Source organism: Vibrio sp. 10N.261.55.F4, from assembly GCF_041470465.1.
Taxonomy (GTDB): Bacteria; Pseudomonadota; Gammaproteobacteria; order Enterobacterales; family Vibrionaceae; genus Vibrio; species Vibrio crassostreae_C.
Window position 1 is genome coordinate 1 of sequence record NZ_JBFRMM010000001.1, and the last position, 57,671, is coordinate 57,671.

52 protein-coding genes, 4 pseudogenes and 1 riboswitch (1 of these 57 running past the window's edge) are annotated in these 57,671 nt (G+C 45.0%); of the genes and pseudogenes, 29 read left to right on the plus strand and 27 right to left on the minus strand.

The window, feature by feature from the left end; genetic code table 11:
- Positions 1-484 precede the first annotated feature (484 nt).
- Entirely contained in the window at positions 485-1,009 is a 525-nt protein-coding gene (locus tag AB4249_RS00005) for a DUF3087 family protein (protein ID WP_065584102.1), read from the minus strand.
- 256 nt (positions 1,010-1,265) lie between these two features.
- Between AB4249_RS00005 and trmY the strand changes: the two genes are divergently transcribed.
- A complete protein-coding gene (gene trmY / locus AB4249_RS00010; protein WP_017061702.1) occupies positions 1,266-1,865 on the plus strand; it encodes a tRNA (pseudouridine(54)-N(1))-methyltransferase TrmY in 600 nt (199 codons plus the stop codon).
- 102 nt (positions 1,866-1,967) lie between these two features.
- Here the strand turns inward: trmY and AB4249_RS00015 are convergent, their stop codons facing one another.
- Complete coding sequence (locus AB4249_RS00015; protein WP_171732845.1) at positions 1,968-3,068, minus strand: permease; 1,101 nt, start codon at positions 3,066-3,068, stop codon at positions 1,968-1,970.
- A 233-nt stretch (positions 3,069-3,301) separates the two neighbouring features.
- Between AB4249_RS00015 and AB4249_RS00020 the strand changes: the two genes are divergently transcribed.
- Positions 3,302-3,598 (plus strand): helix-turn-helix transcriptional regulator, encoded by a 297-nt coding sequence (locus tag AB4249_RS00020; protein WP_004733042.1) that lies wholly within the window; start codon positions 3,302-3,304, stop codon positions 3,596-3,598.
- Positions 3,582-4,166 (plus strand): RNA polymerase sigma factor SigZ, encoded by a 585-nt coding sequence (sigZ, locus tag AB4249_RS00025; protein ID WP_017061700.1) that lies wholly within the window; start codon positions 3,582-3,584, stop codon positions 4,164-4,166. Before AB4249_RS00020 ends, sigZ begins: the two co-directional genes overlap by 17 nt.
- A 120-nt stretch (positions 4,167-4,286) precedes the next feature.
- Here sigZ and AB4249_RS00030 read toward each other — a convergent pair whose 3' ends face one another.
- Together AB4249_RS00030 and AB4249_RS00035 are read right to left on the minus strand one after the other, a co-directional pair.
- Positions 4,287-4,901 (minus strand): YitT family protein, encoded by a 615-nt coding sequence (locus AB4249_RS00030; protein WP_017065874.1) that lies wholly within the window; start codon positions 4,899-4,901, stop codon positions 4,287-4,289.
- Between the two features lie 460 nt (positions 4,902-5,361).
- Entirely contained in the window at positions 5,362-5,511 is a 150-nt protein-coding gene (locus AB4249_RS00035) for a hypothetical protein (RefSeq protein ID WP_017061698.1), read from the minus strand.
- 29 nt (positions 5,512-5,540) lie between these two features.
- Here AB4249_RS00035 and AB4249_RS00040 point away from each other — a divergent pair, with 29 nt between their 5' ends.
- The 3 genes from AB4249_RS00040 to AB4249_RS00050 all read left to right on the plus strand — a co-directional run bounded on the left by AB4249_RS00040 (position 5,541) and on the right by AB4249_RS00050 (position 8,143).
- Positions 5,541-6,752, plus strand: a complete 1,212-nt coding sequence (locus tag AB4249_RS00040) for an MFS transporter (RefSeq protein WP_372102111.1) — start codon at positions 5,541-5,543, stop codon at positions 6,750-6,752.
- Positions 6,753-6,976: 224 nt separating this feature from the next.
- On the plus strand, positions 6,977-7,702 hold the full coding sequence (locus tag AB4249_RS00045) for a sulfite exporter TauE/SafE family protein (protein ID WP_372102112.1): 726 nt from the start codon (positions 6,977-6,979) through the stop codon (positions 7,700-7,702).
- A 78-nt stretch (positions 7,703-7,780) separates the two neighbouring features.
- Positions 7,781-8,143 (plus strand): MmcQ/YjbR family DNA-binding protein, encoded by a 363-nt coding sequence (locus tag AB4249_RS00050; RefSeq protein WP_017061695.1) that lies wholly within the window; start codon positions 7,781-7,783, stop codon positions 8,141-8,143.
- A 53-nt stretch (positions 8,144-8,196) separates the two neighbouring features.
- Here AB4249_RS00050 and AB4249_RS00055 read toward each other — a convergent pair whose 3' ends face one another.
- Positions 8,197-8,943: a phosphatase PAP2 family protein gene (locus AB4249_RS00055; protein WP_372102113.1), complete on the minus strand. Its 747-nt coding sequence runs from the start codon at positions 8,941-8,943 to the stop codon at positions 8,197-8,199.
- 386 nt (positions 8,944-9,329) lie between these two features.
- A riboswitch (FMN riboswitch) is annotated at positions 9,330-9,480 on the plus strand.
- A gap of 188 nt (positions 9,481-9,668) precedes the next feature.
- Between AB4249_RS00055 and ribB the strand changes: the two genes are divergently transcribed.
- Positions 9,669-10,325: a 3,4-dihydroxy-2-butanone-4-phosphate synthase gene (ribB, locus tag AB4249_RS00060; protein WP_017054827.1), complete on the plus strand. Its 657-nt coding sequence runs from the start codon at positions 9,669-9,671 to the stop codon at positions 10,323-10,325.
- Between the two features lie 384 nt (positions 10,326-10,709).
- Complete coding sequence (locus AB4249_RS00065; RefSeq protein ID WP_017065871.1) at positions 10,710-11,558, plus strand: hypothetical protein; 849 nt, start codon at positions 10,710-10,712, stop codon at positions 11,556-11,558.
- 106 nt (positions 11,559-11,664) lie between these two features.
- Here the strand turns inward: AB4249_RS00065 and AB4249_RS00070 are convergent, their stop codons facing one another.
- Positions 11,665-12,585: a LysR substrate-binding domain-containing protein gene (locus AB4249_RS00070; protein WP_372102114.1), complete on the minus strand. Its 921-nt coding sequence runs from the start codon at positions 12,583-12,585 to the stop codon at positions 11,665-11,667.
- A 162-nt stretch (positions 12,586-12,747) separates the two neighbouring features.
- Here AB4249_RS00070 and AB4249_RS00075 point away from each other — a divergent pair, with 162 nt between their 5' ends.
- Entirely contained in the window at positions 12,748-13,386 is a 639-nt protein-coding gene (locus tag AB4249_RS00075; RefSeq protein WP_136974127.1) for an NAD(P)-dependent oxidoreductase, read from the plus strand.
- Positions 13,387-13,484: 98 nt separating this feature from the next.
- Here the strand turns inward: AB4249_RS00075 and AB4249_RS00080 are convergent, their stop codons facing one another.
- Together AB4249_RS00080 and AB4249_RS00085 are read right to left on the minus strand one after the other, a co-directional pair.
- Positions 13,485-14,138, minus strand: coding sequence for a cupin domain-containing protein (locus AB4249_RS00080; protein ID WP_372102115.1), 654 nt, complete (start codon positions 14,136-14,138; stop codon positions 13,485-13,487).
- 143 nt (positions 14,139-14,281) lie between these two features.
- Complete coding sequence (locus AB4249_RS00085) at positions 14,282-15,049, minus strand: SDR family NAD(P)-dependent oxidoreductase (RefSeq protein WP_372102116.1); 768 nt, start codon at positions 15,047-15,049, stop codon at positions 14,282-14,284.
- Between the two features lie 105 nt (positions 15,050-15,154).
- Between AB4249_RS00085 and AB4249_RS00090 the strand changes: the two are divergent.
- Positions 15,155-15,493: pseudogene (locus AB4249_RS00090) on the plus strand (winged helix-turn-helix transcriptional regulator).
- Positions 15,494-15,556: 63 nt separating this feature from the next.
- Here the strand turns inward: AB4249_RS00090 and AB4249_RS00095 are convergent.
- Positions 15,557-16,462 carry a LysR substrate-binding domain-containing protein gene (locus AB4249_RS00095; protein ID WP_372102117.1) on the minus strand — a complete coding sequence of 302 codons (906 nt, stop codon included), beginning with the start codon at positions 16,460-16,462 and terminating at the stop codon, positions 15,557-15,559.
- 210 nt (positions 16,463-16,672) lie between these two features.
- Between AB4249_RS00095 and AB4249_RS00100 the strand changes: the two genes are divergently transcribed.
- Entirely contained in the window at positions 16,673-17,392 is a 720-nt protein-coding gene (locus AB4249_RS00100; RefSeq protein ID WP_004733012.1) for an SDR family oxidoreductase, read from the plus strand.
- A gap of 119 nt (positions 17,393-17,511) precedes the next feature.
- Here the strand turns inward: AB4249_RS00100 and AB4249_RS00105 are convergent, their stop codons facing one another.
- Positions 17,512-19,323, minus strand: coding sequence for a choice-of-anchor I family protein (locus AB4249_RS00105; protein ID WP_372102118.1), 1,812 nt, complete (start codon positions 19,321-19,323; stop codon positions 17,512-17,514).
- Between the two features lie 200 nt (positions 19,324-19,523).
- Positions 19,524-20,171: an outer membrane protein OmpW gene (ompW, locus tag AB4249_RS00110; RefSeq protein WP_017064924.1), complete on the minus strand. Its 648-nt coding sequence runs from the start codon at positions 20,169-20,171 to the stop codon at positions 19,524-19,526.
- A gap of 400 nt (positions 20,172-20,571) precedes the next feature.
- On the opposite strand from ompW, the gene glgC reads away from it, so the two are divergent.
- Positions 20,572-21,792 (plus strand): glucose-1-phosphate adenylyltransferase, encoded by a 1,221-nt coding sequence (gene glgC, locus AB4249_RS00115; RefSeq protein ID WP_017069804.1) that lies wholly within the window; start codon positions 20,572-20,574, stop codon positions 21,790-21,792.
- Positions 21,793-21,913: 121 nt separating this feature from the next.
- Here the strand turns inward: glgC and AB4249_RS00120 are convergent.
- Together AB4249_RS00120 and AB4249_RS00125 are read right to left on the minus strand one after the other, a co-directional pair.
- Positions 21,914-23,343 (minus strand): annotated as a pseudogene (locus AB4249_RS00120) (YfcC family protein).
- 411 nt (positions 23,344-23,754) lie between these two features.
- Positions 23,755-23,982 (minus strand): annotated as a pseudogene (locus AB4249_RS00125) (hypothetical protein); the annotation flags it as partial.
- A 60-nt stretch (positions 23,983-24,042) separates the two neighbouring features.
- Here AB4249_RS00125 and AB4249_RS00130 point away from each other — a divergent pair.
- The 4 genes from AB4249_RS00130 to AB4249_RS00145 all read left to right on the plus strand — a co-directional run bounded on the left by AB4249_RS00130 (position 24,043) and on the right by AB4249_RS00145 (position 26,254).
- A complete protein-coding gene (locus AB4249_RS00130; RefSeq protein WP_017066890.1) occupies positions 24,043-24,297 on the plus strand; it encodes a hypothetical protein in 255 nt (84 codons plus the stop codon).
- Positions 24,298-24,634: 337 nt separating this feature from the next.
- Positions 24,635-24,991, plus strand: a complete 357-nt coding sequence (gene hpf / locus AB4249_RS00135; RefSeq protein WP_017061680.1) for a ribosome hibernation-promoting factor, HPF/YfiA family — start codon at positions 24,635-24,637, stop codon at positions 24,989-24,991.
- A 240-nt stretch (positions 24,992-25,231) separates the two neighbouring features.
- On the plus strand, positions 25,232-25,387 hold the full coding sequence (locus AB4249_RS00140) for a DUF3012 domain-containing protein (protein WP_017061679.1): 156 nt from the start codon (positions 25,232-25,234) through the stop codon (positions 25,385-25,387).
- Positions 25,388-25,465: 78 nt separating this feature from the next.
- Positions 25,466-26,254, plus strand: a complete 789-nt coding sequence (locus AB4249_RS00145; RefSeq protein ID WP_017071377.1) for an HAD-IIB family hydrolase — start codon at positions 25,466-25,468, stop codon at positions 26,252-26,254.
- 96 nt (positions 26,255-26,350) lie between these two features.
- Here the strand turns inward: AB4249_RS00145 and dgcA are convergent, their stop codons facing one another.
- From dgcA to AB4249_RS00170, 5 genes are all read right to left on the minus strand, one after another.
- Entirely contained in the window at positions 26,351-27,337 is a 987-nt protein-coding gene (dgcA, locus tag AB4249_RS00150; protein WP_372102119.1) for an N-acetyl-D-Glu racemase DgcA, read from the minus strand.
- Between the two features lie 57 nt (positions 27,338-27,394).
- Positions 27,395-28,402, minus strand: coding sequence for an N-acetyltransferase DgcN (gene dgcN, locus AB4249_RS00155; RefSeq protein WP_372102120.1), 1,008 nt, complete (start codon positions 28,400-28,402; stop codon positions 27,395-27,397).
- A 91-nt stretch (positions 28,403-28,493) separates the two neighbouring features.
- On the minus strand, positions 28,494-29,399 hold the full coding sequence (locus AB4249_RS00160) for a LysR family transcriptional regulator (RefSeq protein WP_372102121.1): 906 nt from the start codon (positions 29,397-29,399) through the stop codon (positions 28,494-28,496).
- Positions 29,400-29,494: 95 nt separating this feature from the next.
- A complete protein-coding gene (locus tag AB4249_RS00165) occupies positions 29,495-30,331 on the minus strand; it encodes an SGNH/GDSL hydrolase family protein (protein WP_017061675.1) in 837 nt (278 codons plus the stop codon).
- A gap of 87 nt (positions 30,332-30,418) precedes the next feature.
- On the minus strand, positions 30,419-30,931 hold the full coding sequence (locus AB4249_RS00170) for an RNA methyltransferase (protein ID WP_017111519.1): 513 nt from the start codon (positions 30,929-30,931) through the stop codon (positions 30,419-30,421).
- Between the two features lie 275 nt (positions 30,932-31,206).
- Between AB4249_RS00170 and AB4249_RS00175 the strand changes: the two genes are divergently transcribed.
- Entirely contained in the window at positions 31,207-32,868 is a 1,662-nt protein-coding gene (locus AB4249_RS00175; RefSeq protein ID WP_372100901.1) for a methyl-accepting chemotaxis protein, read from the plus strand.
- 114 nt (positions 32,869-32,982) lie between these two features.
- On the opposite strand, the gene AB4249_RS00180 is transcribed toward AB4249_RS00175, so the two are convergent.
- The gene (locus AB4249_RS00180; RefSeq protein WP_229648210.1) at positions 32,983-33,852 is read right to left on the minus strand and encodes a LysR family transcriptional regulator; all 870 of its coding nucleotides are present in this window, start codon (positions 33,850-33,852) and stop codon (positions 32,983-32,985) included.
- A 209-nt stretch (positions 33,853-34,061) separates the two neighbouring features.
- Here AB4249_RS00180 and AB4249_RS00185 point away from each other — a divergent pair, with 209 nt between their 5' ends.
- Positions 34,062-34,409, plus strand: coding sequence for a DUF3316 domain-containing protein (locus AB4249_RS00185; protein WP_229648209.1), 348 nt, complete (start codon positions 34,062-34,064; stop codon positions 34,407-34,409).
- A gap of 174 nt (positions 34,410-34,583) precedes the next feature.
- Here the strand turns inward: AB4249_RS00185 and AB4249_RS00190 are convergent.
- Positions 34,584-36,222 (minus strand): annotated as a pseudogene (locus AB4249_RS00190) (methyl-accepting chemotaxis protein).
- A gap of 259 nt (positions 36,223-36,481) precedes the next feature.
- Between AB4249_RS00190 and AB4249_RS00195 the strand changes: the two are divergent.
- Entirely contained in the window at positions 36,482-36,907 is a 426-nt protein-coding gene (locus AB4249_RS00195; protein ID WP_017061669.1) for a DUF3010 family protein, read from the plus strand.
- Positions 36,908-37,010: 103 nt separating this feature from the next.
- On the opposite strand, the gene AB4249_RS00200 is transcribed toward AB4249_RS00195, so the two are convergent.
- On the minus strand, positions 37,011-37,910 hold the full coding sequence (locus AB4249_RS00200) for a DMT family transporter (RefSeq protein WP_102429238.1): 900 nt from the start codon (positions 37,908-37,910) through the stop codon (positions 37,011-37,013).
- 124 nt (positions 37,911-38,034) lie between these two features.
- Here AB4249_RS00200 and AB4249_RS00205 point away from each other — a divergent pair, with 124 nt between their 5' ends.
- Positions 38,035-39,462 (plus strand): PLP-dependent aminotransferase family protein, encoded by a 1,428-nt coding sequence (locus AB4249_RS00205; protein WP_372102122.1) that lies wholly within the window; start codon positions 38,035-38,037, stop codon positions 39,460-39,462.
- Positions 39,463-39,575: 113 nt separating this feature from the next.
- Here the strand turns inward: AB4249_RS00205 and AB4249_RS00210 are convergent, their stop codons facing one another.
- From AB4249_RS00210 to AB4249_RS00220, 3 genes are all read right to left on the minus strand, one after another.
- Complete coding sequence (locus AB4249_RS00210) at positions 39,576-40,124, minus strand: carboxymuconolactone decarboxylase family protein (RefSeq protein ID WP_017061666.1); 549 nt, start codon at positions 40,122-40,124, stop codon at positions 39,576-39,578.
- A gap of 332 nt (positions 40,125-40,456) precedes the next feature.
- Complete coding sequence (gene yidZ / locus AB4249_RS00215; protein ID WP_004732954.1) at positions 40,457-41,425, minus strand: HTH-type transcriptional regulator YidZ; 969 nt, start codon at positions 41,423-41,425, stop codon at positions 40,457-40,459.
- The gene (locus AB4249_RS00220; RefSeq protein WP_372102123.1) at positions 41,400-42,638 is read right to left on the minus strand and encodes an MFS transporter; all 1,239 of its coding nucleotides are present in this window, start codon (positions 42,636-42,638) and stop codon (positions 41,400-41,402) included. The genes yidZ and AB4249_RS00220 overlap by 26 nt, the downstream gene beginning before the upstream one ends.
- 481 nt (positions 42,639-43,119) lie before the next feature.
- Here AB4249_RS00220 and AB4249_RS00225 point away from each other — a divergent pair, with 481 nt between their 5' ends.
- The gene (locus AB4249_RS00225; RefSeq protein WP_017061663.1) at positions 43,120-44,283 is read left to right on the plus strand and encodes an amino acid permease; all 1,164 of its coding nucleotides are present in this window, start codon (positions 43,120-43,122) and stop codon (positions 44,281-44,283) included.
- Between the two features lie 121 nt (positions 44,284-44,404).
- Here AB4249_RS00225 and AB4249_RS00230 read toward each other — a convergent pair whose 3' ends face one another.
- Positions 44,405-46,384 (minus strand): methyl-accepting chemotaxis protein, encoded by a 1,980-nt coding sequence (locus tag AB4249_RS00230; protein WP_372102124.1) that lies wholly within the window; start codon positions 46,382-46,384, stop codon positions 44,405-44,407.
- 495 nt (positions 46,385-46,879) lie between these two features.
- Between AB4249_RS00230 and AB4249_RS00235 the strand changes: the two genes are divergently transcribed.
- Together AB4249_RS00235 and AB4249_RS00240 are read left to right on the plus strand one after the other, a co-directional pair.
- Positions 46,880-47,053 carry a hypothetical protein gene (locus tag AB4249_RS00235; protein WP_017061661.1) on the plus strand — a complete coding sequence of 58 codons (174 nt, stop codon included), beginning with the start codon at positions 46,880-46,882 and terminating at the stop codon, positions 47,051-47,053.
- Between the two features lie 139 nt (positions 47,054-47,192).
- The gene (locus AB4249_RS00240; RefSeq protein ID WP_017061660.1) at positions 47,193-47,777 is read left to right on the plus strand and encodes a TetR/AcrR family transcriptional regulator; all 585 of its coding nucleotides are present in this window, start codon (positions 47,193-47,195) and stop codon (positions 47,775-47,777) included.
- A gap of 125 nt (positions 47,778-47,902) precedes the next feature.
- Here the strand turns inward: AB4249_RS00240 and AB4249_RS00245 are convergent, their stop codons facing one another.
- A complete protein-coding gene (locus AB4249_RS00245) occupies positions 47,903-49,768 on the minus strand; it encodes a fructose-specific PTS transporter subunit EIIC (RefSeq protein ID WP_372102125.1) in 1,866 nt (621 codons plus the stop codon).
- Between the two features lie 328 nt (positions 49,769-50,096).
- Between AB4249_RS00245 and AB4249_RS00250 the strand changes: the two genes are divergently transcribed.
- Both AB4249_RS00250 and AB4249_RS00255 read left to right on the plus strand, forming a co-directional pair.
- Positions 50,097-50,399 (plus strand): PTS fructose transporter subunit IIB, encoded by a 303-nt coding sequence (locus tag AB4249_RS00250; RefSeq protein ID WP_017064942.1) that lies wholly within the window; start codon positions 50,097-50,099, stop codon positions 50,397-50,399.
- A 7-nt stretch (positions 50,400-50,406) separates the two neighbouring features.
- A complete protein-coding gene (locus AB4249_RS00255; RefSeq protein ID WP_017064943.1) occupies positions 50,407-51,180 on the plus strand; it encodes a PTS sugar transporter subunit IIA in 774 nt (257 codons plus the stop codon).
- 17 nt (positions 51,181-51,197) lie between these two features.
- On the opposite strand, the gene AB4249_RS00260 is transcribed toward AB4249_RS00255, so the two are convergent.
- Complete coding sequence (locus tag AB4249_RS00260; protein ID WP_017061655.1) at positions 51,198-52,037, minus strand: helix-turn-helix transcriptional regulator; 840 nt, start codon at positions 52,035-52,037, stop codon at positions 51,198-51,200.
- A gap of 379 nt (positions 52,038-52,416) precedes the next feature.
- Between AB4249_RS00260 and AB4249_RS00265 the strand changes: the two genes are divergently transcribed.
- The 4 genes from AB4249_RS00265 to AB4249_RS00280 form a co-directional block, all read left to right on the plus strand.
- Entirely contained in the window at positions 52,417-54,321 is a 1,905-nt protein-coding gene (locus tag AB4249_RS00265) for a fructose-specific PTS transporter subunit EIIC (RefSeq protein ID WP_102332225.1), read from the plus strand.
- Between the two features lie 89 nt (positions 54,322-54,410).
- A complete protein-coding gene (manA, locus tag AB4249_RS00270; RefSeq protein ID WP_102332342.1) occupies positions 54,411-55,628 on the plus strand; it encodes a mannose-6-phosphate isomerase, class I in 1,218 nt (405 codons plus the stop codon).
- Positions 55,629-55,894: 266 nt separating this feature from the next.
- Positions 55,895-56,335, plus strand: coding sequence for a PTS sugar transporter subunit IIA (locus AB4249_RS00275; protein ID WP_102332226.1), 441 nt, complete (start codon positions 55,895-55,897; stop codon positions 56,333-56,335).
- A gap of 13 nt (positions 56,336-56,348) precedes the next feature.
- On the plus strand, positions 56,349-57,671 hold the 5' portion of the coding sequence (locus AB4249_RS00280; protein ID WP_372102126.1) for a fructose-specific PTS transporter subunit EIIC. The gene runs 90 nt beyond the window's last position; the window shows 1,323 of its 1,413 coding nt (coding positions 1-1,323); the start codon lies at positions 56,349-56,351; its stop codon lies beyond the right edge, outside the window.

The following is a 57,671-nucleotide window of genomic DNA, read 5'->3' on the forward strand; positions in this document are numbered from 1 at the left end:
TCGAAAATGAACATGTAATTTTAAAGCTATTACCATTCCAACAGAATGATAATGAATTGACTGTGCCGATAATAAATTATCGATTGGTCACTCAGTTCATTGAAATCAAGTTGAAACCGAAGTTTCAATTTTTGATATTCATCAACGAGTGCCCACACAGATTGATAGGTTTAAATTGTTAAAGAGCTTTGCTTCTCAAAACTTTCTTTTTACAAAGAAACCCTTGAAAGCGGACGTGAATTCTAGCGATTTAATCTTAAGTGTCAAACACTTTTTAAAATTAATTTGTTTCGAACTTTCCGTCTTACTGATTACCGCTGAAGCCTTGTGGCGTCTGCCGTGTCAGTGAGGCGGCATTATAGAGATCATCGTAAACATGGCAACCCCTTTTTTGATAAAAATTCAAAAAAGTTGCTTAAGTGTCTACTTTTACGTCAAAAGCGTCTTTCACAGGTCAAAGCTCATACAATAATGGGTGTATTACTTAAAACTTTGCGATTAGATCTTTCGAAAAAGCCTCTATATCTAGCTCAATGCTCCATTTCTCACTCACTTCTAGGATGTTATCTAGCGATTGCTGAACTGTTTTTATCGTCAATGTGTTGTTGTCTAGGTCGTATACCTGTTTTTGCGTGGTGTAATAGAAATAAAGGATGGTCAGCGCGTCTCGGTCGCCTTGCTCAGCTTTGGGTTGAATACGCTTGAGCTTACGATAGATTTGATTATGGATTTGTTTAAGGTTCCATACATAAAGCGCTTCTTTGAAGTAATCATGCCCTTTCACACGGCTCGCGATAAATGCATTCAATGCGACTGATAAGATCACACCTAATACGTTCAAGTGGAAATTACCTGTCGATTCGCCTGCGATTGATTGCCCTGAACCGAATAGCTCGATCAGTATGGTTCCGAATACAATGGCGAACACTGCGAGTGACCCAACCAACGAAACCAACAGCAGGTTCATCTTCTTTCTATATTCTTCTTTATTGATCTTCTGTAACTTCATCGACTACTTCCTTATGTAAGTCACCTAATAATTTGCGCATACTATCTACGTAAACATTGGGTCGCTTCAACCCTTACCATCTTGTAATGTGGTCATTCTCTATTTAATACGGAGAGTTCTTCTGCTTGGCGCTATACGCAACTCTATTTGACTTCATTAATAGAAAAGAGTTACATACCGCCACAATTTTGGTTATTCATCAATTCATGTTGATAAAGCCCGTTTCGCTTTATCACATACTGACAAGGTACATTCCATGCGTTCATTTGTATTACGCGCTCGCGCAGCCCCTACAGAGAGCAAACTTATCTTAGAAGGTGTTGGGCAAGATGCTCATACTGAGATTCTGGCTCATACTCTGATGAACACGATCTTCGTTGCTCAATCTCACCGTGAGAATGTCACCGTACACCTTGTATTAGAAAGTACTAAAGACTTTTCACGTACGATCACTTTCGATTCAAATGAGATCACCAACATTGGTGGCTTTCATGAATCGGCATTGTTATCAGCGGTAGTAAGAGCGGTTGATGCTTCTCAAGGTATGACCAAAGAGCAGACTCGTCAGGTTGAACCGGGAATCGTCGTTCGCACTATGAGCTTTGAAAAACTAGTCAAAGAACTGGCTGAAGACCACCAGCTATACATGATGGATAAGAAAGGTGACTTTATCCGTGATGCAGAGATTGCTGAAAACCCATGTTTCCTTCTTACTGATCACATCCCTATGCCGAAGAAAAGCTACAACAGCTTAAAGCGCTTAGGGACAGAAAAAATCAGCTTAGGCCCGAACATGCTGTTTGCTTCTCAGTGCGTTGTATTGATCAATAATGAGCTGGATATTCGCGGTTTCTAGCCTCCGGACTGATAAGCTAAACAAAAAAGAGCTCAACTATGTGAGCTCTTTTTTATTATCTATCTCTTTGTATCAATGGTGTTATCTCGAAATCAGACCTGATTAACCAAAGATGAAGCTGTATAGGAAGCCTGCACCCATCGCCATGCTTAGGATAACGAATAGGAATGCTGCAATCATTTGGTTATTGAAGATTGATTTAAGCAGGATAACTTCCGTCAAACTTGCACCTGCACTACCAATGATCAATGCCATTACTGAACCCAACGCCATACCTTTCTGTACTAGAGCTGCACTTAATGGGATTACCGCTTCAGCACGAATGTACAGTGGAATACCAATCACGGCAGCTACTGGAATCGCATACCACATACCTTCACCAGCGTACTGTGCAATTAGGTCTGTAGGAATGAAGCCGTAGATGAATGAACCAATCGCGATACCCATCATTAGGTAAGGGAAAACTTGTTTGAAGTCTTTCCAAGTTGAGAACCAAATTCTCATCCAACGACTAGGTTCTTTCTTCTCTACGATTTCAGCTGTTGCGCTTCCATCCGCTGAACAGCATGAAACCGTTACTTGTGGCTCTTCTTTTTTAGAATCGCAGCAAGATGTCTCTTTTGCCATTACTGGTGCAGGTTCGCCACATGCACTTGTACCACATGAAGATTCCGCTTTAACCGGTGCTGCTTTCTTAGGATCAGAATCACCACAGCTAGTGCCACAGCTTGAAGCTGAACCTGTTGATTCATACGCTTCAGGTTTTACGTAACGCTCAAAGCCAAGCTTCTCAAGTGCGTAACCAGCCACTACAGACACCGTCATTGCTACAAGGAAGTAGAACACAGCAACTTGCCAACCGAAGGTAATCACAAACAAACCAATGATCACTGGGTTCAATAGTGGGCTACCAAATAGGAACACCATCATTGGACCGAAACCCGCTCTTGCACGCAGCAATCCTTTTAAGAAAGGAATGGTCGAACATGAACAGAAAGGTGTAATCGCACCCAGTAGTGCTGCTACTACATAACCCTTACCATTACGTGAGCTCAGGATAGATTGAATCTTTTCTGGTGTAAGGAACTCTTGAAGAATCCCAACAATGTAGCTGATCGCTAAGAAAAGGATAATTAGCTCTACTGCTAAGAAAGCGAACATATCAAGTGCGTCTTTCAGCATTGTTAACATTTCATTGCTCATAATTAACTCCAAACTGGATTGAAGGTCGGGCTCTATGAGAAAAGTAACCAACCCTTAATTTCGAATATTCTCGAATTATAGAAATAAACAGCTCCAGAACAAGCATTATTTCGATAAAAATCGAAATGATTTTCGAAAACACAGTTTTTCAATAACTTACACAGACACCGTTTTTAAATTTGAATTCGACATACATTTCGACTAACATCGAAATTAAATCTTGAGGAGTTAATATGAACTTAGAAGTCGTTGCGAAAGCACTTAAAGAGTTGGGGCACCCTATTCGCCTAACCATTTATAAGAGTGTCGTTAAAGCTGGCTACCAAGGCATTGCAGTTGGCGGCCTACAAGAAGAGCTAGGCATTCCCGGTTCTACCTTGTCTCACCACATATCAAGCTTGGCGTCTGCGGGCCTAATCAGCCAAAGACGAGAAGGAAGAACTCTATTCTGCGTGGCGGAGTATGAGTGCCTAGAAGGTGTGATTGATTTCTTACAAGACGAATGTTGCGTAAATGAACAGTGCAACTAATGCACCTTTGAAGCTCGAACAAGTCTGGGCCGAGTATCAGCAAGCATTAAAGTCATTCCTGCATTCAAAGGTCAACAACTCTGCGGATGTAGACGACTTGCTCCAAGATATCTTGATTAAGACCTATCAGAACTTAGATAAGGTACAAGATGCTAGCAGTGTTAAGGCTTGGCTGTTCCAGTTAGCCAACAACACCATTATCGACTTCTACCGTAAGCATGCACGCCAACAACGTGATAGCCAAATTGATGCTGAAGATCTGTGGTTTACCGATTTAGACCACGACTCTGAATTTAAGCAGAAACTTTCATTGTGTATTGAACCTTTTATTCAGGCATTGCCAGAACAAAGTTCATCGCTACTGCTTGCGGTCGACATCAAAGGCCAAAGCCAAAAAGAGATCGCAGAAGCGCAGAACGTCAGCTATTCAACGGTTAAATCCCGCGTGCAAAAAAGCCGTGCTGATCTTAAGAACCTGTTTGAAGAGTGTTGTAACTTGTCCCTTGATCAACAAGGCAATGTGATTGATTGCGAGCTTAAGCCGAACGCCAGCTGCGGCAAGTGTTAATCGTTACATCGAATCCGTTATTTCAATAGAACAAAGCCAGCAATTAATGCTGGCTTTGTTGTTTTCATAATCTGCAAATCACTCTTTACTTAAGCAAATCTAGAGCTTGAGCGAACCGAACTATGCTGCTTCCGCTTTTACCACAGGTTGATAGCGCCCCGGTTTATGATTCATTGCTAGAATCAAGTTGGTGACTATCGCACCAAGCACAGACAGAAGAACCAATGACACATCAACAATGAACAGAGAAAGCACAACAATCGTGCAGTCTAATGCCATCTGAACCTTACCTGCTCGAATTCCAAAACGTTCTTGTAAGAACAACGCCAGAATGTTGAAGCCACCTAAGCTCATCTTGTGACGGAAAATCACCAGCATGCCGGTACCAATCAAGCCACCACCAAGTAAAGCTGCATACAATGCATGAATTTCGGCAATTTGAATCACGTGATACAAGTGATCCACGGCGAACGAAACAATCGAAACCGCGATAAACGTATTGATTGTGAAGCGCCAGCCCATACGAGCAACCGACAAAATATAGAAAGGTAAGTTAAGTGCGAAGAATACTTGGCCAAAGCTCAAATCTGTTACTTTGGTAATGAAGATCGCTAGACCAGCCGTGCCCCCGGTGAGCAAACCGACTTGGTTGAAAAAGATAACGCCGAGTGAAACCAATGCGCTACCTAAGATCAGTGCCAGTAAGTTTTCGCGAAGATTATGATCTTTATCCATGTGAATGACTCTCCCTGAATCTTTTAACATCGCGTTTCAGTAGTCTTGAAACGATTTATGCCCAAATTTACGATGTTTGACAGATAAGTCGAGTGAACGAGCAATGTTGCTTAGTGATTAGTTTGTATATTAGTTTTTACAGCTTTGTGAAACTTTAAATTAAACAGCTAGTTATAAGCCTTAATTTAGACTTTCATTCTTAATTAGATACTTGTTTCTATTAACTAACGAGCTTCAAGTTTTCTTATTTATTGAGCGCGTTTTATACCAATTCCAATCAAGCGACAATCTATGCATAAAACGCATAGACTACATCACAAATGGTCATTTGATACATACCCGACTCATCACTATGATGCGCGACTTCTTACAACATTGAGCGCATGTCAACACCGTATGTTTTCACAATCTCTTTTTGCCCAACTTGCCAGAATGACGTTATTCCTCGTCATTAGTTTGGTTATTGTGCATCACAGTCAGCCATTGATTGATCTCTTGGCTCAGCATGCCGTAAGCAGTGGTTGCCACCAGCAGTCAGGGCATGATCATTCTGGGCACGAACATCACCATGAGATGACTGACCAACACATGTCAGCGCAAGACCACTCACATCACCACCATTAATTTAAGAGTATTAGAATGAGCATTTTCCGTTTTCCTTTACTGGTATGGCTAGGGATAGGCACACTTATTATCAGTCTAGGGATCAGACAATCATTCGGCATTTTCATGATGCCAATTTCAGAGTATTTCGGCACGGGTCGAGAGTTTTTCAGCTTCTCAATTGCTCTACAAAACTTATTGTTCGGTGTGTTCCAACCTTTTGTTGGTATGGCCGCTGACAAATGGGGAGCAAGACGCATCATTATTGCTGGCGCATGTGCTTACGGTTTGGGTTTACTTCTTACCTCAATTTCTACCGAATCGAGCATGCTTTACGTTTCGTTAGGCGCACTGGTTGGTCTTGGCTTGAGTGCGACAAGTTACGTGATCGTGCTTGGCGCAGTAGCGAAAGTTGTACCAGCAGAGCACGCAGCTAAGGCGTTTGGCTTAACCACGGCTGCAGGTTCATTTGGTATGTTCGCGGTAATTCCGGGCGCACAATACATGCTGAATGAATTTGACTGGCAGAGTGCGATGCAAGTGTTTGGCGTACTGTGTTGTTTGATGATCTCTTTTGCGCTGTTCATGCGAGCGCCTAAAGCAGCCTCAAACAAACAAGCGCAAGCTGAAAAGAACCAAACACTCAAAGAAGCGTTGTCTGAAGCGTTTGCTCACAAAGGTTACTGGTTGATTCACGCGGGCTTCTTCGTGTGCGGTTTCCACGTAATGTTTATCGCAACGCACTTACCGAGCTATTTAGCAGATAAAGACCTACCCGCGAGCAGCGCTGCAATGGCACTGGCTTACGTTGGCATCTTCAACATCTTCGGGTCTTACTTCTGGGGTGTAATGGGCGACAAGTTCAGCAAACGCCACGTTATGTCTGCACTGTACTTAGTGCGTACTGTGGTTATCGGTGCGTTTGTTACTCTGCCTGTGACTGAATCAACCGCGGCTATCTTCGGTGCGGCAATTGGATTCTGTTGGTTGGGTACGGTTCCGCTAACGTCTGGCTTAGTACGTCAGATCTTCGGTGCCCGTTACCTATCAACGTTGTACGGTTTGGTCTTCTTTACTCACCAAGTGGGTAGCTTCTTAGGCGCTTGGGTGGGTGGTCGTATATACGATTACTACGGTTCTTACGAGCCAATCTGGTGGTCAACGGTGGTACTGGCATTTGCAGCAGCACTTATCCATTTACCAATCAATGACAAGCCGATTGAGCGAGTGAAATTGGCAATGGCTTAACGTTTTATGCTGACTCCCCCACTAGCGTAAACAACAAGTCGTTCCAATAAAGCGAGTGAGTATTGAAAGGAAGCATCCTGAGATACTCACTCGCTTTTTTGTTGGTCGTTATAGTAGAAATTATAACTAGCGAAACTGGCATAAAGCTCACTGAATAATAAGACTATTATTTTAGTTTTCATTTATAGTATCCACCCGCTCCTTTAAAACTAATCCGCAGGCTTATGGAATACATAGATCAGACTGTCCTTATCGCAATGACACTCATTTTTGTCGGCTCGTTTGTGCAAACCGCAATCGGCTTTGGTTTGGCCATTGTTGCAGCCCCACTGCTGTTTTTGGTCTCTCCAGATTATGTGCCTGCGCCTATCTGTTTGATCGGTCTGTTTATCTCGTTATTCAACGCTTTTAAACATAGAGCAAATATCTCTATTGGCGGATTAAAAATCGCATTGCTGGGCCGTATTCCTGGGTCACTGGCAGGTGGTGCTTTGTTGGTGATGGTTTCAACGAGCGTGTTATCACTATGGTTGGGCTTATTGGTAGTATTTGCCGTGATTGTTAGCCTACTGCCCTTTAGACTCGAACCAACCCCAACTAAGATGGGTATTGCGGGGTTCTTCTCTGGGTTCTTTGGCACCAGTTCTGGTATTGGTGGTCCACCGATGGCACTGCTACTCCAACACCAAGATGCCAATCAGCTTCGTGGTAACCTTTCTGCGTTTTTCGTGTTTAGTTCGATCATTTCGTTGGTTGTACAGATCCCAATTGGCTTCTTCACGCTACACCACTTGATCATCACTATACCTTTGCTGCCTGCTGCTTGGTTGGGTTACAAAGTGGCGTTAATGACGACACAAAGCATCCCTAAAGAGAAGATACGCATTGGTTCATTAGTGCTATGTTCTCTCAGTGGCTTTACGGCAATCTGGCAGGGTTTAGCTGGCTAGTTATTGGCGATAAAGACAAGAAGAAGAAAGACATCTTAGAAAACCAACACAAACACCCAGTAGATAAAAGGACGCTCTATGACTTACGACGAATTCAACGCATTCTGCGAGTCACTGCCTGCAACCAGTTATGTGATGCAGTGGAATAACTCGCACGTTTGGAAAGTGGGTGGCAAGGTGTTTGCGATTGGTGGTTGGGGACCGAAAGATGAGCCTGCGTTTATCTTCAAGGCGTCCGATCAGAATTTCGACTTTCTCAAAGAAGAGCCGGGCTATAAACCCGCACCCTACTTTGCTTCACGCGGTATGAAATGGATTCAGCTGTTTGAAAGCACGCCACAAAGGGATGAGGAGCTGAGATACTATCTCATTGAGTCACACCGAATTGTGTCCTTAGGTCTAACCAAAAAGAAGCAAGCAGAGCTAGGGCTCAATCAATAACGTTTATTACGTACTGCTAGTCTGAGCCCTTCTTTTGCAGTGAGGACGGATCCCTAAGAAGTCTGTTTCAAAAATGCAGGTAAATAGCGTTCTATTTTTTGCTCTGAGATAAGCGGCACCAATAAATAGATCAAACCCGCAAAGGCAATAGATCCGGCCAAGTCTTCAGGTCGATGCATGCCAAGCCAAACACGGCTATAGGCGACACCACCAGCCCAAACCAGTAAACCGCCGACTAGATAAAAGCGTTTCGCCTCTAAGAACAAACCACCAAAGAACGCCAAACACACACCGACGAAAATCATATGTCCAGATGGGAAAGAGTAGTCGGTTTCACCCAACCAGTGACGCGTTCGCCACTCGCTCACCTTATCTTGTACAGACTCAATCGCAGCATTCTTTTCAACCAATGGTAATTCGTAAAACACTTCCGGCATATCAACCACTTCTTGCGTCACCAAATACTCAGAATAAGGGCGAGGGCTCTCAGTGGAATGCTTTAAGAAGGTTTTCGCCGCAAAGCTAAGCACCAACAACAAACCGAGCTGCAGACAAAGACTGACTAACTTAGCTTTGGAAAACTTCATCGTGAACAATACTAAAGACAAAATCGCTAGCGTTACCAAGAATCCTTGATTGCCCGCAGAGTAAGTCACAAGCGTTATGAAGGCGCCATAGAAAGGCAAAACAGCACTTCCAAGGTCGAAGTCAGATCCAAAGATCAAAAAGGGTATGAGGGAATACAAACTTAGAACGAGCAGTAATAAGCCTTTGGATTTGTTAGAGAACAGAGAAGTCATGGCTAAGATCTTTTAGATAAAGTGGTCGGATGCTATCGCAGCTTAGCATCGTCAATATCAATTTTATGTCAAAACGGTCAGTCAGCCATCATGGTGTAACAATATTCGATTAATGGACCTCTTGAGTATTGATTCGGTGAACAGCCACGCCAGCACCAATAATGTTCAACATCTATTTATGTTCATAGAGATAGCAAAAACCACTGAAACCAGACGAGACAAAGGCATCATCCCACCAATAGACTACCGGACGCGTTGTGCTGATAAAGTGAACACTTACCGGATTATAAGGCCAAAATCTTAAAAACTTTGCTGTCAGTCCTTTAAATCCACTATTGAAAGGATTACCATCTGGTCTGCTTTCAAAAGCAAAACAGATTATTAATTTTTATTCTCAGGGCGGGGCGAAATTCCCCACCGGCGGTATGTCCTTAGCAAAATCTAAAGATAAGCCCGCGAGCGCTCGATTCGTCGAGGTCAGCAGATCTGGTGAGATGCCAGAGCCGACGGTTATAGTCCGGATGAGAGAGAATGAAAACACACTCGTTTAAGTTGGAAAGGCGTACCCGCGTGAGTTGGGTTCGTGCCTCCAACTTAGACGGGTGCATTTCGTTTTGGATAAAACCATAATGAGCTAAAGTTGACTTGTAATGAGTTGGCTTTGTTGTGCTCGGTTGAGATCCCTCATACAGCCCTGATTCTGGTGATATTTTAGGAGTTTAACCATGAATCAGTCTTCACTACTTGCCGAATTTGGCGAACCAATCACTCGCGTTGAAAACGCACTGCAAGCTCTACGCGAAGGTCGTGGCGTACTTCTACTTGACGATGAAGATCGTGAGAACGAAGGCGACATCATCTACTCAGTAGAACACCTGACGAATGCTCAAATGGCGCTTATGATCCGCGAATGCAGCGGCATTGTGTGTCTGTGTCTAACTGACGAGCAAGCGAACCAACTTGAACTTCCACCTATGGTTGTTGATAACAACAGCGCAAACCAAACTGCGTTTACCGTCACTATCGAAGCGAAAGTTGGTGTAACAACAGGTGTTTCTGCCGCTGACCGTGTAACAACGATCAAGACAGCTGCAAATCCAACAGCTAAGCCTACTGACCTTGCTCGCCCTGGCCACGTATTCCCATTGCGTGCTCGTAAAGGTGGTGTACTTGCTCGTCGCGGCCACACAGAAGGTACAGTAGATCTTATGCAAATGGCTGGTCTTCAATCTGCCGGTGTACTTTGTGAAGTAACCAATCCGGATGGTACGATGGCAAAAGCGCCAGAGATCGTTGCTTTCGGCAAACTACACAACATGCCAGTACTGACCATTGAAGACATGGTGATGTACCGCACTGAGTTCGACCTTAAGCTTGCATAACGTTTAGCCCTCAATGCTAAACACTTAGTCGTTAAGTCAACTACACTGCGAAGTGAACATTGAAAGGCCTCACTCTTACTGCTTTTAGAGTTAAAGCATATAGGGTGAGGCCTTTTTAATTTCCGTAGCTTGAAACGAGCCTGAAATGGATCGCCAAAGTGTCTCTACTTACCGAAATCTCCCCAACCTATCGTTAGAAAAGCGTAACCTCTCAAAAAATCCTGCAAAATATGAGAAACATTCACTAGAATGGTGAAGTCATGCACCATCATTGATCATCCATAATTACAGGGAAATCATAAGCAACTGAAATATAACACTTATTTATTTTGGCACGGTGTCTGCACTACCACTAAGTAGGTATACAAATATTAGGAGTTGAATATGTTTGTAGTTATTTCAGTGGGTTTATCCCTATTAGTACTTGCGGCCCTGTTTCATTTCTCAAGGAAGAGACAAACAGCGCTATCACACAGGTTTGAAACCTTAGTTCTGCTTAGAGAATTATTGTTGTTATCACGCAAACATCGCGCGGCAACGCACTATGCTCTAGCTTATAAGTTGTCTAGCGACTCGATTCGCAAAGTGAACGAGATTTACGACAACATACTTGAAGTATCTGAACTGCTTCAGTCCCATGTGTCGTTTGATAGCCGCCCTATGTATCGCATCTATCACCTCAAGCTCATCGCCATGCACAGCGACTGGCAAAACCGTAGCTTGGTGCGTAACCAATCGATTCATGGCAAAACGATACGTCACAGCATGTTCTTAATGGATGAAGTGATGATCATCTGGCTTATTCAGTCTGAGCGAGAAGACATGAGCCGTGAGTATCACATGAATTGGCAACAGATCTTAGACTGCATGGAGATCCTGACCAAGTTACGCATGTGCATACCTGATATGGAGAAGCCTGAGGAGTACGCGAGATTCAAATTCTACGCATCTCAAACACACCGCAAACTTAACCAATTATCGATTATCTGCCCGATCAGCAGTGGGTCACCCATTTGCACGCGTGCGATGCATGCACTCACCGAGATCGCATCAAGCACTGAAGCGACCCAACCAGCAGATAGCATGTACGAATTAACCAGTGATATATCTACTGTGGTATCGCAAGTTTACGACCAAGTATTATCCGACATTACGAGAAGCTTGTATCAGCCTTTACCAGACGTAAACGAAAAGGTAATAAATACCCGATTATCCGTACATCATTACATGTAAAGACTTCGTGAGAGGAGAGCGTGCTGGAACTCTGAATTATTGAGTTCAAATCCGATATCACCATTGATATCGGATTTTTGTATTTATGGGCTTTTAATTTTTGTCGCTATGTATCATTGCCTATGAAGTTTCTAACATCATCAGACCTGATATCGCTAGCCCAAGCTTGTGCCGCAAAATCAATAAACTGACGAACAACCGGAAGCTGATAGCTGCGAGACAGATACACCGCCCAAAGCACGCTGCTTGGCGAAACAAACTCATCCAATATTCGTATCAATTTGCCATTCGCAATCAGTGGGTTGGCTAAGTCACAAGGTAAACGAACTACCCCTTTCCCGTGCTGTGCGGCGCGAGTTAGCACTCCAACATCATTAGCCTTGATAGTGCCAGACACCTCAACCGAATAGTGTTGATTGTCCTTAACAAAATCCCACTTAGAAACATTCAAATGCCCAAAGCAATTATGCTGTCGAAGCGCTTCGACAGTTTCAGGTTCACCATGTTTGTCCAAGTAGGCTTGCGAGGCACACACCACTGAATCAATGACCATTAGCTTTCGTGCAATCAAACTATCATCAGGTTGATCGGTATAACGAAGTGCAATATCGATCCTCTCATCCACTAGCTGAGTAAAGCGGTCTGAGGCAAACAGTTCGACCGTGATATTAGGGTGGCGCTCGGTAAACTGCTCGACCACATCCAACAACATATGCTGAGTTAACCCGATGGGGGCTGCAATTCGAATGGTTCCAGAAAGATCATCGGTTTGATTGAGTGACGTAATTTCTAACTCAGCGGTCTCATGGAGGATTTTCTCACAGCGCTGCAGAGCGATTTCCCCTGCCGCCGTCAAGCTCACCTTTCGAGTCGTCCTATGTAATAGCCTCTGCTTCAGCCACCCTTCTATCTCTTGAACATGACGTGAAACCTGCAACCTACTCATGTCCAAATGCTCAGCTGCTTGGGTGAAGCTGGCACAATTCGCAACTTCGACAAAGCTACGCATTGCCGTCAACCTATCCATCACACTCTCCTTGAACTATTTCGCAGCTAATCGAATCTTATTAGATCACTATATAGATACAATCTACATCATTTTACGATATTTATCGCAACCTAGTGAGCTATTAGACTGCAATGGCTGTCGAGAAAACGACTCAATAAATTAGATAATTGGAGAGACATTATGAAAATTGCAGTATTAGGTGCATCAGGTTGGATTGGTAGTCACATCGCTCAAGAAGCTCAATCTCGTGGTCACGAGGTCGTTGCTGTTGTAAGAGATGCAAGCCGCGTGGAAACCAAAGGCATTGAAGTTCGTTCATTTGATTTACAAGATGAAGCCGCAAGTCTAGCAAACGCACTATCCGGCGTTGATGCAGTCATTACTTCGATTGGCGGACGTGCTCTGGGTAATCACGACATCGTAAAGAACACTGCGACTAAATTGCTGGCAACATTACCGAGCATCGGTATCGATCGCCTACTTTGGGTTGGCGGAGCTGGCTCATTAGAAGTAGCGCCAAACGTACCGCTAGTGACTGTTCCTGACTTCCCTGCGGATTACAAAAACGAAGCGCTAGCACAGGGCGAAGCTCTTGAAGTGTTCAAGCAATCTAATAGCGAAGTTAACTGGACGTTCGTTAGCCCTGCCGCAGAAATATTCCCGGGCGAGAAACTATCGACCTACCGCACTGGTGGCGATCAACTGCTCACCGACGAAGATGGTAACAGCAAAATTTCAGTCAGCGATTACGCTATTGCGATGATTGATGAGCTCGAAGCTGGCAAGTTCCCGCGCCAACGTATTGGTGTTGCTTACTAATGCTCAAATGTGTATTAGGTAAGCTCAATAGGCACTAGAAAGCAGAAAGCCGCTGACTTTTAGTAAGCGGCTTTCTATTTTACTTGTCGAGATAATCATCATATCAGTGGCAAATGACCTGTTTTCACTAGGATGATCGTCTCTTCTTCCACATAAGGGAAATGCTCGCTCATGTGAGGGCTACGCATCCAAGTATGTTTCGGGTACACGCCATGTTCATCTTTAAAGGTGCCCGACAACACAAAGATCTCTTCTCCACCAAAGTGACGGTGCGGCTGAAAACGTTCGCCAATAGGCCACTTAACTAAAGCGACATGCTCGTGCTCAAACTCATGTAATGGCATGACTTGTAATCCGCCAATACCAGGTAGCCATTCCGTTTCGAGCGTATTGACTCGAACTTGCGTTAAGTCTCTCGCATCAAACTGATTAAGCTTAACTAAGATCGTGCAGCCCTCTTTACTCGATGGGGAATGCGCGCTGCCTGGCGGATTACGGATATAAGTGCCAGCGGGGAAATCGCCAGTTTTATCTGAGAACACACCATCTAATACGAAGATCTCTTCTCCTTTCGGATGTGGGTGTTCAGAGAATGAAGATTGAGGGTCGTATTTCACCACGCTGGTCGTGTGGCCCGATTCTTTCTCTTCTCTTTCTAGGGGCTTACGCCACACTCCTTTGGCAGGGCTTGCAACCCAATCTAGTTTATCGGTTTCGATAACCAATCTCTTTGAAAAGTCCATGTTGAGCATAATAACGACCTTACTCTAAATATTGTTTTAATTATTATTGTCTTGCTAATGTCTATTCTACGCGAATAACGAGCGAGGGGGAGACTTCGCTGTTAGTTGCTAATTGCTAACAAAGCATCCCCCATATTAAAAACTCGGCTCGATTAATTGCGGCCTGCGATCACACCACCATCAACATCCCAGATTGCACCCGTTACCCAATCGGCACTGTCAGACAGTAGGAAAGAGATACTGTTTGCGATGTCTTTCGGCTGACCCACTCGACCAATAGGGTGGAATGCGTTGAAGCCTTCTAGCGCTTGGTCCACTTCTTCTGGCTTAATGAATGATTCGTAGATCGGCGTTTTAACGACGGCTGGAGACACCGCATTCACGCGAATGTTGTGGTCTGCAAGCTCCATCGACATATGCTGTGTTAAAGCGTGTAGTCCTGCCTTTGCCATTGAATACGCAGAAGATGGCGTCGCTTTAATAGCTTGTTTCGCCCACATAGAGCCTACATTTACCACGTTTCCGCCACCGTTTTTGATCATCAACTTACTGACAGCTTGAGTGATAAAGAAAGTCGCTTTATTAAGCTGCATGTATTGCTCGTAATCCGACTCCTGATGCTCGATAAACGCTTTAGGGTTAAAGTAGCCAGCCGCATTAACAAGGTAACCAATACCCTCTTCAAGTGACTCTAGATGCGCAATAAGATTCGACACACTTGCATCATCATAAAGATTAGCTTGCCAGCCAGTAGCGTGGCCTAGTGATTGAAGTTCTGATACTGCTTTATCTAACTTAGTTGGGTTATTGCCGACAACCAGCACATGGATATTTTGAGCGACTAACTGCTTCGCTGTTTCAAAGCCCATACCACTTGTGCCACCGATTACGACTGCAATACCATTTTTAGTGAAGTTCATTTTGTTATCTCCTAAGTCATGTGAACGTGGTAATCTTAGGCTTTGAACTAACACTATGAATAGTAAGTACAAATCGGTTAGGTAGGTACTTATTGGTACATCTTTATGAAAAATCAGGAAAACTTTTTTTCAAGAAAATCAGCACCAGAGCGCTCAGCTCGCATGGTAGAAACCATCTATGGCTGTAAATGGTCGCTAACGGTTTACCAATTATTGGCAAATGGCATTAATCGCCCCGGTGAAATGGTGCGCTCAGTAGAAGGGCTATAGACCAAGGTATTGAATGAATGTTTGAAGCGAAATGTAGAATTTGGAATTTTAGACAAGCAAATGTTCAACGAACTACCACCAAGAGTTGAATACCAAGTGACGCCGTTCGGCGAAAAGTTCTTGTTGATTCTAGACCAGCTGGAAAACCTACAAAACGAAATCGACGAGATGTAAGTTTGAGCCAGTCCAACTATTGCCAAAAACAGCAGACAGAAAAAGGAAGGCAACAAGCAGCACTTAGCTCACTGGCATTTGCTCAAAGCGACCTTTTACAAAATCAATGAAGGTTCGAATTCGACTTGGTTGATAGCGGTCTCGATGGTAGATCGCTGAAAAGTCGACCTTAGGCACCACCCATTCTTCAAACACCTGCTCCAGTTGCCCATCATTGAGCTCTTGTAAGCAATAGATGGTTGGAACACGAATAATCCCATTTCCCGACTTAGCGCCCTGCACCAACACTCGCCCATTTTTACATTGCAGTCTGCCCGTCACATGCACATCGACTGTTTTCTTAGTATCGTCCAGTGCTTGAAAGCTCCACTTACGCACCGATCCCGTTAAGCAATCATGGCGGATCAGATCTTTAGGATGGCTTGGCTTCCCTTTGCGAGTGAAATACTCAGGGCTCGCGAGTGTTCCCATTTCAATATCCAATAGCTTTCTTGCGATAAAGCCCGCGTCTTCTAAGCTCCCCATACGAAAAGCGATATCAAAGGCGTCTTCAATCAAATCGACTCGGTTACTACTGAAATCAAGGCTGATGCTGATGTCTGGGTAGAGCTGCATAAACTCATTGACCAAATCCGCGATGATCACTTCACCCAAATAACCGCCAACACAGTTTACTTTTATGTCGCCACGTACTTCTTCGACATCATCCACAGCAGCAATCAGAGCTTGGTCTATATTATCTAAGGCTTGTTCACATCTCGCGTACAGATCTTGCCCAGCGTGAGTCAGCCTTAAGGTTCGAGTAGTGCGGATAAACAGAGTCACTCCCATTTGCTTTTCTAGGCTACTTACTTGGCGTGATACGTGGGAGCGCGACACATCAAGCTCCTCAGCCGCTTTGGTGAAATTACCTAAACGAGCGATCAGCACGAAGGAGCGAATATCAGACAGATTAATTTGATTGAGCATAGTCGCCAGCTTACTTATGAAGTTATGAGATAGACGCTTTTATTGTTGCACCACAGCAACAGTGTTTCAAGTAAAGTGCTATATATCAACAATTCTATTTTCCTTAATATACCTCCATCGCAACGAAGCAAGGCAACAAGCACTTGATTCGAATGCACTTAAACAATACGTCGTAGCCAACCGACGCAATAAAAGTACAGAGGAAATAAAATGAAAAAACTAATCGTAATTACAGGTGCAAGCTCTGGTATTGGTGAAGCAATCGCTCGTCGTCTAAGCGATGAAGGTCACCCTCTGCTACTTTTAGCTCGTCGTGTTGATCGCCTTGAAGCACTGAACCTACCAAACTCACTGTCAGTAAAAGTAGACGTAACAGACAAAGCGTCTTTTGATGCAGCAATCGCACAAGGTGAAGAGAAGTTTGGCCCTGTAGATGCACTTATCAACAATGCTGGTGCAATGCTTCTTGGTCAAATTGATACTCAAGACGCACAAGAGTGGAAGACAATGTTCGACGTGAACGTAATTGGTCTTCTAAACGGCATGCAATCTGTACTTGCTCCGATGATGGAACGCAACACGGGTACTATCATCAACATCAGCTCTATCGCGGGTAAGAAAACATTCCCAAGCCACGCAGCTTACTGTGGTACTAAATTCGCGGTACACGCTATTTCTGAGAACGTTCGTGAAGAAGTGGCGGCTTCAAATGTTCGTGTTACCACTATCGCACCGGGTGCTGTAGAGACTGAACTTCTGTCTCACACAACATCTCAAGAGATCAAAGACGGTTACGATTCTTGGAAAGAAGACATGGGCGGCGTATTGGCAGCTGACGACATTGCTCGCGCTGTATCATTCGCTTACCAACAACCACAGAACGTATGTATCCGTGAGATTGCTCTAGCACCAACTAAGCAACAGCCATAGGCCTTTGCTATCGCGACTAAATCAGCGATGAAATAAGCTATGAACTAAAAAAACGCCACGACTTAACAAGTCGTGGCGCTTTTGTTTTGATTCAATTTAATTGTTAGCAATAAGCGAGATTAGAACTCAACGCGGTAAACTGACGTGCTACCACTCACTTCATTGCCAACCGCAATAAAGTGGTTACCAGAACGAGTGAAATACTTAATTGACTCTGGACCTAGGTCACCCGCTTTCGAGTTGTAAGTATCGTTGTCGCAATCACCGTCTTCATCAACCTTAGTGCACACTGATTGTGTGAAGTCTCGGTTGTTCAAGTAGCTGATGAAACTTGCGTTCTTAGGCTGTGTTACGTCGTAAACCATGATGCCACCTTGGCGCTCAAGGCCGATAAAGGCATAGTGCTTACCGTTGATCTCAGCCACTTCGATAGCTTCAGGTTCTACCCCTTTATCATCGCTGCGATCGTCACCACTTTGGTTGTTATCATTGGTGCTGTTGAAGTTTGCAGGATCTTGTTCAAGAACGATTCGAGCGAAATCATCACCGCTATCAAACACTAACTCGCCAGACTCATCCCAAATAGAGAAAGAGCGGCTACCGAATGCTTGAACCTTTTGGTCAGCAGCAAGTGTTCCTTGTGGCTTAATCACCTTTAGTCGAGCCAGTTGCTTGTTATCTTTCAACGCTCCAGCCAATGGGTGGTTAGCGTCAACATCTAGCTTCTTGCCACGTACTTCATCAACATAAGCGATACAAAAGTCTTTCTCTGTGGTGTAGTTTTCGGTGCCTTTATAGTCATCGCCATCCCACTCAAAGCCTTTATCGTCACACATTTCTTGCGTGGTTTTGATGCCATACTCACGACCATCACCTTCATTCGCAGTCACAATATAGGTGTTGCCATCGACACTGTAGCTAGTGATGCTGTCTGGCATGTAAAGTCCTTCTAACATCGCGTAGTTTTGTAGGTTGCCGATATTTTTGTCTTTATTCGACGCATCCAATTGCGCGCTATCCCAAGGTTTGCCGCCTAAACCAAGAATCGCATCCACCTCTGCCGTTGCGACATCAATCGCTGCTAGTGCGTTGTTCTCTTGCAGGGCAACGTAGAGTTTGCCGTTGTCAGCAAACGTTAGGTATTCAGGCTCTAGGTCTTGAGCGACGGTCGCATCGGGAGCTGAAATTCGAACCTTATCGGTTAATTCCTGGTGACGAGGCTGACCTTGGTTAAATGCCTTGAAATTAATCTGAGTGACCTTCGCTTGCATCGGCCCATTCGCTAAATCCACCAGCGTTACTGAACCTTCAGGATCAATGCTGTAATCCGAATTCGGCTCACCTTCATTTGCTGACGCAATATAACGACCATCTTTAGAGAAGCTCACCATGTCTGGCAGAGCGCCAGCCGTATAAGTGGTGATCAGCTCTAATGTGTCTGAGCGATAAAGTGCAACGATGCCGTTTTGTTGTTTGTCGGCATTTTCAATCGCGACAGCAACTAACCCTTGATGAGTCGACACACTGTTCGCTGCACCAATATCAATACCAGAAGCTGCAGCCGCTGATTGAAGATCAATAGAGCCTTCAGAGCTTGGCGAGCTATCAGTATTCATCGATAGCACGTCAACTTTCTTTGCTTGAGCATTTACGACATACAATTTATCGGTACATGAATCGTAGCTGACGATTTCGGCTGCAGAAGTATCAAACGGAGCGTCAGCAATGGAACTGCCAACCAGAGTAAGCACGGTGACCTCAGCATCGCTTGCGATTGGCTGTTGGCTGGATTGGCACTGGAGGCTCAAAGCATCAAGTGAGGTTTGAGATAGCGTATTCGCCGTAGATGATGTTGACTGAGAACATCCAGCCAGAGCGGAACTCACTGCGATAGGTAGTAATAAAGTCAGCTTATTAAATTTACGATTCATATATCCTCCATAATTTGAATCGCGATCATAGAGGCCGCTTATGACAGTTATCTTTCCCTTTTGTTAACAATAGGTGACGACAATCGGTTTCTTTTACCCATAACAACAGAGGGTTAGAATGAGCATTTCATTAACAAGCACACAAAAAAAGGCGCACAAGCTGGCTGGTGCTTGAGCGCCTTAGTAAACTGAATCGTAGGTTAGAAGTTGTAACCACCACCGATCATGAATACCCATGGGTCGATATCAACGTCTGTTGAGTACTGAACACCACCCGCTTTGTATTTAGCTGTAGTGTCGATATCTGCGTACCAAACCGATGCGTTCAAGAACCAATCTTCATTGATCATGTAGTCCATACCGATGTTTGCAGCAAGACCCCAAGAGTCATCAAGAGACAAGTCGCTCAAACCAGCATCTTTGCCCGTACCATTAAGTTCTTCATCGAAAAATACGGTGTAGTTGATACCCGCGCCTACGTAAGGACGGAATTTGCTGTTTGCTTCACCGAAGTAGTACTGCACCATCAGCGTAGGTGGTAGGTGTTTTGTGTCAGCGATATCGCCTAGACCACCATGATTTGTAGAGATTGTATGAGAGAATGGCGTTGCTGCAAGAATTTCAAGACTGATGTTATCTGTAAACATATAGCCAAATGTCAAACCAAGTTGGGTGTTTGAATCCACACCAAATTTTGACCCCGATGTCTCCAGAACATCTCCACTGCTATCGTTAGGAGATACCATTGCTGCACCTGCACGGATGATGAAATCACCTTCTTTATGAGCAAGAACGTTGGTTGACATAAGAGCCGCAATAACCGCAATACCACATACTGTTTTTTTCATTATAATTTCCTTTTGGGGGCTTAATCTTTGTTGGTGAATGAGTAATCATTTCTTATTTTGCGTGCAAGGTATCATAGAATAACCCTACTTTATTGATGGAAATCAATTTGTGAAAAGTTGTGATTATTTATGTAAATTTATATCGACCCGATCACTTTATCTCTTCATTTTATTGACAGTTTTGTAATGCAACTTTTCCGTGCGTCATTTTGTTAATCCAATCCCTTCACTTTGCTCAGCTCTCTTTGGATCAAAATAGAGCAAGCCAATATCTCGCACGCATCATTTTGGTGCAGCTCTACAAGAATCAATCTTGCCGCGTATAATATTCAATGAGTTACATTTGGCTTAGTGCTTGCAAGTCTATGTTCATAATCATAAATACATTGAGGTTCTGATCATGCAAGACACTCTAACAATCGTTCTGGCCGGCGGTGTTGGCTCTCGGCTTTCCCCTCTCACTGATAACCGTGCAAAACCTGCGGTACCCTTTGGTGGCAAATATCGAATCATCGATTTCACTCTCGCGAACTGCTTACACTCTGGGCTACGCCAAATTTTAGTGCTGACTCAGTACAAGTCTCACTCTTTGCAAAAACATTTGAGAGATGGTTGGTCGGTGCTTAACCCCGAGCTCGGCGAATACATCACCAATGTTCCCCCACAAATGCGAACCGGTGATAGCTGGTACAGCGGTACTGCCGATGCAATTTATCAAAACTTGTATCTGCTTTCTCGCAGTGAAGCCAAGCATGTGGTGGTGTTATCCGGTGACCATATCTATCGCATGGATTACGCGCCAATGCTCAAGCAGCACAAAAAGAACGAGGCCGACCTAACCGTGGCGTGCATGGAGGTTTCGATTGACGAAGCTAAAGAGTTTGGTGTGATGGAGATAGACGAGTCTCTAGAGATCAATAACTTTACCGAGAAGCCACGTTACCCTGCATGTGTACCTGGTAGGCCGACTCGAAGCATGGCTTCAATGGGAATTTACATCTTTGATAAAGAAGTACTGACACAGGCATTATTGGCAGACGCAGAAGATCCAGACTCAAGCCACGATTTTGGTAAAGACATCATTCCGAAATTGGTGGGCAACAACAGTGTTTACGCATACAAGTTTGGGGATGAAGAAGGCCGAGTGACCCAAGATGCGTACTGGAGAGATGTTGGTACTATCGACTCTTATTACCAATCCAACATGGACCTGTTAAAGCCAGCTTCGCCTATCGATTTATATCAACCTGATTGGGCGATTCGTACTTACGAACCGCAGCTGCCACCCGCACGAACCATTGCTTCAGTTGAAGGTAATCAAGGAATATTCATCAACTCGATGATAGCGAATGGCGTTGTAATTGAAGGCGGCTCGGCGCAAAACTCAATCTTCTTCCCGAAAGTGAAAGTCAGCAATGCCGCGATTGTGATTGATAGTATTCTGTTTGAAGATGTTGAGATTGGAAAAAATTGCCACATACAAAACTGCATCATCGACAAGAACGTTAAGGTGCCTGACGGAACCCAGATCGGTCTTGATGGCCTTGCCGATGCGAAACGCTTCCACATATCAAAACAAGGCGTGATTGTGGTGCCCTCTTCTTACCAATTTGAAGAGTAACCTTTAACGTTGGAATAGCTTTTCTTTAAACGAAAAAAGGCAGCGAATTCGCTGCCTTCTTATTTACTCACACAGCTTCAGTTAAGCCTTAACTGTCCATGTATTCGATTAAACAGAAACCTTAGAAAGGCCCTAACTCAATCATTTGAGCAATCACAACTGAAATCAAAGCGCCTACCGACCAGAACAAGAACAGTGGTAAGAAGAAACGAACCCACTTGGTGTAAGGCACTTTTGCAATAGCCAATACCGCTAACAAGCCACCATTGGTTGGGTAAATATAGTTAGAAATGCCATCACCCAATTGAGAAGCCAGTGCAGCCACTTGGCGAGTCACTTCACCAATATCTGCCAATGGAATAATGATTGGCATGGTAATCACCGCTTGGCCACTGCCCGACGGAATGAACAGGTTGATCGCAGCCTGCGAGAAGTAGATCCCTGCTGCTGCCACAAGTTTAGAGCTACCAGAAATGATTTGTGCAAGATAGAAGATAATAGAATCAACAATCTTCGCGTCTTCCATAATGGTTAGCACTGAACGAGCAAAGAAGATGATCAGTACCGCAACCAATACATCGCTAACACCTTTGGTCCAGTACTCACAAATCTTGTTCGGAGATAAGCCCGCCACCAAACCCGGAATAATCGCCATCGCCACGAATGCACCCGCAATCTCGGTGAAGCCGAAACCCATCGTCAACGTGCCGAAGATCATGTATGCGAACACGCCCAAGAACGCGATGCCCGCAAGCTTTTCACGTGTGGTGAGTGTTTTCGCTTCAACGTTAGATTCGTAGTGGTAACCCGTACCGTGCAACAAACCTTTGGTCGGGTCTTGCTTAACTTTGCGCGCGTAGTTAAGTACATACCAAGCACCTGTTAGCAACATGAACATGCCAACAATAAAGCGATACCACATGCCTGAATACATAGGCAGTTCAGCGATAGTGTGTGCAATCCCCGTGAAGAATGGATTCGCCAACGCCGCAGCAAAACCCGCACAACTTGCCAGTAGCACAACACCTAACGCTGTGATCGCATCGTATCCAAGCTTGATACAGATCGGAATCATCAACGAGATAAAAATAACGTCTAGTTCACGCATACCGGTGAAGGTCACGTTAAAGAAGATCGCCGTCATGATCACTGGCGCGATGACATACAAGCCTTGCTTTTTAAGCTTAGTGGTAAGCGCGACGACCGAAGCGTCTAGCAGCCCCATGTGTTTGATGATACCGAAAGCACCACCAACAAACACCACAACACCCATCACGCCAGAAGCGGATTTGAAGCCTTTAAAAAATGATTCGAAAAAAGAGGCTAATGTTGTTGGGTTGCTCGCTAAGAGTGTATAGCTGTCTGGGTCGATCACAGTGCGGCCATTCATAACCACTCGTTCAAACTCGCCTGCAGGGATAAAATAGGTTGCGATTGCTGCACGATTACCATGATGACCAAAGAAAGAAATGGATGGTTTACTTCTTTCTCTGTCGAAGCTGTATTACCAGCTGGAGATGTAGGTACGGATGTAGATACCGTAGACATCATATAGACTCCTTACTTGTCAGCAACCAAGCAATACTTGGCGCAAGGGGGATTTTGGAAAAACGAAACCCTTCACGCAGAACATAGTTCACGCTAACTAGGCTGTTTCTAAAAGGCCTTTGATAGATGGTGCTCTCAAATGTACATAGTGAAGTAGTGAGAACTACTCTCTTTGCGTCCGAGCAAAATGCAGATGTTCGGCCAAGTCAGGCCAAACTGAATGAGGTCATTACAAGCAGATAAACAGAAAAAGTCTGTTTTGGTAATGCGTTTTTTATCAATTACAAAGACAAGCGGCGCATACTAGCACAACGAGTCATTAATTGTCAGAAAAGTGTGAGTTTCGTCATGCTTTGGTGAGCAAAAGAAAAGCGCCCACTAATAAGTAAGGCGCTTTTCTGCAATCGAATCGAGTTACTTAGGTGCTAATTCGTAGTTTTCTTGCATCTCATGAGGGGCAATCCCGTACTCATAATCCGCTAAGTAGCCATCCTTATAGACCTTCATTCCCTTCTCATCCCAGCTCACTTTGATCATCGCCGTGTTGCCATCTTCACAGCCTAACAGCTCCAGCATTTCTGCATCAATCTTAATGGCTTTGATGGTTTTAATACGCTTAAACGGCTTAAATTCAGTGGCCGAGAATACGATGGCCGAGCGATAACGCTTAAGCTTGAGTCCAATCGCAAAGATTCTCGATTGTTGCTCAAACTGCAACATATTGATCTAGGCTCAATTGATGAGTCTCGCATTTCAGAACTTGTGCGATTCAAAGTCGAAACGCCGGTTCGCTATGAAGGTGACATTAATTATTGGCGTCAGGGCGTCGAATTTCCTGTCGATCAACTGGCATCCAATAAAGAAGTCGATATTCGAGCACGCATTACCATACCCGAGTCTCAACTCACAGCAGGAGAGTTTCACTTCAATATGGAGTGGGCAGTTGAGTGTCTATAAATTAGTAACTTAAGCTGAGTTTTTAATCAAAGAAGAAAAAGTGAGTGAGCTGGAAAGAAAATCAATGGAGTGACAAGTTCGGAATTATAAAACCGATAAAGAGAGATTCACTGGGAATTCGCTGTAGGTTAGCGCAAATTATCAAGGATGGAGTTTTTTTGAACATGTCTTTAAAACACGAAACATAATATGCGATCAGTTCATCGGACTTTCAAGGGAGTAACAAGAGAATATTTGATAACACTGAAGTCAATCACACATGTGCTAATTCTCAGTTGGTTAATCTATGCGATGTTTGCTACGTTTAAATGACACAGTCATTGGAAAGGTATGATTTATGAAAATAAATGTTCAAACACATCATGTATCAATTAACGACGAGTCACGCAAAGACATCGAAGGTAAATTCGAGAAGATATCTAACCATTTCCCATCACTGATCAGTTGCGACATCATCATTACTAAAGAACACGGTCAACATCAGGTTGAAGTATTCACCAACTACGAAGGTGTACGAGTAACAGCAAAATCGACAGACGATGTTATGTACCCAGCTATCGCTGCAGCACTCAAGAAACTTGAAGCTGGCCTAAGTAACCGTAAGGGACAATTGAAAGCCGACCTACACGAGAAACCAACAAGCACGAAGCCAGAGATTGCTTCGGACATCATCCAAGAGATGAAATTGGTATAAATCGATAAGTAGTTAAAGCGAAATAACGAATAGACACTTATTAAGAATTTCAAAGCCAGCACATGTTGCTGGCTTTTTCGATCTTAAAGCCAAGCAAACCTTCCCTTCTTTACCGTCTCTCGAATTCAGCTCAACCCCACATCATTATTAACGCCCTTAAGTTCTTAGCAGCTATAACAATCACTTGTGGTATTTGATACAGTTATAAGCAGAAATTTAGACCACAACGGAATGTTTATTATGAAGAAAATCGCGTTGATACTTTTCCTTGCTACTCAATTAATGGCTTGTACCGAGGTTGGCAGTGAAGCTTGGTGTGCGGATATGAAAGAAAAGCCTAAAGGTGACTGGACGGCTAATGAAGCGGGCGATTTTGCTAAACACTGTATTTTCTAATCACGTTAGCTTCTAATTCTACATTGGGCTGAATTAATACGCTCTGTGTAAAACAATCCATGGAATAAGTGAGTTTTAATGGAACACCAACTAGACAACAACTGGAAGCACATCGAATGGGTATTAACCGACGTCGATGACACGCTCACTTGGCAAGGTTCACTCCCTCCAGAAACCCTGATTGTGTTACAAAAGCTGAGAGACAATGGAATCAAAGTGGTCGCTGTAACGGGAGCCTGTGCTGGTTGGTGTGACCATATTGCGCAGCTCTGGCCTGTCGATGCCGTGCTTGGAGAAAACGGTGCCTTCTTACTAGAGAAGCAAGATGATGCATTACAACTCTCATCTGAAACACCGCTAGAACAAGTGCGTAAGAACCAAGCTAAGCTAAAACAAGAAGTTGAAGCGATCTTGTTGAGTTACCCCGACCTATCGCTAACTTTGGATCAATCTTACCGCTTGTGTGAGGTCGCGATTGATATCGGCCAAAACCGTAAGCCTGTTGACCCTGAAACTGTTCAAGCGGTACTCGAAAGAATACACGCTTTAGGCGCACACGCGACGGCAAGTTCGATTCATATCAACGCTTGGTACGGCGAACACTCAAAGAAAAACGCCGTGCACCGTTTCCTGGCTAATAAAGGCTTATCGCTTGAGCAAATCCACAATCAAGCCTGCTATGTCGGCGATTCAATGAATGATCAGCAGATGTTCGAATCACTTCCACTTACCGTTGGCGTGGCAAACATTCAACATTATTGGGATAAGCTAGAGCATCATCCAAACAAGGTGATGTCGCAGCCGGGTGGCTATGGGTTTGCAGAATTTGTGGATGCGCTGCTGAGGCTTAAAAGTGAAGTAATTTAGATAATCGCTCAGACTTTGAAGCAAAAATCGCACAAGTTTTCACTCATACGATTTCATTTATGTCATGCCCATCGACTAACCCGAAGCTCAACGAACTTAGAGAATAATCATCCCATCGCGATAAGTCAGAGCAGGAGAAACGTCTTGGCCAAGTAAGACTGGGCCATCAAGGTCGACAATTTCAGATTGAACGGCGATAGGCAAAGCTGCACGCATCGCCAAAGAAGTTCCGAGCATACAACCAGACATCAACGTAAATCCTAGCCTTTGGGCTTCTTCTGCAAGAACCAATGCTTCAGTCAAACCGCCCGTTTTATCGAGTTTGATGTTGACCATTTCATACTTACCCAACAGCGATGAGAGCTGTGAAGTGGTATGACAGCTTTCATCAGCACACAGTGGGATCGGGTGATTGATGTGTGCCAGTGACGCATCGTGCTGCTGTGGAAGAGGTTGTTCGATCATCGCAATATCAAACTCTGTTAGTTGATTAAACAACTCTTCGAGATTCAGCCCCGTCCACGCTTCATTGGCATCCAGTACAATCTGAACATCTGCCGCAGCTTCTCGTACCGCGCGAACACGCTCTACCACTTGCTCTCCATCAAGCTTCACTTTTAAGAGTTTCGCTCCATTTGCGACATAGTCTCGAGCCTGAATCGCCATCGCTTCTGGCGTACCAATCGAGACGGTCATGGCTGTCACGATTTGATTCGGTAACTCAAACAGGCTATTTGGGAAGACCTGGTCATGTTGTTTGGCTTCAAGCTCCCAAAGCGCACAATCGACCGCATTTCGCGCTGCCCCTCCGGTCAATAAAGACTGAAGATGATCTCTTAGCTCTGCCGGATCGGTAACACCTCGCTCAAACATACCTTCAAGTGCGCTAGACGCTTGTTGGATTTGCGCTAACACAGACTCCGATGACTCGCCGTATCGTGGGTAAGGGGTGCACTCTCCCTGAGCTTGTTTGCCATCATGTTCAATGTAGACACGAACAACGTGACACTCGGTTCGGCTGCCACGAGAGATGCGAAAAGGCGTTTGCATCGCGATAATAATGGGTTCAGCTGTAATCTTCATAATTTCACTCGGTTGATGTTCACTTTAACAAATGGAAACGTAGAAATGATGAAGTCGTTAAAGTGAATGTCGCAAATGATCAGTAATGTGTTGTACACCAAAGCGCACTGGGTCCGTCACTGGCACTTGATAGAGTGTGGTCCATTCTTGGCACAATGTCTCAGCCTCTTCAATGCTAATCGCCGACGTGTTCAAGCAGATACCCACCAGCTTCGCGTCTGGATTAGTCAGTCGCGCCGCTTGCAAGTTGACTTCAATCGTCTGTTCTATGCTTGGTAATTTAGCATGAGGAAGGTTACGAATATGTGGTCGCCCAACTTCATGACACAGCACTAAGGCATCAGCTTGTGCGCCATGTAAAAGACCCAAACTCACGCCTGCAAACGAAGGGTTGAACAAAGAGCCTTGCCCTTCAATGATGTCCCAATCGTGGTCGGTAAAATCAGGGCTAATCGCTTCAACTGCGCCAGAAATAAAATCCGCAACCACCGCATCAATCGAAATACCGCTGCCTTCAATCAAAATACCTGTCTGCCCTGTCGCTTTAAACTGAGCGGATGTTCCCGCTTGTTTAAGCGACTTTTCAATCGCTAATGCCGAGAACATTTTGCCTACTGAGCAATCAGTTCCGACAGTAAGCAGGCGCTTACCTTGACGAAGCTTACCGTTACCAACATTAAGAACACCGTCAAAATGGCGTACATCATGAAGCTTAGTCAATCCTTGTTGCTGCATGTCAGCAAGCGGTGAAAATTCACTCAATCGTTGGTGCATGCCAGATGCAATCTCATATCCCATTTCTGCAGCGGCCATAATGGTTGACTGCCAAGAATCAGGAATAACACCACCCGGATTTGCGGTACCAATCACTAGCGTCTTCGCGCCCTGCGCTTGCGCCTCTTGCAGGGTCATATCCGTTAAGCCCAGTGAAACGGTATCGTCTGTTAAACGAAGCTGACCTAAGCAGATTTCTGGTCGCCATTGATGAATACCGCGAGCTGTTTTTGCAGCGAGTGGGTCAGTAACATCCCCAAGAAAAAGAAGGTAAGGTTGAGCGATCGACATGAGTATTCCTAATTAATAAGCCCTTGTATGGGTTTACTTTAATTAGGAATTAGATAGCTGCCGAATACCTATTTATGGCGAGCCTATAACCTTAAGTTATAGGGTGAGTATAGATCTTCAATGAAGCGATAAATTGCTTAACGGAAATTGACTGAGGGGTGTGCTCTGCGCAAAGCATCGATACCGAGAATTGAATATCTGGTTGAAGTGGCAACACACAAACCGCATCGTCATTTTGATACTGATCTGCCGTCCACGGGTCAACAATCGCAAATCCTGCTTGGTGCTTCACCAGTTCCGCCGCAGCGCTATACCCACGTACAGATATCGGGTGGTGATAATGCTCATCGCGTGCAATAAGGCTTTGATGTAACAGGAGGCCTAATGGATCGCGGCTATCGAGCCCGATGATTGGCAGCGGATAATTGATCAGATCATCGAGGGTTAATTCCAAGGGTAAATGATCAACCGTATTAGAAGGAGCCAAAACCTTGAGGGATTCGGTTAAGAGCGTTTCATTTAATATGGTAGGCGGTGCTTCGTCCCCAAACGCAATAGCAATATCAAGCTCATGCTTTAATAGCCCAGCGCACAGTTCATCACGGTTTGCTGTCAGCAACTCAAAAGAGAGATCTTGCTTACTGCCATTTTGCTCGCGAGACATTTGGGCGATTACCGGAGTCAGTAATTTAGTCGCTAAAATCGGCGGCGCACCAATGCGTAAATGCTGATGGCCTTGCTTCACTTTGTTGGTCAGAGATCGAAATTGCCCCAATTGCTGATACACCTTTTCCGCTTCTGGCAGTAAGGTTTTTGCCTCAACCGTTGGCACCAACCGCCCTTTAACTCGTTCGAATAAGCCAAACCCAAGTTGTTGCTCCGTGTGCGCCAAAATACGGGTCACGTTTGGTTGCGACACATGCAAGCTGCGCGCGGCTCCAGATACGGTTCCGGTCTGCATAATGGCGTAAAAGACTTCCAATTGTCTTAGGTTCACATTGATGTCCTTATGGTTCGCGAAACAAATCTAGGGTTTGGCTTTTCTTGTATTAGCTAAGCTGTTTATCGGTCTAGCTAGCGTTTTGCGTGAGTCTATTTTAGTAGCTCAGCTATCGTAGGTTGAAGTATCTCAGCCCAAGTTTGATAAGCCTTCGCATTCAAATGCAGATCATCACACGAGTACTTGTTCGACAACAGCTTATTAGGCGACAATACTGAATTCACATCTAAGAACGCAATGCCTTGCTGTGTACAGTACTCGCTTAGCTTGCTATTGAGCAGTTCAACCGACGGATTTAAACCTTGCAGTTTAGAGCCAACATAAAGCGTTGATTGCACCAATATGCGAATCTCATTTTCTTGCCACACCTTAAGCATATCAATGTAGTTCTGGTAGATATGGTCGACATCATAACCCTGAGCTAAATCGTTTATCCCTGCCATAAAACACACCAGCTTTGGCTTCACATTCAACGTGGTATCAATACGGCGCAACATGCCAGTTGTGGTGTCACCCGCTAAGCCACGGTTGACCATCGAAACATCGCGAAAGATATCCGCCCACGGGGCCCATTCGGTGATCGAATCACCAAACATGACTAGATCTGCACTTGGGGAAAAATGGCGATGGTTATCTGATGTCATGATATAACGACTCATACTGTGGCCTCGTTGCTGAATCTCAGACTGAAGAGCGACTGCCTTGAGGATCTCGCTATCTGGCGTGGCGCTATCAAATTGAGCTAGCAATCCTTCGATATGAGGCTTAAAAGGGCTAAGACGAGTACTCAGTTGATGATGTTCTTTAAGGGAAGATAACCTCTCTAGTAATGCATACAAAGAGCGGTTTTGACCAACTTCTTGGAATAACTGATAGAGATCGAGGACAGAGTGTTGCTGTAGCGCGGCAAGTAATTGCTTGTCTTCCATGGTGTTATCTAACCCTTCAATTATCTGATGATGAACTCAAGATAATATCCGATTGCGTACGGGATAGATAACACTAGAAGCAGAGAATTACTTTTCTTTGATTAGCAGATGGTTACGGTTATCACGGCTTTTCTTAATCAGCTCGTTGCTCTCGTCCATTTCATCTGACTTAGCAAGGCGATCATAAAGCAGCACGTTAACTGTCGCAGCCAAGTTCATGCAGCCTACTGTTGGTACATAAACAACATGATCTGCTCTGTCGGCGACATCTTGAGAAATAGAACCGTCTTCAGGGCCAAAGATATAGATGGCATTTTCTGGGTGTTTAAAACGCGGCAGTGGTGTTGCACCCTCAGCGAGTTCTACACAAACAATTTTCGTTTCTGAATCAAGGTTATCCAAAAACGACTCGACACCCGTTAGTGGGATAGTACGCGCAGCACTCTTGGTATCGGTATGAAATTTAGCGGCTTTTTCGTAGCGTTGCCCTGTGTATTTAACTTCGTCGACTTGGTAACAACCAGCCGCGCGCATAACAGCACCAACGTTTGTCGGGCTCTTTGGGTTAGTTAAACCAATAGTCACATGGCTTTTGTTCATGAATCTTTCTCACTTAACGAATAGACATAGCAGGGTGCTACAAAGCGTCGCATTCTACCAAAGCAGCGCCAAATTCAAAAGCATCGTAACAAACCGCTCTTTTTATCATTAAGCCCCTAGTTGCAAGGCTTCTAACATCAAAAATCTAACCGCCATCATGTTTATAAAACAAAAACATTTCTGGATAACAATTCAACAACAAGTCCATTTACATTTTAAAACCACATTAATAATGTGTTGAAAATTGCATGAGATAATCACACAGGAAGCGTGACATGACCCTAACCATCAAAAACCGCCTTTATATTCTCTCTTTCATTCCGTTGCTACTTATGGCAATCGGCATGATGAGCGTGACGTATATGAAGAGCACCGAGCTAACCGCACAGCAAGTTGAATCGACGCGTAGCAATATGATGGCGATGAAAGAAAAGGAACTCAAAGCGTATCTACAAATGGCCTATTCTTCGATCAGCCCGTTCTTGGAAAGAGGTGCAACATTAGAAGAAGCCTTACCAACATTAAGAACATTAGAATATGGCGAGTCTGGCTATATTTTTGGTTACGACTCCAAAGGTGTTCGAGTCGTTGTTGGGCAAAATAACGATGGTATTGGTAAAAACTACTACGACCTGCAAGACAAAAAAGGCAACTACCTGATTCGTGACTTGATCAAGAACTCAAAGCTTGGTGAGTTCACCACCTACTACTTTCCAAAACTTGGTCAATCAGAAGCTCTACCGAAACTGAGCTACTCGATATTCGTTCCCCAGTGGGACTTGATGCTAGGCACAGGTTTCTATACTGACGACATCGATGCGGTCATCGCAGAGATGAAAGAGAGCTCAAATGCCGCGTTACAAAGCTCATTAACAGCCATCGCGATTTTCTGTGGTTTGATTGCCCTAGTGGTCGCTGTGTTTGCAGTTGCCGTCAACCGCACTATCATGCAACCACTCGAGCAGTTTGACCGTTCAATCAGCGCATTCGCGAGTGGCGAAGCTGATTTAACCGCTCGAATGGAAACCTTCAAAGCACCCGAGTTCACAAAACTCAGCGAGAACTTCAACGCCTTCGTGGCAAGCCTGCAAACCATCATTCGCAGCGTAAGCGATGTCGGTCAGCAAGTCGTAGCCGAGACATCTAGCATGTCTTCTCGCGCTGCGCAGGTCGACGAGATTGCTACTGGGCAACGTGAAGAGACAGAACAAGTTGCAACAGCGATGACCGAGATGACCACAACGGCGCAAGAGATCTCGAGCAACGCTAGCCAAGCGGCGGATTCAGCGAAGCTTGCAGAAGGCAATGCCAAAGAAGCGCAACAGATCGTAAACGCAGCTGCAGATTCGGTGGCAGGCCTAGCGAGCGAAGTATCAGAAGCGAACACCGTGGTGTCTCGTTTAGAAGGCGATGTACAGAACATCTCTTCTTCATTGGCGGTGATTCAAGACATTGCCGAGCAAACTAACCTACTCGCGTTGAATGCCGCGATTGAAGCTGCACGTGCAGGCGAACAAGGGCGTGGGTTTGCTGTGGTTGCCGATGAGGTTCGTAAACTGGCAAGCCGTACTCAAGAAAGCACTGGCGACATTCACAAGATGATAGAGCAACTTAAAGCTGCCTCAGATGCTGCTGTGAAAGCAATGGATTCAAGTCAAAACCGAAGTGCGCAAACCGTGGAAGAAGCGAATGCCGCAGCCGAAGCACTGGCGAAGATCCAAGCGTCGATCGATACCATCATGGACATGAACTCGCTTATTGCTACAGCCACTGAACAGCAGAATATAGTCGGCCAAGAGATATCTCAACGCATCGTGGTAATTTCTGACCAAAGCTCACAATCGGCCGAACTCGCGAATCAAAACCGTACAGGTAGCCAAAACCTCAACAGTCGTGCAAATGAGCTGTATCACTTGGTAGATCGCTTCACCGTCTAATACATTTTCGGTTTAGTAAGCCGCAATCAAACGCGACTTAACCCTAAAACACGTCGGGCTTCAGAACCCCTATTCTGAAGCCCGTTTTTATCGGTGGAGGTTTTAAGCCATACACTAATCCAATTGCTCAGAAAGGAAGTCCACCAGCAGGCGAACCTTTGAAGATAAGTTGCGGTTCTGAGGATAAAGCGCCCAGATCCCTTCTTTGTCATCTCGATAATCGGACAGCACCTCAACCAACTCACCAGAATCAAGGTCTTCACTCACATAGTATTCAGGCAACTGCACCAAGCCAATGCTCTGCTTAGCTGCGTCTAACAAGGCTAAACCACTGTTGCACTTAATGCGTCCGTTAACACGAACTGAGCGAGGGCGTCTATTTTCTTTGAAACGCCAATGTTCAAATCCACCGACTAAACATTGGTGATTATTTAATTCTGATAATGTATGCGGCTCGCCATAACGTTCAATATATTCAGGGCTTGCACATACATAAAGTTGGCGTTGAGACAGCCTCTTTGCCACAAGGCTTGAGTCTTCCAAGCGGCCAAGACGAATCGCAACATCAACACCCGAATCGATAAGATCGAGCTTTTGATTGGTCAGCATCAGATCAAGCTCTACTTGCGGGTGAAGCTTTAAGAATTGATGCAGTATTGGGGCGAGTTGGCGCTCACCATAAGTCACAGGCGCGGTGACTTTCAGTAAGCCTTTGGGTGTTGATTGCATCTGCGTGACCGCAAGCTCAGCAATTTCTAAACCTTCGACCAACAACTTACATTGTTGGTAATAGAGTTGCCCAGCCTCTGTAAGAGACACCTTTCGAGTCGTTCGATTGAGCAGTTTCACTGCGAGTCGTTCTTCGAGGTTTGCTACTCTACGACTGATTTGAGCCACCGACGTAGCGAGCTTCTGCGCCGCACCAGTAAAGCTTTCACGCTCTGCCACTGCAACAAACTCACTTACCCCTTCCCAATTGGCCATGCCTTTACCTTATGCTGAACTTTGGTTACCCATACAGTGTATTGAAGTTAGATATCAGTGTCACCTTGCTTGATATGCGCTGTGCATTAATCTTCGGCACCTATAGTCATTCCCTTACAGAACCATATTTTTGTCCTAACATTAACCTCATCCCCTATTGCTAGGGTGAGAATCTCTAAAACACTGGTACAACAAAGTAAGGTATCCCTTTGAAGAAGTTAATCATACTTGCATCAACTCTTGTACTCAGCACCACTGCGTTTGCAGCAACTAAAACAACAATTCAAGAAACAACGCTAAAATCTGACACATATGCTAGTGAAGTCGAAGCATACGATGCAGGCACCAACCTTATGGATGAGTTACGCGCAAAAACACCTTTTGAGCTTTCAAGAGAACTGCCACAGTTCCAACAGACAACCAAATACGATTCGTTCAAGATTGATGATGTAAATATGGAAGTGAAAAAGATCACTAACATGAACGGCGACATTCATTACCAAGCGAACGTAAAAGTTGACTACCGTTACACATACAAAGACGGTCTTAGCAGCTAACACTGAGTGATTGATCAGGTCTAAAAACTGATCACCTAGTCAAAAGACTGATCACCTAGTCAAAAAGAAAGCCCGCACTCATAGAGTGCGGGCTTTTTGTCGTTCACCGCTGATTAATGGGACTCAATACGAGCAACCATTATCAGCTCATATTCGTCTGTCTAATTTTGAAAATTACACTTCAAACTGAGACACAAGGCTATCTAGCGCTTCACACTGTTCAGCCAATGCCATACATGCATTTTCTGCGCTGCTTGCCATCTCAACCATTTGCATGGTGCTTTCAGCGATGCGTTGAACATTCTTATTCACTTCTTCAGACACTTGAGACTGTTGCGAAGCCGCCGTAGCAATTTGTGTGTTCATGTCATTCATCTTGCCAATTGAGTTACGAATCTCACTCAATGAAGATGCTGCAGTTCCTGCTTGAACAATGGTTTTCTCGCCACTCACTTTGCTTTCAGTCATCACACCAACCGCGTGTTTAGCACCCACTTCTAAGCGTTCAATCATTGATTGGATTTCGCCAGTGCTGTCTTGAGTTTTACTCGCCAACGCTCTTACTTCATCTGCGACTACGGCAAAGCCACGGCCTTGTTCACCCGCTCGTGCCGCTTCAATAGCCGCATTCAAAGCAAGTAGGTTGGTTTGTTCTGCAATACCTTTGATCACGCCAAGGGTTGAGGCGATGTTCTTCACGTCTGTATCTAGTTCTTGAACCACACCGCCCGCGTTCTCGATATCTTGCGCAAGGCGTTCAATCGAAGTCACGGTCAAGCCAAGCGTGGTGTCTGCCGATTCCACTTCATGATTGGCAACATTATTGGCGGTTGCCGCATCTAATGCATTACCACTCACCACTTCACTGGTTGCTTGCATCTCATGAACCGCCGCCGCGACTACTTCACTTTCACGCTGTTGGTTCGATGAAAATTCAGCAACACTTTGCGTTAACGATTTAATGTTTTCCATCTCAGCGCGTACCGCATTCGATGTAAAAATAACTTGTTCGACGGTGACATGGGTCTTGCCAACAAACTGGTTGAAAGCAGAACTTAAACGAGCGATCTCATCATTACCTTCGACCTTCATACGTTGAGACAAGTTACCGTCACCCGATGCGATCTCATTCATCGCTTTCTCTACGTTCTGGATTGGCTGAACGATAAACCGATTGGATAACCACATAGCGAAAAGTGCAGCGAAAACAGCAACGGCCATACCCACTTCAATGATCAACTTACTCGATTCAATAGAGTCATCGGCTTGCTGGCGAAGCTCTTTCTGTTTCAATTCGATCAGAGTTCGGATATCGCGCAGTTGAGTACGAATGATCGCAAACTCTGCGTCAAGCGCTGGCGAGTAATCAATATTGTATTGGTCTGCGTTTGCTGGATCAGCGAACATTGGCTCGTGCAGTGCCACCCACTTGCTCATCGCGTTAACAAGCTTTGCTAACTCGCCACGTGAAGATGGGTCCAACACGCCCGCTTGATAACAAGGTTTCGACACTTTCAAAACGAGGAACCGCTTTGTAAGCGTTGTCTTTAAATTCAAATTTTTGGTACTCAATCGCCGCTTGGTCTTTCGAGAGTAATAGACCTTGAGCAGAAGCGATAACTTGATAAATGTCACGATACCCATCTTCCAAATTGTCTAACACGGGCTGAACCACATTATTGAGCTCATTATTAATCGCAGCTTGAGCATTTGATCTGATAACGTTGAGCACAGTAACGGTAGAAAAAACAATCACAATCACCAACAGCGGGATCGCGATTTTACTCTTAATCGAAAGATTATTGATATTCATTGGGATTAATAACCACACTTCAAATAGGGATGCGTGCGCAATATACAGCACACATATAAAATCCCGCTAAGCTTTTGTGAGCTTCATCTCATAGAAAACGATACCGTAAATTCGTGTGATGTTTTTTCAATCAAAGGTTAACTTTCGGCGACTAAAATACTCTCTGATTTAGACTTATTTGCTGCTGATACGCGCAAATACTGGAGAAGTGTTAGAAATAACACCATAATGTAGGGCTCTAAAATAAGTAGGTAAGAACATGAAAATTTGTGGTGTTGAAATCAAAGGTAACGATGCAGTCATCTGTCTTCTTTCTCTGTCAGACGGCGTATTTAACATTCCTGATTGCCGAGTTTCTAAGGTTGCGATTAGCGACGCAAACGACACACAGAATATGAAAGACTTTCAATTCTCTTTTGCAAAGTTAATGGAAGATTACCAAGTAGAAAAAGTTGTAATTCGCCAACGTCAGACTAAAGGCAAATTTGCTGGCGGTGGTTTCGGCTTCAAACTTGAAGCAGCAATTCAGCTAATCGACGGCCTAGATGTAACCGTTGTGTCTCCAGCTGAAATCAAAGAAAGCCTTAAGCGCAACCCTCTTATGATGAAGTTCAAAGAGACCGGCCTTAAGCAATACCAAGAAGCACCGTTTACAACGGCTTACGCTTGTTTGATGAAACGCTAATCAAAAGTCGCTAGCCAATATTTTATATAGAAAGAGCCTGAATATTCAGGCTCTTTTTTGTTTCTAGTCATCGATTTTTAGTAGGATGAGTTTGGTATACAAACTACCGCTCTAACACTGTTCGCCTACGAGCCTTAATTAACTCAGGCTTTTTCACCACCAAATAAACCGCCGCAGCAGACAAAGCAAAGCCCATCGCGCCATACATGTCGAACGACTCACCGAAAATAAGCCACGCTTGGATTGCTGTCGTCGGTGGCACCAAGTAAAAGACCGAAGCCACACTTGAAGATGCACCGTGCTCTACCATGTAAAGCAACAATAGGATGGCAACACAAGACAGAACGACCACCAGCCAAATTAGAGTCAACGTGAATTCTATCGTCCAGTTTACTTGCATAGTTTCGTAACGCATTGCGAACGGCAGAAACAACGCGGCAGAAGCCAAATATTGCACCATCGCACCGCCGACCATATCTGTCCCCTGACAGAAGCGCTTCTGATACAAAGTGCCGCAGGTAATACCCACCAAAGAAACCAAACACAATAACGTTGCCAAGCCTTTTTGGTCGTCTGACTGCCATTCAATATTGCCCATCAACACCAAACTAATACCCGCAAAACCAAGCGCTAACCCCAACCACTGTGCAAAATTAAAACGCTGCGAAGTACAGCTGATCATAATCAATGCGGTAAGAATCGGTTGTAAGCCAACAAGTAGAGAACTCAACCCGGCGGGCATACCTATATCAATCGCCAGATAGGTGCCACCAAGGTAGAAACCATGAATCAAGATGCCAACCACACTTGCGTGGAAGAATGCTCGACCACGAGGAATACGACGCTTAAGGATTGCAATCAAAACCAAGAACAGCGCCACGTTGGCTACCATCCTCAATGAAAGTAATGTTGCGGGTTCGGCATATTCAACACCAAGACGTGCGCCGACAAAACCTGACGACCACAATATTACAAACACAAACGGAATCATTTTAATCAGCATTACAAACCTCTGGTCAACTCTTCATCAATGCTGTTACCTTAGTTGGGTACAGATAACTAATAAAGATACAGATATAACACTTTAAATGGTTACAGATTGAGAGTGTACAACGAGGGAGAAACACGTGGAAGCAGAACTCAGCGGCAATAAATACCTTGCTACCGAACAACATATTAAGGCTCAGATCGATAAAGGACTTTTTCATCCAGACGATCGCCTTCCCTCGATCCGCCAGTTAAGCGAACAGCTTGGCGTAAGCAAAAATACCGTAATTCGAGCCTATCAAGAACTCGAAGCAACGGGTTGGGTTTACTCGGTACCTAAATCTGGCTATCGCGTAAAGACACCGAACACCACCTGCTGGGATACACCAAGCCAACCTCAAAAAGTGGACCTCTTATCTGTCACCAAATCGGTACTCTCTCGCCCGAAAGGCCGCCTGAAACTGTTGGCAGGTTCTGCGCACCCGAACATAAACAACCCTGCGATTCGTAGCTTGTATGCCGAGATTGGTCGCCACAGTCGATTACAAACTCAATTGCCTGGGTATTACCAATTACCTCCCGGCGACGAGCAATTAGTAAAGCAATTGTTAAAGATCACCCATGATCTAGGCGTACCTGCGGGATCCAAAGAGATTGCGATTACTCATGGTGCTCAACAGGCGATCAGTTTGGCACTACGTGCGCTCACCAAACCGGGTGACATCGTGGCAGTCGAGTCACCTTGTTACTTCGGTAATTTATTGTTGCTCGAATCACTTGGCTTGCAAGCTTTAGAAATCCCGAGCAGTGTTAGCCATGGCATTGACATTCCATCACTGCAGAGCGCGTTGGACAAATGGGAAGTAAAAACCTTACTGCTAACGCCAAACTTTACTAACCCAACCGGCTCAAGAATGCCATTGGCGAATCGAAAAGCATTACTGGAGATCACCGGATCTTTACCAATTATCGAAGACGATGTGTTCGGTAGCTTGGCGTTCGATACACCAATCGCTAGCCTCAAAGAGCTTGATGACCAAGATAGAGTCATCTACGTCAACTCACTGTCTAAAACCTTAGACTCACGCTTGCGAATCGGTTGGTTATTGTCGGGACGCTACCAACCTTTAGTCGAAAAGTACCTTTTATGCGACAACATGGGCAGCTCAAACCTGATGCAATCCGCGGTGGGTCAATTTCTCACTACCGGTAAATATCGCAGCCACTTATCCAAAATGAAGCGGCTCTACCAAACCAATCAAAAGCAATTCCAAAGCCTGTTAATACAAGCACTAGATAGCTATCCTCACCTTGTTGGGCAATACCACCTATCAAAACCGGAAGGCTCTTTTTTAAACTGGATAACGTTGCCAGAGTCGGTCGATAGTTATGCCGTCTACCAAGATTGTTTAAAGCACAAATTAGGGATTTTACCCGGTACTGTGTTTGGGACCAATGACCAATATAAACACTGCTTGCGCTTCACTGTCGCCAATATTGAAGAGAGCAAAGAGTGGAAAGAAGGGGTTGTAACACTAGCGAAGATAATCGCTAGGCACGTACGTTAGATTACCTTTCTAATTCTCCATTCAGGCCAAACAACAAAGCCCCTCCAACTGAGTGGGGCTTTCATCATTATCATATCTTGAGTTGCTTAAATACGATGGTTAATTAAAAGCGATTACCCTTGCCAAGCGAACTGTTCAAAAACTTTGTCGACTGGCGTTTTAGCAACGTGGTTTACGTAATTACTGATCACTTTCTGAGACAAGCCAAGAATCACTTCTAACACCTGTTGCTGACCATAGCCCGCTTCGAAAAATGCGGCCATTTCACTTTCAGGTACATTGCCGCGGTTGCGTACCATGCTCAGCGTAAAGTCATGAAGTGCTTGCAGCTTTTCAGTGGGTAGAGCCGTGCGATTACGAAGTGCTTCGGTGATTGCAGGATCAACCTTCATTGAATGTGCGATACCTGTGTGCGCAGGAACGCAGTAGTGGCATTCGTGTTCAACGTTGATGGTTTGCCAAACAACCGTTAGCTCTTCAGCATCGAAAGATGAGTCACTAAACGCCTGATGAAGCTGAGTGTAAGCCTTAAGTGTGTTTGGAGATTCAGCCAATACACCGAACAAGCCCGGTACTCTGCCCATCTGCTTTTTAGCACCTTCAAGAATAGGTTGGCTTTGCTCTGGCGCTGATTCTACTGAATGAATTTTGAAGTTGCTCATTGTTTTATCCCTATCAATTTATGATTCTAAAGTTATTCAATCACGGAGCAATTAATGACTGTTCTCCGTTGGTGTGAAAACAATATAGATCAAATTAGAACGATCGTTCAAGTGTTATTTTGAACACTCGTTCAATTTCATTGTATTTATCGAATCAACAATTAAGAAAAAACCGATTTTATTTTAGAGGGGCCAACCCTAATCCCATGATTAAAAATAGAAAACCCGCCAGGTATCAACTGGCGGGCTCGCTTATAAGTCTGCATTCTTATTTCAATCAACGATCGATGCTAATGGCACAAGCCTTCAGAACATCTAATCTCATCACAAGGTTAGACACTTTTCCCTTCAAATTGGTAAAGCTCTCTGAGCGTGTCTTTTAACCATAGAACGATCGGATTGTAGGCATTGCGTTTGTGCCAAATCATGGTGAAGGGGATCAGCAGCTTTTTGACATTTTCTTCATCTAAAGGGATGGGTAGACAAGTAAGATTGGGGTGGAGTTGTTCAACGTAACGTCGACAGTAATTCGGCGCAACGGTAGTCATGGTGTGATTCGATTGAGCGGTCATAAATAACGACTGCTCAAAACCAGCTAAAGTCAGTACGATATTTCGGTCTAGTTGTAGGTCAGTAAGCACTTCATCTAGCGCCCATGTTTCACTTTTCTCCCACACAATATTGATGTGGGGGTATTTAAGGAAAGCCTCAAGATTCCACTCTTCTTTCAAGGCGGGATGATCTTTTCTCAAATACACAACCGGCAAGTCGTGGAACAGAACCTCGAAGTCGATGAAATAAGGTAGTGAGTCTAGGGATTCTTTCGAACGTGGATGGCTTTCTCTCCCTGAAAATCCAATATCCGATTCGCCACGTACGATGGAATCTATCGAATCGTAGTCCCAGTTACGCATTTTGATTTTCGCGTTGGGGTAACGTTGAGACACGCTTTGCGTCAACTCGTTAAGCATGATCAGAGATAAAGGAGATTCTGCCTCTAGATTCAAACGCACATCTTTTGGCGCTTCGTCACCACGAGTCGTCAGTATTTGGCTTCCAATCTGCAGCCAGTCTTGAAGATCTTTTACCATGCTCAGTGCGAGTGGCGTTGGCGTTAATCCCCTTGGCGTTTTCACAAACAAAGGATCATCAAACCAATCTCTAAGCTTGGTGAGTGATTTACTCACCGTAGAAGGCGTGACGTTCAGCTTTTTCGCAGCTTTTGAAACACTCTGCTCCTGCAGCAACAATTGCAGAGTGAACAACAGGTTCAGATCAAGACGGGCTAGTGGCTTCTTCATAATCACTTTTAACTTGAGAGGGACCTACCCATAGTATTAGAGCAATACTGATAACTCCACCAACAGCTAATATAAATGCCAACATATTCAATGCACTTAGTCCAATAATGCCCATAAACCAGATAAACAATGCCGACGTACATATTTGAGAAACACCAAGAATCGAACTAGCCACACCTGCCCGCTGCGAATAACTGCTCAATGCTTGGCTCATCGCGACACCAAAGCCTAACGAGAATCCGCCACACACGAAAGCGAAGCCGATTAATGTCACGTAATGTCCTAATCCACCATCCATCGAGGCTATTAGCAAAATAGCAGCCACAATGAAGCACGTTTGAGAGGTCAGCATTAAGCTTTTCTGCTTAAACACATTCAATGCAAATGGGGCTGAAAATGACACCAACATGCTCACCAAGGCGGTTAATGCCATGGTGTAAGAGTACTGACCTCTATCGAAGCCAAGCTCTGTCATAATCAACAGTGGAGAGACATTCACATAAGTGAGAATTGTGGTCACGCCGAAACTAGTCATGATCACTCGGCTAATAAACAACGGCTCTTTAAACGTTTCGATTGAAGTCGAATGAAGGGTTACAGGTTTCTCAGGTAAGCGCGATTTCTCAGAGAAAGAGGCTTTGGCTAACCCATTATCTTTGATGTTGAGCTTAGTCTCTTTTAGCACCAACACAGACAATAAGCACACCACTACACCCATGCCCGCCATGGTCGTGAACAAACTCGGCCATGGGTAAACAGTCATGATTAGATGACCAATCACAGGCGCGAGTACCGGAACGATGCAAGTTATGCCATTTAACATCGACAGCACCTTGGCACGCCTTTTATCGTCTAAGACATCTCGTAAGATAGCGAACGCCACCACATAGCAAGATCCAGCACCAACACCTTGGAAAAAACGCACGATAAGAAACGGCTCAGCACTGTTCACAACCCCGCCCAAGGTCGACGAGAGAGTAAAAACAATTGCACCGAAAATGGCGACGGGCTTCCTCCCTACGCTATCGGCAAATTTACCCGCGAACAACATAGTCGTTGCCATACCGGCCAGATAGATAGAAAACGCGGCATGGAGCTGAGCCTCAGAGGCATTTAAGTCCGCGGCGATTTGAGGTAACCCAACCAAATACAGATCAATGGCCGTTGGATACAAAAGCACAAGTGCGAAACTACAAAATAGAAAACGATACATAACACCCCCACATAATTGGTGTGAGGATAATAAGAGCGAAATGCAAAACTACCGAGTGGCATCTACGACAACAGATCTTTCCATTTACGACAACCCCCCCACGCTCTCCTAAGAAGTCTATTGATTGGGGCTCATCAAATGAGCTGTGCTAGATATAAAAATCCGACAGAGATTCACTAAATAAGCAAGATTTGGACTGAGTTTTTCTGAAATAAAGGCATATCTTAATCAGAGGTGCAGTGCGGGTTATTGAACGTCGATTAATTTACAAAGGTTATAAAAAGGCTAAAACAATTCACCTGCCGAACACCTGATTCATCCAACCATACCCCTCACAAATTGCTTCGTAATTTTTTTAGAGAAATTCAAAATTTATTAGAAATTAACCCCTAACTTTACTGAGTAATTTGTTAGTCTTGGCAACAAATATTTACAATCCAACTAAAAATTATTTGGATACTTCGAGGTTGTTTTCTTGAATATGAAATTATTCGGCAGTTCTTTGATTCTGTCAGGAACTGCATTAGGGGCTGGCATGCTCGCTATTCCCATGGTGTTGGCCCAATTTGGCTTCATGATCAGCTCAGTGCTGATGCTACTTATCTTTATCGGCACCACATACTCTGCACTCCTCCTAGCAGAAGCATGCACTAAAACTAAAGACAACAGTGGCATGAGCAGTGTTGCTTACCTCACTCTGGGCAGCAAAGGTAAACACTTTATCAATGCACTCTTTTACCTGTTGCTAGTATGCATGTTGATCGCTTATATCTTGGGTGTCGGTGACATCATTCATAAGCTACTGCTCGACGTTGGTGTCGATGTATCAGCATCCGTTGCGTATACCATTTTCAGCCTATTGATGGGTGCTATCGTCGTCTCGGGCAAGTCTTATATCGACAAACTGAATCGCGGGCTATTCATCTTGATGGTCGTGATGCTGTTTATCGTTATCGCGTCATTATTTAGCAACATTCGCCTTGATTACCTAACTCAAACCAGCCAATACACGGCCAACGACGTGGTGCAATACAGCGCAGTTATCTTTACTAGCTTTGCCTCTATGGTGGTGATCCCGTCACTGGTTATCTACAACCGTGAAGCAACTCAAAAGCAGATCCGCAATATGATTCTGCTAGGCTCAGTGATTCCATTAATTTGCTACCTAACTTGGTTATTCGCGATTATCGGCAACCTTGGCACAGACGCGATAAGCCAGTTCCACAATATCTCTGAGTTGATCTCTGCGTTCAGCGGCCAATCTGCTTGGTTGAAAGTGGTGATCGCTCTGTTCTCTGCTCTGGCCTTGGTGACTTCTTTCCTCGGCGTGTCGATGGCGCTTTACGACCAAAACAAAGATGCGGTGACCAACAACAAAGCGTTGGCTTATGCGCTAACCTTCATCTTACCTTTGGTATTAGCTGAGCTGTTCGCTAGCCAGTTTGTAAGCATGCTGGACTATGCAGGCATGGTCCTGGTGTTCCTAGCTATCTGGGGCCCACTCGCAATGGTAGTTAAGGTTCGCAGACCTGACTTCCCTCACCTACAAACCGAAGGCAGCTACACAGCAGCCGGTGGCGACACGGCATTAATGGCGACATTTGGTTTTGGTGCGTTGATTTTCGTGTCTTGGTTTATGGGGTAGATCCCCATTGAATGGACTATCTGTTGCCATTTAGAAGACAGCAGATACAAATAGCCCGTTAGTCCTGCTATTAAAAGTAGAGACTAACGGGCATTTTACTTCTTATTGGAGTGCTTGCTAGTTAGCTCTTAAACGTACTCGCAATATCTTTCAATGAAGCTGCTAACTGAGCTTGTTCTTTGGCTGTTGCAGCTATTTGCGTTGCACCTGTCGTAGATTCTGTCGACTTCTGCTCTACTGCCATGACGTTTTGAGCAATATCTTGAGTCACTACCGCTTGCTCTTCGGTAGCGGTTGCGATCTGCTCAGTCATGCTAAAGATCTCGCTCACCGATGCTGAGATACCTTGTAAGGTGTGTTCCACCTCTTTTGAATCCTCAACCGCTTTAGACGACATCTTCTGACTGTTATCAATCACATTAAACGCGGTTTGCACATCAGACTGTAACGAGCTGATGAAACCTTCAATTTCAGCTGTCGACTGCTGAGTACGCTGTGCTAACGTGCGAACTTCATCAGCCACTACCGCAAATCCACGACCTTGCTCACCCGCTCTTGCCGCTTCAATTGCCGCGTTCAATGCTAACAAGTTAGTCTGTTCAGCGACGGACTTAATCACATCAATCACACTGTTGATGTTATTACTGCTCTCGTGTAAGTGCGTGATCTTTTCCGCTAGATCATTAATTTCAGATGCCAGTTTTTCGATAGAGTGGTAAGAGTTTTGAACCGTACTCAAACCTTCTTGAGACTGCTCATCGACCAGTTTAGCGGAACTTGCTGTCTGCTGAGTTTTAGCCGCCACCTCATTTACCGTTGCTGATAACTCTTCTGTCGCCGTCGCAACCAAGCCAATTTGGTCTTGTTGTTGCACTAGCGTGTTCGAATTGTAGTGACAGGTTTGTGAGGTTTCTTCAGCGGCTGAAGCTAAGGTCAGACTCGACTGAGACAGGTTGTCGATAACGTTTGAAAACTTCTCTAGCGTTTCGTTGAGTGCCGAAGAGATCTGTCCAAGCTCGCTGTTGCCAACGAACTTAGCGCGAACTGTTAAGTCGTTGTCATTACGAACCTTAGACAACATCACTGTAAGATCTTTTACTCTCATCGTCAGGTCGCTGATCGCCTTATAGCTCACGAAGGTCGCGAACAAGGTTATCAAAGCAAACAGACCAATACTCATCATCATCGCAGACTGCGCCTCTGACATTTTTTTCTCTGTCAGTGCGATAAGCGACTCTGCTAGGCGGTTTTCTGTTTTCTTTAGCTGAACAATACGAGCGGTAGATTGCGAGAACCAGTACACAGGATCAACATCAAAACCGCTCATCTTAGATTCAGCCAAACCACGAAGCTTTTCTACTTCTGCCACCGAACGATCATTCAATTGCTGTTCAAAGAAACGAACGTTAGCTGGGTTACTCAATACCTCAAAGTTTGAGAAATAGGTATCTTGCTCAGTCACCAAAGAGATGAATTTAACCAACATGCCTGGGCCAAATTCATTTTTAGAGAAGGTATTATTTAGGACAGCACGCTCGATACCCGCTCGCTCTTTACCTTGTAAAAAGTTGTAGTAAGCGATGGTTTCAGTGGTGATGGCAGCATCAGAGCTAAGCTCAGCAATTAACGCCGATACGCTCAGCAGCTTTGCATTAAGTTGGGTGTAATAACCCAAAGCCTCAGACAGCGGAATCGATTGAGAATCGACCCGATTACGAATAGAAGTAATTTGATTTAGGCTTTGGCTTATTTCAGTGTTCAGCCGAGTGATCTGCGGTAAATCGATTTCAGCAGATTGCCAGTATTCGGCTTTCAGATTACGTCTATTATCTGCACTGGCTCTTTGTGCACGTAGTTCACTGACAAACTTAGTGCCCTGTGAGCCGATAAACCCAGCCGTCATTCCACGCTCTTTTTGTAACTCATGCACAAGTTCACTGTACACAACCGACAAACGGGTAAGTTGGTTTAATGAAGACAATTCACTGGTGGTTTCTACGCCTTTTGAAATCGCAGAAACGCTAAGCCATAGAAATCCCAAGATCGGTAAAATAAGCAAAGCGATGATTTTTTGCTTAAAAGACATATCGGTTAATTTCATTATCATTTCCCTAGCAGCTAACAAATCTTTTCAGTCATCTAACTCGCACACCCTTAATAAGATGCGCCTCAATTGTGACTGTATAATTATTCAACTTGATCAATGTGCATCAATTACCGTGCTACACAGATCGCGATGCGATGAAGGTAACATTTAACCTTACAAAATTCATTGATTTACCGATAAAACTGTTAGCTAAGCGACCTAACGATACCCAAAACACATGCGACAACATTTTATTGACGTAAGCGACTGAAATCTGACACACTTTAACTACCCAAAAGGGGTAGGCCTGCACCAATTATGTGCTCAGAGAAAACAATCTATTCAGAACTAACTATAGATTCAACGCTCACCAGCGATTGATTCACAACTAATCAACTCCCTATTCTGCGCTGATTAACTGTCTATTCCTCGTTAACTAAATATGTATAATGCCGAATTATTAAAGTAGAGATTCGCAATAAATATGCGACAATAACTGAGAGATATTTTATGGACTGTCCCGCTTGCGAAGAACATATCGGTTGGGAATGGGTAGAAGAAGCGGCTATTGAACCCAATGAGGAATTCGATTGTCCAGAGTGCGAAGCAACATTGATGTACACCATCGATGAAGGCACCTACTACGGCGCTCAGCACAAGACCGTAGAAGTTATTGATGATTAAGATTATTTCCTGATGATCTGGATGTTTTATTAACTCTTTGATGTTCTAAGCCTGCGCAAAGCAGCTAAACACACCTTTACTAGAACGGGCGTTCAGCATAAAATATTGAACATATGTTCAGATTAATGAAGTAGATGTTATGGCCAAGACTGCGAAGTTCGATAGACAAGATGTAGTAGATAAAGCAACGAACCTGTATTGGGAAAAGGGCTTTCATGCGACTTCTATGCGCAACCTGCAAGACGTGATTGATATGCGTCCGGGCAGCATCTACGCGACGTTCGGCAGCAAAGAAGGTCTGTTTAAAGAGACGCTTGCTCGCTATACCGAACTTGGCATCCTGAATCTGAACCGCTTCCGCAGTGAAACCGAATCGCCTATCAAAGCGTTGGAAAACTTCGTAAAACGTGCGGTTGTCGAATCGAAACAGAGCGCACCAAACGGCATGTGTATGTTGGCTAAAACGGTCGCAGAACTGACTGATGAACACGCAGAATTGTTAGCAGAAGCGAAGAAGTCACTCAAGATAATGGAAGGTGAGTTCGCCAAGCTGATTTCAGAATCACAAGAATTGGGTGAGATCAGCAAAGAGCGCGATCCGACTCAACTTGCTCGTCATGTTCAGGTCCAAATCGCAGGCCTCCGTACCTACGCCAAAACCTGTGACGATATCGATTTACTCAACTCAATGGTTGAAGACGTATTTAAGTACCACCCTTTTTAGCGTCTGACCTGACTGATTGGGCACAATACAAAAAGACTCCACTTTCGCCTTAACAGGTCTGAGCGGAGTCTTTTTAGTTTTGATCTAGTTAACTTTATAGATGATAAACTTTGCGGTTTAAAGAGTTACACCTTTCTCATGATCAACGCCTGAGCATTAAGCATTGCTTCCTTAGTACTGACATCCAAGGTTTTCACGTTCGCAAAGCGTTCAACTTCTTTAATCGCCACATCGTGAGCAAAGATCACCAACCTCGCCCTTTCAATGTCTTTCTGGGTAATGCGATTACCTATTCCGTTGGCACCTTGTGTTTCGACTTTAATCCGAACCCCAAGATGATACGCCGCTTTTTCCAGAGACTTAGCAGCCAGGAAAGTGTGGGCAACACCCGATGGACAGGAAGTGATTGCAAGTACATCCGCTTTCCCTTCTTCCGTCACCGAACCACCAGTAAACTGGTTGGCACTCGCCTCACCTTCGACCACATTCTTTTTCAGCAGTATCACGATCAAAGCCGTGGTAAGAGCCCCTGCGAGTGTGCCGACGATATAGCCAATCTTGCCATCAACCACTGGCAATACAATCCAGCCGCCCCACGGTGCATGGTTCACTACATGGAACATAAAGCCGACCACGTTACCAACTACGCCACCAGCAACAACAGCAGGCAGAACGCGCGCAGGATCGGCGGCTGCAAAAGGAATCGCGCCTTCACTGATGCCAATCATTCCCATGATGCCTGCGGCTTTTCCGGCTTCGCGTTCGTCTCGTTTAAACTTCTTCGGCGATATAAAAGTCGCCAGAGCCATGCCTAATGGTGGCGTACAGATCGCAATACCGACGCCACCCATCAACCATGGCTGAGTATTCACCTGAGTTTGGGCAAACAGCGTTGCGACCTTATTGATCGGGCCGCCCATATCAAAGGCCGTCATCGCACCCAAAATGCTACCCAACACCACTTTTCCTGATCCGGCCATGCCAGTGAGCATTTGGTTCATCTCTAGCATCACTTGGGCAATAGGAGAACCAATCACCCACATCACAGCCCCACAGGTGACAAAGGTACCGACTAGTGGATAGATGAAGATAGAGCTCAGCGAGATCATGCTGTCTGGCAGTTTGATCTTCTTAAGTAGATTCACCACAAAACCAGCGAAGAAACCGACCACAATTGCACCGAGAAAGCCGGTATTGTATTGATTCACCGCAACCCAAGAACCAATCATACCGGGCGCTAAACCCGGTTTGTCGGCCATTGAATACGCGATGTAACCACCTAATACGGCAGTAAAGAGAGTTAAGCCTGCGATGCCCATCTGCGCGATATCTGCAAGAATACCGCTCTCTGGTACTGCGCCGTGACCCGACATCATCACCGACAAAGACAACAACACACCGCCCGCAACCACGAATGGGATCATGTGCGAAGTGCCGTATAACAAGTGTTCTTTAAGGCGATTAAGAGATTGTGCCCAAGGGCTGAGTGGCTCGACATACACTTCATGATGGCTAGAGGCGTAACTATCGAACGATTCTAAATTGGCTTCGAGAAATAGCTCTTGAGCTTCCTCGACCGACTCCACCGCCTTTAATTTTGTAACAAAGCCATCTTCGATAAGCCTGGTCGAAATCTGAGCCAGTACCTCGATATGGTGGTCGTCGTTGTTGTCTGGTGAAGCGAGCATAAAGAACACATCCGACAGCTCGCCGCCGTCTGCGCCATAATCGATGCCAGAACGGCTGATACCTACCGCCACCGCAGGTTTAGCTACGGCAGCACTTTTCGCGTGTGGAATGGCGATGCCATCGTCAAAGCCAGTATTACCGATGGCTTCACGCTTCCAGATGTCGTCAAGGAATTCACGTTTATTAGAGAGCTTACCGGCACGGTCGAGCAGTTCAACAAGCTCTTCAAATACCGCCTGTTTTGAGTCTGCTTGTAAATCCAAACAGATAATCTCGGGCTCGATAATGTTGGTGATATCCATATGCTGCTCTGCCTCGCCTGATTTCAGACTGAAGTAATTACGTAAGTGATAAGGTTAATAAGATGAAAAGATTAACGGTGTGAAGGCACTCAATATATAGGACGAAAGGTGCATTAACTGGATTATTGTAACCAAGAACTCAGAGTGTGACTTTCACCTTGGAATAAAAAACGCCAATCCATAAAATCCACAGAACCCATAACAATATCGTCCCTCCGCCATGCGAGCTTTCTATACTGGATTTTCCATGCAAGATAGCTTTTCCAAGGTAGCTTCTGAAAGGTAGCTTTTGTAACGTAACAGGGACGAGATTAAGCCGAGAATAATAATGAGAATTGTAGCGGTAACTGCGTGCCCTACAGGCATTGCGCACACCTATATGGCAGCTGATGCTCTAAATAAAACAGCCCCTAAGTTCAACGTTTCAATCAAGGTTGAGACGCAAGGCGCTATGGGTATTGAAAACTTACTGACCGCCCAAGATATTACCCTCGCAGACAAAGTGTTGATCGTCTCTGATATCGACATCGAACAACCAAACCGATTTGACCCAGCTAAAACCTTATTCATTCCCATGGAAGAGGTATTGTTGAGTATCGATAAAGTCTTTATTAAGCATTGTCGAACTTAAACTTTTGATGAACGAATACCAGATCACCTTCTTCGTTAACGATCCTGCCGCGAACTCACATGTCGCGCAGCCGCTGACTCGCTTAGCGAAGAAATTCAAAAGCAACATCCGCATTATCAACATCACTCAAAATCGAACCGCTGATCTCTCCAAATCCGTCGCGATGCTGCAAGTAGGTTTACTTCGTGGTGATTTGTGCCAGATAACCGCGGTCGGTATTGATGCGGAGCTTGCCTGTTTCGTTCTCAAAGACATAATTGCAGAGCATTACGACATGGTTGGCTCACAGGTGAGCCATGAGTTCTCTAGCGATCTAATTCAGCGAATGCCACAAATATGCCCACCTTGTGATATCAAATGGCACCACGCTAAGGCGCAAACCCAACTGACCAAATTTGAGTGCTTAAAAGGGCTCGCTCACCTAGTGTATCCGGAAGATCCGGATGAGTTGATTCTGGCATTTATTAAGCGGGAGGAACGCTCTTCAACCTGCGTGTCACCGGGTATCGCACTGCCGCATGTGATGTTTGAATCGACTCAAGATCTCTCAATTGCCGTTATTGTCAGTGACGACCCGATTGACTGGGCATCACGTATTGGCGAAGTGCATGTAGCTATTGCTTTGGTATTGCCAACCAAGCCACAGCGAGAGCACATTGTGGCGGCGACCAACCTAACTCGAAACCTCCTTCACGATCAGGTCAATGAACGTCTGCAAAAGACTCGAAGCAGTGTCGACCTGCAAGCTCTGCTGATGTACATCTCGTCACGCCTGATTTGATTACCAGCTCGTTAGTTCTAGATGGATCCTCGATATTCAGTCGGGGTTCTTCCGGTGCGGTTTTTGAATACTCGGCAGAAGTAATTCACATCCTTAAAGCCACAACGTACCGACACTTCATTGAGCTTGAAATTGTATTTCTTGAGCATGAACTTGGCGCGGTCGATTCGCACACGTGTAATGTATTCAGCCAGCGTCATGTGGCCTTGTTGACGAAACATTCGCGACAAATGGTTGGATGAAATACTAAAGCGCAAAGCGATGCTGTCTCGCGTGATCTGGCGGTGGAAATTCTCTTGGATATAGATACAGATCCCTTGATACACATCCTGTACGCGGCTGTGAGACTTCTCGACAGGCGCATCCAGCATCGTCTTACTGTATTGAAGCAACGCTTGCAGCAATAATTCATCCATCGGCTGCTTGTTGCTCTCGCGCGCTAACGAGCTGAGCGCCTCCAAAATATTATCAATCGCAAAGCCAGAGCGAGTCTGAATACTATGCTTTTGGATATCGTAGAAGCTCTCTTCCCCTTTGCGCTTGCTCACCAAGCTTAAACCAAGCTGACGACGCCCAAACAACATACTCAGTACCGAACAATCAGTATCCCAGTTCGGCTTGTTCCAACAGTTAGGCGGGATGAAAATCGCATCCCCTGCTTTCGCAACAACATTGGTGATCTTGCGATCATGACTCTCCATTTCATTAATATACTCACCGTCGAGCACCAGCTCTAAACGCGGAAAGTTCACCTGATAACTGAATGCTGAAGGCGTGTGAAAATCTCCCGCAAACCAGATGTTATGAAACGGTTCTCGCTCGTTTAATACCGACGAGATTAGGTCATGAAATATCATTGTTTCGAACTCTTATAAGCAGCAATAAGGCTACGGGAATAGATATACCTGTAACTGAAACATAGCGCTATTGAGCAAAATCACAATTTGAGATCTAGGTTACAAAAATCCAGTCTTAGAAATAAATCTCCAGTGGAGAAATCGATTAGGCACGTAATTTCCCAGATAGCAAAACACGCTGTAGCCCTTATAAATAAAAGCTTTAAAGCACGACAAATCTTGTCAACACAGGGCTAAAAACGCCCGTTAGACCGATCAAAATCACACTCCACTTATAACGCAACAATCATCCAGTAAATGCATTTTTTCTTCACTACAGAAGGCAAGCCGTAGATTCCAGAATACCCCTAACAAAATAAACACAGAGTAGGGGTTCATTATGATCACGACATTGATCAATCAAGATTTGATTAAGCTTTCGCTTAGCACTAATTCAAAAGAAGACGTATTTAAAGAGCTGATAGACGTGCTTTACGCACAAGGTAGAATCTCAGACAAAGCACAGTTTCTTGCCGACATTAAGGCTCGTGAAGAACAAGGTAATACCGGATTTGAAGAAGGCATCGCCTTACCACATGCGAAAAGTAGCGCGGTGATCAAACCTGCAGTAGTGATCGGTGTCCACAAAGAAGGGATCGAGTACGGCGCAGATGACGGTCTGCCATCAAAACTGTTCTTCATGATTGCGTCTCCAGATGGCGGCGATGATCACCACATCGAAGTACTGGCAGAGCTTTCTTCAAAACTGATTGAAGAAGGCTTTATCGAAAGCTTTATGAATGCTCAATCTGAAGAAGAAGCATTAGAACTACTGCTTACCAAACCTGAGCCATCAGAAACTGAAACCAACGTTGAGAAACAAGGCTTCATCATTGGTGTGACAGGCTGTCCTGCTGGCGTTGCACACACTTATTTGGCAGCTGAAGCGCTAGAGAAAGGCGCAGCGGCTCTTGGCTATGACATCAAGGTCGAAACCAACGGCTCGATAGGCGTTAAAAACAGCCCGACTCAAGAAGAGATCGAACGCGCAGATGCGATTGTGGTCGCTTGTGACAAACAGGTCGACATGGCTCGTTTTGCTGGCAAACGCGTTGTCTGCACTAACGTAAAAGCACCAATCAAAGACGCACAAGGCTTGATTCAGCAAGCGCTCAATGCACCTAGCTACCAAGCTGAACAAGCACCGACCAACCAATCTGTTGCAGAGAAAGCCTCGCAAGCACGTTCAGACCTTTATCGTTACTTGATGAATGGCGTATCACACATGATCCCATTCGTGGTGACTGGCGGCCTATTGATTGCCCTTGCTCTGGCGATTGGCGGCGAGCCAAGTGAATCTGGCATGGCGATTCCTGCTGGCAGCATGTGGAACCAAATTCTAGAAGTCGGTGTGGTTGCCTTCACACTGATGATTCCGATTTTGGCTGGTTATATTGCTTACGCGATTGCTGACCGCCCAGCCCTAACCCCTGGCTTAATTGGCGGTTGGATTGCCAACAACGGCTCTTTCTATGGCGCTGACGCAGGCACTGGCTTCATTGGCGCAATCATCGCGGGTTTATTAGTGGGTTACTTCGTTAAATGGATTACTTCGTTTAACTACCACAAATTCGTTCAACCACTTGTGCCTATCATGATCGCTCCGATCACTGGCTCTCTATTCATCGCGGGTCTGTTCATCTTTGTTATCGGTGCACCTATCGCTGGGCTGATGGATGCGCTTACTGCACTACTAACGAGCATGAGCACAGGCAACGTGGTTCTGCTTGGCATCGTCCTTGGTGGCATGGCCGGTTTCGATATGGGCGGCCCATTCAACAAGGTGGCGTTCCTATTCTCGGTCGGCATGATTGCCAGCGGTCAAACTCAATTCATGGGTGCTATGGCGTGCGCAATCCCTGTGGCTCCACTGGGTATGGCTATCGCAACCAGAATCGGCCGTAAGTTCGACTTATTTGAATCTTCTGAAATTGAAGCAGGCAAAGCAGCAGGCGCGATGGGCTTAGTGGGTATCTCTGAAGGTGCCATTCCTTTCGCGGCTCAAGATCCAATGTCAGTTATCCCTGCCAACGTGCTTGGCTCAATGACTGCTGCGGTAATGGCGTTCTCATTTGGCATCACCAACAGCGTTGCTCACGGTGGTCCAGTGGTCGCTCTACTTGGCGCAATGAACTACCCACTGCTAGCACTCGTGTGCATGGCATCTGGTGCGGGCGTAACTGCGGTTACTTGTATCGCGCTTAAAAATCTACGCAAAGCCAAGCTGACAGCAGCAGCGGCTTAAGCCATTTCAATTCCAATGGTTTGAGCCCCTCTACTGTCCTTTTAGGAACGAATAGAGCTCAAGCCATGTTTCCCTTCATGGTGATTTCGATGTCTGATTTTTCTTTAGCGAACGACTCGTTCGTACAACGCTTTTTCTACCCTATGACCAACGTAATTCAAAACTACGCATGGGGTAGCCCTTCTTCGTTTAGCCAACTGTTTGGTATTGATAACCAATCAGGTGAGCCACAAGCGGAGATCTGGATGGGCGCTCACCCTAATGGTTGTTCGATAGTCACTGACAATGGTCATCAAACCACGTTGTCGAACTTGATTTCTAAGAACCTAAACCTGTTTCTGAGCGAGAAAGTCGCGAGCCGTTTTGGTGAACTTCCGTATCTGTTTAAGGTGTTAGCGGCGGAGAAAGCGCTCTCTGTTCAAGTTCACCCGAACAAGCAGCAAGCCGAATCTGGCTATGCTCTAGAAGAGCAGCAAGGCATTCCGATGACAGCGGGCAACCGTAACTACAAGGATCCCAACCACAAGCCAGAACTGGTGTATGCCCTAACCGACTACACCGCGATGAATGGTTTTAGGTCGATCAGCGAGATCCTAGAGCACTTCCATTATCTCGACATTCCAGAGCTTCATTCGATGGTCAACGATCTCGCGGGCGATCAAACGCCTAATGGGTTAGCCAGCTTCTTCGCGAGCTTATTGTCTTTACAAGGAGAACAAAAAGGCATGGCGCTGACCATGTTGTTGATGAAGGCGAAACTTTCAGATGCCCCTGTGTTCCAGTTGATTTCAGAGTTGGAACAACAGTATCCGGGGGATGTCGGCCTGTTTGCTCCGCTGCTATTGAACGTTATCACGCTAAAGCCGGGGCAAGCCATGTATCTGGATGCCGAGACGCCCCACGCTTACATTAAAGGTACGGGCTTAGAAGTGATGGCGAATTCAGACAATGTACTCCGCGCAGGGTTGACGCCTAAGTACATGGATATCAATGAATTAGTCTCTTGTACTCAATTCAATGAAAAGCCTGCAGATAGGCTACTGCTCAGCCCTATTGAGCAAGGTGATGTGATGGAATACCAAATTCCAGTCGAGGATTTTAAGTTCTCTATCGTACAAAATTCGCAGCAACGACAGATCACAACCGAAGGCGCCGAGATCCTATTACCACTCGATGAACCCATGGTGCTAACTCATCAATGTGGTGAAACCTGCGTAATAGAGAAAGGCCAATCGGTGTTCATTCCCGCTTACGCAGAGAGCTACAAACTGGATTGCGTTGGACGCGTGGCGCGTGCTTACAGCTAGCTCTATCAAGTAAATCTAGCTCTCCCGAGTAGATACAAACACTGATAATGCCCTGCTTTGCGGGGCATTTTTCTTCCTACAGAAAGTTATTTCAACACCGAAGTACACCATTAAATATGACTCATCTCACACTGGATGAATGATGCAAATCACACTTAATTTTGCTTGGTACAAATGTACAGTGAAGGGCTTTTATTTGCTATTTCGCGAATCGGGTTAATCCATTAATTTTAATTCAAGAACTTCAATAGTGAATGAGTTAATAAATGATCACACAGCTAACTAACGTCAACTTAATTAATAACAACCTTCAAGCGAATAATAAAAAAGAACTGTTTGAAGAATTGGCAAGCATGTTATTTGAGAACAACCGAATCAGTAATAAAGAAGCCTTCTTGGCAGACATCGAAATTCGTGAATCTCAAAGCATTACCTCGATGGACGGCATCGCTTACCCACACTCAAAAAGCAAGGCGGTCACTGAGCCGGCAATCGCTGTCGGTGTAAAGTGCGAAGGCATCGAATATGGCGATGAAGACGGCATTAATCCAACCGTATTTTTTATGATTGCTTCACCAGACAACGGTGCTGACCATCATATTTATGTATTACAAGAACTATTTGGAAAATTCAGCGATGAATTTATTCAATATATCCATAACGCAAAAGACGAACAACAGATCCTTAATATTTTAATTAATTCATAAGGCATAGAAAATTATGAGCACCCTAACAACTCAAGCTACGAATACTAATAATAAAAACAGTAGTAGCGACTTTAAAAAACTCCTTAGTACCATGAAAGGCCACCTGCTTTTCGGAACCTCACACATGCTGCCTTTCATCGTAGCCGGTGGTGTTCTGTTGGCGTTAGCGGTAATGGCATCAGGCAAAGGTGCCGTACCAGCAGACGGCTTGCTGGCAGACATCTCTAATATCGGTATCAAAGGCCTTGTTCTTTTCCCAATCATTCTTGGCGGCTTTATTGGTTACTCCATTGCAGATAAACCAGCACTAGCACCTGCAATGATCTCTTCTGGCATCATGGCTGACATGGGCGGCGGTTTCCTTGGCTGTATCGTGGCAGGCTTTATCGCCGGTGGCGTGGTGTTCCAACTTAAGAAGATCCCACTTTCTGCAAACATGACGGCACTAGGTGCGTACTTCATCTACCCGCTTCTAGGTACGTTAATCTCTGCAGGTATCGTACTGTGGGGCATCGGTGAGCCAATTAAACTGTTCATGTCTTCAATGAACGAGTTCCTAGCTTCAATGGCTGGTGCATCTAAGATGGTTCTGGGCACAATCCTTGGCGGTATGACGGCGTTTGATATGGGCGGCCCTATCAACAAAGTCGCGACCCTATTTGCCCAAACTCAAGTAGACACACAACCTTGGCTAATGGGCGGCGTTGGCATCGCGATTTGTACTCCACCTCTAGGTATGGCTCTGGCGACTTTCCTATTCAAAAACAAGTTCTCTAAACAAGAGCAAGAAGCAGGTAAAGCAGCAGCAATCATGGGCTCTATCGGTATCTCTGAAGGGGCTATCCCATTTGCAGCGAATGACCCAATGCGCGTACTTCCTTCAATCGTTGCCGGTGGTATCGTGGGCTGTGTATTCGGCTTCATGACAGACGTTCTACTGCACGCACCGTGGGGCGGTCTAATCACGGCGCCAGTATCAAGCAACATTCCAATGTACGTCGTCGGTATTGCGCTTGGCTCGCTAACCACAGCCGTTATCGTAGGCTTCTGGAAACCGGTAGCGGTAGAAACAGAAGAAGACATGGTTGAAGCACCAGTACAAGCTCAAGCAGCTCCTGTAGCAGGCGAAGGCGAGTACGACATCGTAGCAGTAACATGTTGCCCTTCTGGTGTTGCACACACCTTCATGGCAGCCAAAGCACTAGAAAAAGCAGGTGCGGCAGCGGGTCTGAAAATCAAAGTAGAAACTCAAGGTCAAAACGGTATTCAGAACCGCATCACCGACCTAGATGTGGCGAACGCGAAGCTGGTTATCTTGGCTCACGATATTCAAGTG

Excerpts from the sequence above, each read along its gene's own strand:
- AB4249_RS00170 (WP_017111519.1), bottom strand. The coding sequence starts at position 30,931 with ATGAACAAAAGCCATGTGACTATTGGTTTAACTAACCCAAAGAGCCCG.
- AB4249_RS00180 (WP_229648210.1), bottom strand. The coding sequence starts at position 33,852 with ATGGCCAATTGGGAAGGGGTAAGTGAGTTTGTTGCAGTGGCAGAGCGT.
- AB4249_RS00075 (WP_136974127.1), top strand. The coding sequence starts at position 12,748 with ATGAAAATTGCAGTATTAGGTGCATCAGGTTGGATTGGTAGTCACATC.
- AB4249_RS00085 (WP_372102116.1), bottom strand. The coding sequence starts at position 15,049 with ATGAACTTCACTAAAAATGGTATTGCAGTCGTAATCGGTGGCACAAGT.
- AB4249_RS00100 (WP_004733012.1), top strand. The coding sequence starts at position 16,673 with ATGAAAAAACTAATCGTAATTACAGGTGCAAGCTCTGGTATTGGTGAA.
- AB4249_RS00225 (WP_017061663.1), top strand. The coding sequence starts at position 43,120 with ATGAAATTATTCGGCAGTTCTTTGATTCTGTCAGGAACTGCATTAGGG.
- AB4249_RS00255 (WP_017064943.1), top strand. The coding sequence starts at position 50,407 with ATGAACGAATACCAGATCACCTTCTTCGTTAACGATCCTGCCGCGAAC.
- AB4249_RS00195 (WP_017061669.1), top strand. The coding sequence starts at position 36,482 with ATGAAAATTTGTGGTGTTGAAATCAAAGGTAACGATGCAGTCATCTGT.
- AB4249_RS00145 (WP_017071377.1), top strand. The coding sequence starts at position 25,466 with ATGGAACACCAACTAGACAACAACTGGAAGCACATCGAATGGGTATTA.
- AB4249_RS00080 (WP_372102115.1), bottom strand. The coding sequence starts at position 14,138 with ATGCTCAACATGGACTTTTCAAAGAGATTGGTTATCGAAACCGATAAA.
- AB4249_RS00070 (WP_372102114.1), bottom strand. The coding sequence starts at position 12,585 with ATGGATAGGTTGACGGCAATGCGTAGCTTTGTCGAAGTTGCGAATTGT.
- AB4249_RS00020 (WP_004733042.1), top strand. The coding sequence starts at position 3,302 with ATGAACTTAGAAGTCGTTGCGAAAGCACTTAAAGAGTTGGGGCACCCT.
- AB4249_RS00045 (WP_372102112.1), top strand. The coding sequence starts at position 6,977 with ATGGAATACATAGATCAGACTGTCCTTATCGCAATGACACTCATTTTT.
- AB4249_RS00240 (WP_017061660.1), top strand. The coding sequence starts at position 47,193 with ATGGCCAAGACTGCGAAGTTCGATAGACAAGATGTAGTAGATAAAGCA.
- AB4249_RS00095 (WP_372102117.1), bottom strand. The coding sequence starts at position 16,462 with ATGCTCAATCAAATTAATCTGTCTGATATTCGCTCCTTCGTGCTGATC.
- ribB (WP_017054827.1), top strand. The coding sequence starts at position 9,669 with ATGAATCAGTCTTCACTACTTGCCGAATTTGGCGAACCAATCACTCGC.
- AB4249_RS00055 (WP_372102113.1), bottom strand. The coding sequence starts at position 8,943 with ATGACTTCTCTGTTCTCTAACAAATCCAAAGGCTTATTACTGCTCGTT.
- ompW (WP_017064924.1), bottom strand. The coding sequence starts at position 20,171 with ATGAAAAAAACAGTATGTGGTATTGCGGTTATTGCGGCTCTTATGTCA.
- AB4249_RS00265 (WP_102332225.1), top strand. The coding sequence starts at position 52,417 with ATGATCACGACATTGATCAATCAAGATTTGATTAAGCTTTCGCTTAGC.
- manA (WP_102332342.1), top strand. The coding sequence starts at position 54,411 with ATGTCTGATTTTTCTTTAGCGAACGACTCGTTCGTACAACGCTTTTTC.
- AB4249_RS00245 (WP_372102125.1), bottom strand. The coding sequence starts at position 49,768 with ATGGATATCACCAACATTATCGAGCCCGAGATTATCTGTTTGGATTTA.
- AB4249_RS00105 (WP_372102118.1), bottom strand. The coding sequence starts at position 19,323 with ATGAATCGTAAATTTAATAAGCTGACTTTATTACTACCTATCGCAGTG.
- dgcA (WP_372102119.1), bottom strand. The coding sequence starts at position 27,337 with ATGAAGATTACAGCTGAACCCATTATTATCGCGATGCAAACGCCTTTT.
- AB4249_RS00260 (WP_017061655.1), bottom strand. The coding sequence starts at position 52,037 with ATGATATTTCATGACCTAATCTCGTCGGTATTAAACGAGCGAGAACCG.
- AB4249_RS00175 (WP_372100901.1), top strand. The coding sequence starts at position 31,207 with ATGACCCTAACCATCAAAAACCGCCTTTATATTCTCTCTTTCATTCCG.
- AB4249_RS00200 (WP_102429238.1), bottom strand. The coding sequence starts at position 37,910 with ATGCTGATTAAAATGATTCCGTTTGTGTTTGTAATATTGTGGTCGTCA.
- AB4249_RS00040 (WP_372102111.1), top strand. The coding sequence starts at position 5,541 with ATGAGCATTTTCCGTTTTCCTTTACTGGTATGGCTAGGGATAGGCACA.
- AB4249_RS00235 (WP_017061661.1), top strand. The coding sequence starts at position 46,880 with ATGGACTGTCCCGCTTGCGAAGAACATATCGGTTGGGAATGGGTAGAA.
- AB4249_RS00015 (WP_171732845.1), bottom strand. The coding sequence starts at position 3,068 with ATGAGCAATGAAATGTTAACAATGCTGAAAGACGCACTTGATATGTTC.
- AB4249_RS00250 (WP_017064942.1), top strand. The coding sequence starts at position 50,097 with ATGAGAATTGTAGCGGTAACTGCGTGCCCTACAGGCATTGCGCACACC.
- dgcN (WP_372102120.1), bottom strand. The coding sequence starts at position 28,402 with ATGTCGATCGCTCAACCTTACCTTCTTTTTCTTGGGGATGTTACTGAC.
- AB4249_RS00140 (WP_017061679.1), top strand. The coding sequence starts at position 25,232 with ATGAAGAAAATCGCGTTGATACTTTTCCTTGCTACTCAATTAATGGCT.
- trmY (WP_017061702.1), top strand. The coding sequence starts at position 1,266 with ATGCGTTCATTTGTATTACGCGCTCGCGCAGCCCCTACAGAGAGCAAA.
- sigZ (WP_017061700.1), top strand. The coding sequence starts at position 3,582 with ATGAACAGTGCAACTAATGCACCTTTGAAGCTCGAACAAGTCTGGGCC.
- AB4249_RS00230 (WP_372102124.1), bottom strand. The coding sequence starts at position 46,384 with ATGAAATTAACCGATATGTCTTTTAAGCAAAAAATCATCGCTTTGCTT.
- AB4249_RS00165 (WP_017061675.1), bottom strand. The coding sequence starts at position 30,331 with ATGGAAGACAAGCAATTACTTGCCGCGCTACAGCAACACTCTGTCCTC.
- AB4249_RS00065 (WP_017065871.1), top strand. The coding sequence starts at position 10,710 with ATGTTTGTAGTTATTTCAGTGGGTTTATCCCTATTAGTACTTGCGGCC.
- AB4249_RS00210 (WP_017061666.1), bottom strand. The coding sequence starts at position 40,124 with ATGAGCAACTTCAAAATTCATTCAGTAGAATCAGCGCCAGAGCAAAGC.
- glgC (WP_017069804.1), top strand. The coding sequence starts at position 20,572 with ATGCAAGACACTCTAACAATCGTTCTGGCCGGCGGTGTTGGCTCTCGG.
- AB4249_RS00005 (WP_065584102.1), bottom strand. The coding sequence starts at position 1,009 with ATGAAGTTACAGAAGATCAATAAAGAAGAATATAGAAAGAAGATGAAC.
- AB4249_RS00220 (WP_372102123.1), bottom strand. The coding sequence starts at position 42,638 with ATGTATCGTTTTCTATTTTGTAGTTTCGCACTTGTGCTTTTGTATCCA.
- yidZ (WP_004732954.1), bottom strand. The coding sequence starts at position 41,425 with ATGAAGAAGCCACTAGCCCGTCTTGATCTGAACCTGTTGTTCACTCTG.
- AB4249_RS00275 (WP_102332226.1), top strand. The coding sequence starts at position 55,895 with ATGATCACACAGCTAACTAACGTCAACTTAATTAATAACAACCTTCAA.
- AB4249_RS00030 (WP_017065874.1), bottom strand. The coding sequence starts at position 4,901 with ATGGATAAAGATCATAATCTTCGCGAAAACTTACTGGCACTGATCTTA.
- AB4249_RS00050 (WP_017061695.1), top strand. The coding sequence starts at position 7,781 with ATGACTTACGACGAATTCAACGCATTCTGCGAGTCACTGCCTGCAACC.
- hpf (WP_017061680.1), top strand. The coding sequence starts at position 24,635 with ATGAAAATAAATGTTCAAACACATCATGTATCAATTAACGACGAGTCA.